The organism is Mesobacillus subterraneus (genome assembly GCF_020524355.2).
Classification (GTDB): Bacteria; Bacillota; Bacilli; order Bacillales; family Cytobacillaceae; genus Mesobacillus; species Mesobacillus subterraneus_C.
Genome location: NZ_CP129019.1, coordinates 2,825,907 through 2,882,640, shown reverse-complemented (window position 1 = coordinate 2,882,640; position 56,734 = coordinate 2,825,907). Strand labels below are relative to the sequence as shown.

Annotated in this window: 65 protein-coding genes and 1 tRNA gene; 47 read left to right on the top strand and 19 right to left on the bottom strand. The window is 40.2% G+C overall.

Going from position 1 to position 56,734, the window contains the following annotated elements; all coding sequences use genetic code 11:
* Window positions 1–44 precede the first annotated feature (44 nt).
* Both LC048_RS15035 and pepF read left to right on the top strand, forming a co-directional pair.
* Entirely contained in the window at window positions 45–1,247 is a 1,203-nt protein-coding gene (locus LC048_RS15035; RefSeq protein ID WP_226600218.1) for a competence protein CoiA, read from the top strand.
* Between the two features lie 166 nt (window positions 1,248–1,413).
* Entirely contained in the window at window positions 1,414–3,234 is a 1,821-nt protein-coding gene (gene pepF / locus LC048_RS15030; protein WP_306047992.1) for an oligoendopeptidase F, read from the top strand.
* An 820-nt stretch (window positions 3,235–4,054) separates the two neighbouring features.
* Here the strand turns inward: pepF and LC048_RS15025 are convergent.
* The 5 genes from LC048_RS15025 to LC048_RS15010 form a co-directional block, all read right to left on the bottom strand.
* Complete coding sequence (locus LC048_RS15025; RefSeq protein WP_226600220.1) at window positions 4,055–4,936, bottom strand: ClpXP adapter SpxH family protein; 882 nt, start codon at window positions 4,934–4,936, stop codon at window positions 4,055–4,057.
* The gene (locus LC048_RS15020; protein WP_306047991.1) at window positions 4,933–5,334 is read right to left on the bottom strand and encodes a globin domain-containing protein; all 402 of its coding nucleotides are present in this window, start codon (window positions 5,332–5,334) and stop codon (window positions 4,933–4,935) included. The genes LC048_RS15025 and LC048_RS15020 overlap by 4 nt, the downstream gene beginning before the upstream one ends.
* 521 nt (window positions 5,335–5,855) lie before the next feature.
* Window positions 5,856–6,503 (bottom strand): lytic transglycosylase domain-containing protein, encoded by a 648-nt coding sequence (locus tag LC048_RS15015; protein WP_226600387.1) that lies wholly within the window; start codon window positions 6,501–6,503, stop codon window positions 5,856–5,858.
* 21 nt (window positions 6,504–6,524) lie between these two features.
* The gene (locus LC048_RS25095) at window positions 6,525–6,704 is read right to left on the bottom strand and encodes a CYTH domain-containing protein (protein ID WP_371932069.1); all 180 of its coding nucleotides are present in this window, start codon (window positions 6,702–6,704) and stop codon (window positions 6,525–6,527) included.
* 22 nt (window positions 6,705–6,726) lie between these two features.
* A complete protein-coding gene (locus LC048_RS15010) occupies window positions 6,727–7,113 on the bottom strand; it encodes a CYTH domain-containing protein (RefSeq protein WP_371931908.1) in 387 nt (128 codons plus the stop codon).
* Window positions 7,114–7,231: 118 nt separating this feature from the next.
* Here LC048_RS15010 and LC048_RS15005 point away from each other — a divergent pair, with 118 nt between their 5' ends.
* The 6 genes from LC048_RS15005 to LC048_RS25090 all read left to right on the top strand — a co-directional run bounded on the left by LC048_RS15005 (window position 7,232) and on the right by LC048_RS25090 (window position 12,294).
* On the top strand, window positions 7,232–7,612 hold the full coding sequence (locus tag LC048_RS15005; protein WP_226600223.1) for a UPF0738 family protein: 381 nt from the start codon (window positions 7,232–7,234) through the stop codon (window positions 7,610–7,612).
* A 34-nt stretch (window positions 7,613–7,646) separates the two neighbouring features.
* On the top strand, window positions 7,647–8,285 hold the full coding sequence (locus tag LC048_RS15000) for a GTP diphosphokinase (RefSeq protein WP_226600224.1): 639 nt from the start codon (window positions 7,647–7,649) through the stop codon (window positions 8,283–8,285).
* 32 nt (window positions 8,286–8,317) lie between these two features.
* Complete coding sequence (locus LC048_RS14995) at window positions 8,318–9,118, top strand: NAD kinase (protein WP_041968178.1); 801 nt, start codon at window positions 8,318–8,320, stop codon at window positions 9,116–9,118.
* 876 nt (window positions 9,119–9,994) lie between these two features.
* On the top strand, window positions 9,995–10,138 hold the full coding sequence (locus LC048_RS14990; RefSeq protein WP_226600225.1) for a hypothetical protein: 144 nt from the start codon (window positions 9,995–9,997) through the stop codon (window positions 10,136–10,138).
* Window position 10,139: 1 nt separating this feature from the next.
* Window positions 10,140–11,045, top strand: a complete 906-nt coding sequence (locus LC048_RS14985; protein ID WP_226600226.1) for an RluA family pseudouridine synthase — start codon at window positions 10,140–10,142, stop codon at window positions 11,043–11,045.
* 106 nt (window positions 11,046–11,151) lie between these two features.
* The gene (locus LC048_RS25090; protein WP_371931907.1) at window positions 11,152–12,294 is read left to right on the top strand and encodes a CAP domain-containing protein; all 1,143 of its coding nucleotides are present in this window, start codon (window positions 11,152–11,154) and stop codon (window positions 12,292–12,294) included.
* A gap of 52 nt (window positions 12,295–12,346) precedes the next feature.
* Here the strand turns inward: LC048_RS25090 and prpE are convergent, their stop codons facing one another.
* Window positions 12,347–13,087, bottom strand: a complete 741-nt coding sequence (gene prpE, locus LC048_RS14975) for a bis(5'-nucleosyl)-tetraphosphatase PrpE (RefSeq protein WP_226600228.1) — start codon at window positions 13,085–13,087, stop codon at window positions 12,347–12,349.
* A 278-nt stretch (window positions 13,088–13,365) separates the two neighbouring features.
* On the opposite strand from prpE, the gene mgtE reads away from it, so the two are divergent.
* The 4 genes from mgtE (at window position 13,366) to LC048_RS14955 (ending at window position 18,029) form a co-directional block, all read left to right on the top strand.
* Entirely contained in the window at window positions 13,366–14,691 is a 1,326-nt protein-coding gene (gene mgtE, locus LC048_RS14970; RefSeq protein WP_371932068.1) for a magnesium transporter, read from the top strand.
* Between the two features lie 13 nt (window positions 14,692–14,704).
* On the top strand, window positions 14,705–16,567 hold the full coding sequence (locus tag LC048_RS14965) for a monovalent cation:proton antiporter family protein (protein ID WP_226600230.1): 1,863 nt from the start codon (window positions 14,705–14,707) through the stop codon (window positions 16,565–16,567).
* Window positions 16,568–16,679: 112 nt separating this feature from the next.
* Complete coding sequence (gene fabI / locus LC048_RS14960; protein WP_226600231.1) at window positions 16,680–17,447, top strand: enoyl-ACP reductase FabI; 768 nt, start codon at window positions 16,680–16,682, stop codon at window positions 17,445–17,447.
* A 129-nt stretch (window positions 17,448–17,576) separates the two neighbouring features.
* The gene (locus LC048_RS14955; RefSeq protein WP_226600232.1) at window positions 17,577–18,029 is read left to right on the top strand and encodes a CotO family spore coat protein; all 453 of its coding nucleotides are present in this window, start codon (window positions 17,577–17,579) and stop codon (window positions 18,027–18,029) included.
* A gap of 40 nt (window positions 18,030–18,069) precedes the next feature.
* Here LC048_RS14955 and LC048_RS14950 read toward each other — a convergent pair whose 3' ends face one another.
* Window positions 18,070–18,564: a CotY/CotZ family spore coat protein gene (locus LC048_RS14950; protein ID WP_226600233.1), complete on the bottom strand. Its 495-nt coding sequence runs from the start codon at window positions 18,562–18,564 to the stop codon at window positions 18,070–18,072.
* 203 nt (window positions 18,565–18,767) lie between these two features.
* On the opposite strand from LC048_RS14950, the gene LC048_RS14945 reads away from it, so the two are divergent.
* The 9 genes from LC048_RS14945 (at window position 18,768) to LC048_RS14905 (ending at window position 23,545) form a co-directional block, all read left to right on the top strand.
* A complete protein-coding gene (locus LC048_RS14945) occupies window positions 18,768–19,112 on the top strand; it encodes a DUF1360 domain-containing protein (RefSeq protein ID WP_226600234.1) in 345 nt (114 codons plus the stop codon).
* Between the two features lie 98 nt (window positions 19,113–19,210).
* Window positions 19,211–19,333: a hypothetical protein gene (locus LC048_RS14940; protein WP_264188093.1), complete on the top strand. Its 123-nt coding sequence runs from the start codon at window positions 19,211–19,213 to the stop codon at window positions 19,331–19,333.
* A gap of 484 nt (window positions 19,334–19,817) precedes the next feature.
* Window positions 19,818–20,309 (top strand): YhcN/YlaJ family sporulation lipoprotein, encoded by a 492-nt coding sequence (locus tag LC048_RS14935; RefSeq protein ID WP_226600235.1) that lies wholly within the window; start codon window positions 19,818–19,820, stop codon window positions 20,307–20,309.
* 15 nt (window positions 20,310–20,324) lie between these two features.
* A complete protein-coding gene (gene spoVAC / locus LC048_RS14930) occupies window positions 20,325–20,804 on the top strand; it encodes a stage V sporulation protein AC (protein ID WP_226600236.1) in 480 nt (159 codons plus the stop codon).
* Entirely contained in the window at window positions 20,804–21,817 is a 1,014-nt protein-coding gene (spoVAD, locus tag LC048_RS14925) for a stage V sporulation protein AD (RefSeq protein WP_226600237.1), read from the top strand. The genes spoVAC and spoVAD overlap by 1 nt, the downstream gene beginning before the upstream one ends.
* 15 nt (window positions 21,818–21,832) lie before the next feature.
* Window positions 21,833–22,189, top strand: a complete 357-nt coding sequence (gene spoVAE / locus LC048_RS14920; RefSeq protein ID WP_214911541.1) for a stage V sporulation protein AE — start codon at window positions 21,833–21,835, stop codon at window positions 22,187–22,189.
* A gap of 27 nt (window positions 22,190–22,216) precedes the next feature.
* On the top strand, window positions 22,217–22,933 hold the full coding sequence (locus LC048_RS14915) for a DUF421 domain-containing protein (protein ID WP_226600238.1): 717 nt from the start codon (window positions 22,217–22,219) through the stop codon (window positions 22,931–22,933).
* Between the two features lie 95 nt (window positions 22,934–23,028).
* Entirely contained in the window at window positions 23,029–23,154 is a 126-nt protein-coding gene (locus tag LC048_RS14910) for a YjcZ family sporulation protein (RefSeq protein WP_226600239.1), read from the top strand.
* Window positions 23,155–23,290: 136 nt separating this feature from the next.
* A complete protein-coding gene (locus LC048_RS14905) occupies window positions 23,291–23,545 on the top strand; it encodes a sporulation-specific transcription regulator SpoVIF (protein WP_226600240.1) in 255 nt (84 codons plus the stop codon).
* Window positions 23,546–23,780: 235 nt separating this feature from the next.
* Here the strand turns inward: LC048_RS14905 and LC048_RS14900 are convergent, their stop codons facing one another.
* A complete protein-coding gene (locus LC048_RS14900) occupies window positions 23,781–26,069 on the bottom strand; it encodes a UvrD-helicase domain-containing protein (protein ID WP_226600241.1) in 2,289 nt (762 codons plus the stop codon).
* 205 nt (window positions 26,070–26,274) lie between these two features.
* Between LC048_RS14900 and LC048_RS14895 the strand changes: the two genes are divergently transcribed.
* Window positions 26,275–26,607, top strand: coding sequence for a hypothetical protein (locus tag LC048_RS14895; protein WP_226600242.1), 333 nt, complete (start codon window positions 26,275–26,277; stop codon window positions 26,605–26,607).
* Between the two features lie 68 nt (window positions 26,608–26,675).
* On the opposite strand, the gene LC048_RS14890 is transcribed toward LC048_RS14895, so the two are convergent.
* The 3 genes from LC048_RS14890 to LC048_RS14880 form a co-directional block, all read right to left on the bottom strand.
* Window positions 26,676–27,101, bottom strand: coding sequence for a GNAT family N-acetyltransferase (locus LC048_RS14890; RefSeq protein WP_226600243.1), 426 nt, complete (start codon window positions 27,099–27,101; stop codon window positions 26,676–26,678).
* Window positions 27,102–27,107: 6 nt separating this feature from the next.
* Entirely contained in the window at window positions 27,108–27,617 is a 510-nt protein-coding gene (locus LC048_RS14885; protein ID WP_226600244.1) for a YjcG family protein, read from the bottom strand.
* A 114-nt stretch (window positions 27,618–27,731) separates the two neighbouring features.
* Window positions 27,732–28,457 carry an alpha/beta hydrolase gene (locus LC048_RS14880; protein WP_226600245.1) on the bottom strand — a complete coding sequence of 242 codons (726 nt, stop codon included), beginning with the start codon at window positions 28,455–28,457 and terminating at the stop codon, window positions 27,732–27,734.
* Between the two features lie 323 nt (window positions 28,458–28,780).
* Here LC048_RS14880 and LC048_RS14875 point away from each other — a divergent pair, with 323 nt between their 5' ends.
* The 3 genes from LC048_RS14875 to LC048_RS14865 all read left to right on the top strand — a co-directional run bounded on the left by LC048_RS14875 (window position 28,781) and on the right by LC048_RS14865 (window position 32,450).
* On the top strand, window positions 28,781–29,779 hold the full coding sequence (locus tag LC048_RS14875) for a TAXI family TRAP transporter solute-binding subunit (protein WP_226600246.1): 999 nt from the start codon (window positions 28,781–28,783) through the stop codon (window positions 29,777–29,779).
* Window positions 29,780–29,971: 192 nt separating this feature from the next.
* Window positions 29,972–30,505 carry a DUF1850 domain-containing protein gene (locus LC048_RS14870; protein WP_226600247.1) on the top strand — a complete coding sequence of 178 codons (534 nt, stop codon included), beginning with the start codon at window positions 29,972–29,974 and terminating at the stop codon, window positions 30,503–30,505.
* A 4-nt stretch (window positions 30,506–30,509) separates the two neighbouring features.
* On the top strand, window positions 30,510–32,450 hold the full coding sequence (locus tag LC048_RS14865; RefSeq protein ID WP_226600388.1) for a TRAP transporter permease: 1,941 nt from the start codon (window positions 30,510–30,512) through the stop codon (window positions 32,448–32,450).
* 38 nt (window positions 32,451–32,488) lie between these two features.
* On the opposite strand, the gene LC048_RS14860 is transcribed toward LC048_RS14865, so the two are convergent.
* Window positions 32,489–32,710 (bottom strand): hypothetical protein, encoded by a 222-nt coding sequence (locus tag LC048_RS14860; RefSeq protein WP_226600248.1) that lies wholly within the window; start codon window positions 32,708–32,710, stop codon window positions 32,489–32,491.
* Window positions 32,711–32,837: 127 nt separating this feature from the next.
* Here LC048_RS14860 and LC048_RS14855 point away from each other — a divergent pair, with 127 nt between their 5' ends.
* From LC048_RS14855 to LC048_RS14845, 3 genes are all read left to right on the top strand, one after another.
* Window positions 32,838–33,455 (top strand): NUDIX hydrolase, encoded by a 618-nt coding sequence (locus LC048_RS14855; RefSeq protein ID WP_226600249.1) that lies wholly within the window; start codon window positions 32,838–32,840, stop codon window positions 33,453–33,455.
* A gap of 95 nt (window positions 33,456–33,550) precedes the next feature.
* Window positions 33,551–33,623, top strand: a tRNA-Val gene (locus LC048_RS14850).
* 128 nt (window positions 33,624–33,751) lie between these two features.
* Entirely contained in the window at window positions 33,752–34,834 is a 1,083-nt protein-coding gene (locus LC048_RS14845) for a tyrosine-type recombinase/integrase (protein WP_226600250.1), read from the top strand.
* Window positions 34,835–34,878: 44 nt separating this feature from the next.
* Here the strand turns inward: LC048_RS14845 and LC048_RS14840 are convergent, their stop codons facing one another.
* The 3 genes from LC048_RS14840 to LC048_RS14830 form a co-directional block, all read right to left on the bottom strand.
* A complete protein-coding gene (locus LC048_RS14840) occupies window positions 34,879–35,520 on the bottom strand; it encodes a hypothetical protein (RefSeq protein ID WP_226600251.1) in 642 nt (213 codons plus the stop codon).
* 146 nt (window positions 35,521–35,666) lie between these two features.
* Window positions 35,667–35,900 (bottom strand): hypothetical protein, encoded by a 234-nt coding sequence (locus tag LC048_RS14835; protein ID WP_226600252.1) that lies wholly within the window; start codon window positions 35,898–35,900, stop codon window positions 35,667–35,669.
* A 116-nt stretch (window positions 35,901–36,016) separates the two neighbouring features.
* Window positions 36,017–36,205 carry a hypothetical protein gene (locus LC048_RS14830; protein WP_226600253.1) on the bottom strand — a complete coding sequence of 63 codons (189 nt, stop codon included), beginning with the start codon at window positions 36,203–36,205 and terminating at the stop codon, window positions 36,017–36,019.
* 558 nt (window positions 36,206–36,763) lie between these two features.
* Between LC048_RS14830 and LC048_RS14825 the strand changes: the two genes are divergently transcribed.
* Window positions 36,764–37,753, top strand: a complete 990-nt coding sequence (locus tag LC048_RS14825; RefSeq protein ID WP_226600254.1) for a restriction endonuclease — start codon at window positions 36,764–36,766, stop codon at window positions 37,751–37,753.
* Window positions 37,754–37,797: 44 nt separating this feature from the next.
* On the opposite strand, the gene LC048_RS14820 is transcribed toward LC048_RS14825, so the two are convergent.
* Window positions 37,798–38,115, bottom strand: coding sequence for a hypothetical protein (locus LC048_RS14820; RefSeq protein ID WP_226600255.1), 318 nt, complete (start codon window positions 38,113–38,115; stop codon window positions 37,798–37,800).
* 92 nt (window positions 38,116–38,207) lie between these two features.
* On the opposite strand from LC048_RS14820, the gene LC048_RS14815 reads away from it, so the two are divergent.
* Complete coding sequence (locus LC048_RS14815) at window positions 38,208–38,879, top strand: hypothetical protein (RefSeq protein ID WP_226600256.1); 672 nt, start codon at window positions 38,208–38,210, stop codon at window positions 38,877–38,879.
* A gap of 141 nt (window positions 38,880–39,020) precedes the next feature.
* Here the strand turns inward: LC048_RS14815 and LC048_RS14810 are convergent, their stop codons facing one another.
* Window positions 39,021–39,284 carry a hypothetical protein gene (locus tag LC048_RS14810; protein WP_226600257.1) on the bottom strand — a complete coding sequence of 88 codons (264 nt, stop codon included), beginning with the start codon at window positions 39,282–39,284 and terminating at the stop codon, window positions 39,021–39,023.
* Between the two features lie 308 nt (window positions 39,285–39,592).
* On the opposite strand from LC048_RS14810, the gene LC048_RS14805 reads away from it, so the two are divergent.
* The 5 genes from LC048_RS14805 to LC048_RS14785 all read left to right on the top strand — a co-directional run bounded on the left by LC048_RS14805 (window position 39,593) and on the right by LC048_RS14785 (window position 44,187).
* Window positions 39,593–39,757 carry a DUF5659 domain-containing protein gene (locus LC048_RS14805; RefSeq protein WP_226600258.1) on the top strand — a complete coding sequence of 55 codons (165 nt, stop codon included), beginning with the start codon at window positions 39,593–39,595 and terminating at the stop codon, window positions 39,755–39,757.
* A gap of 46 nt (window positions 39,758–39,803) precedes the next feature.
* The gene (locus LC048_RS14800; RefSeq protein WP_226600259.1) at window positions 39,804–40,652 is read left to right on the top strand and encodes a replication initiator protein A; all 849 of its coding nucleotides are present in this window, start codon (window positions 39,804–39,806) and stop codon (window positions 40,650–40,652) included.
* 234 nt (window positions 40,653–40,886) lie between these two features.
* On the top strand, window positions 40,887–41,273 hold the full coding sequence (locus LC048_RS14795; RefSeq protein WP_226600260.1) for an HNH endonuclease: 387 nt from the start codon (window positions 40,887–40,889) through the stop codon (window positions 41,271–41,273).
* A 564-nt stretch (window positions 41,274–41,837) separates the two neighbouring features.
* Window positions 41,838–42,299 carry an NUMOD1 domain-containing DNA-binding protein gene (locus LC048_RS14790; protein ID WP_226600261.1) on the top strand — a complete coding sequence of 154 codons (462 nt, stop codon included), beginning with the start codon at window positions 41,838–41,840 and terminating at the stop codon, window positions 42,297–42,299.
* Window positions 42,300–43,134: 835 nt separating this feature from the next.
* Window positions 43,135–44,187 carry a DUF2515 domain-containing protein gene (locus LC048_RS14785; protein WP_306047989.1) on the top strand — a complete coding sequence of 351 codons (1,053 nt, stop codon included), beginning with the start codon at window positions 43,135–43,137 and terminating at the stop codon, window positions 44,185–44,187.
* A gap of 266 nt (window positions 44,188–44,453) precedes the next feature.
* Here the strand turns inward: LC048_RS14785 and LC048_RS14780 are convergent, their stop codons facing one another.
* Window positions 44,454–45,026 (bottom strand): hypothetical protein, encoded by a 573-nt coding sequence (locus LC048_RS14780; RefSeq protein WP_226600263.1) that lies wholly within the window; start codon window positions 45,024–45,026, stop codon window positions 44,454–44,456.
* Window positions 45,027–45,200: 174 nt separating this feature from the next.
* Here LC048_RS14780 and LC048_RS14775 point away from each other — a divergent pair, with 174 nt between their 5' ends.
* A complete protein-coding gene (locus LC048_RS14775; RefSeq protein ID WP_226600264.1) occupies window positions 45,201–45,353 on the top strand; it encodes a YfhE family protein in 153 nt (50 codons plus the stop codon).
* Window positions 45,354–45,593: 240 nt separating this feature from the next.
* Window positions 45,594–46,136, top strand: a complete 543-nt coding sequence (locus LC048_RS14770) for a general stress protein (protein WP_226600265.1) — start codon at window positions 45,594–45,596, stop codon at window positions 46,134–46,136.
* A gap of 120 nt (window positions 46,137–46,256) precedes the next feature.
* Here the strand turns inward: LC048_RS14770 and LC048_RS14765 are convergent, their stop codons facing one another.
* Complete coding sequence (locus LC048_RS14765; RefSeq protein ID WP_226600266.1) at window positions 46,257–46,736, bottom strand: hypothetical protein; 480 nt, start codon at window positions 46,734–46,736, stop codon at window positions 46,257–46,259.
* Window positions 46,737–47,058: 322 nt separating this feature from the next.
* On the opposite strand from LC048_RS14765, the gene LC048_RS14760 reads away from it, so the two are divergent.
* The 10 genes from LC048_RS14760 to LC048_RS14715 all read left to right on the top strand — a co-directional run bounded on the left by LC048_RS14760 (window position 47,059) and on the right by LC048_RS14715 (window position 56,564).
* Window positions 47,059–47,295: a hypothetical protein gene (locus tag LC048_RS14760; protein WP_226600267.1), complete on the top strand. Its 237-nt coding sequence runs from the start codon at window positions 47,059–47,061 to the stop codon at window positions 47,293–47,295.
* Between the two features lie 508 nt (window positions 47,296–47,803).
* Window positions 47,804–48,556 carry a transporter substrate-binding domain-containing protein gene (locus LC048_RS14755; protein ID WP_264188107.1) on the top strand — a complete coding sequence of 251 codons (753 nt, stop codon included), beginning with the start codon at window positions 47,804–47,806 and terminating at the stop codon, window positions 48,554–48,556.
* Between the two features lie 105 nt (window positions 48,557–48,661).
* A complete protein-coding gene (locus LC048_RS14750) occupies window positions 48,662–49,321 on the top strand; it encodes an amino acid ABC transporter permease (protein WP_041968211.1) in 660 nt (219 codons plus the stop codon).
* Window positions 49,322–49,349: 28 nt separating this feature from the next.
* Window positions 49,350–50,072 (top strand): amino acid ABC transporter ATP-binding protein, encoded by a 723-nt coding sequence (locus LC048_RS14745; protein WP_226600389.1) that lies wholly within the window; start codon window positions 49,350–49,352, stop codon window positions 50,070–50,072.
* 217 nt (window positions 50,073–50,289) lie between these two features.
* The gene (locus tag LC048_RS14740; RefSeq protein WP_226600269.1) at window positions 50,290–51,846 is read left to right on the top strand and encodes a BCCT family transporter; all 1,557 of its coding nucleotides are present in this window, start codon (window positions 50,290–50,292) and stop codon (window positions 51,844–51,846) included.
* Window positions 51,847–52,063: 217 nt separating this feature from the next.
* On the top strand, window positions 52,064–52,927 hold the full coding sequence (locus LC048_RS14735) for a hypothetical protein (protein WP_226600270.1): 864 nt from the start codon (window positions 52,064–52,066) through the stop codon (window positions 52,925–52,927).
* A gap of 26 nt (window positions 52,928–52,953) precedes the next feature.
* Window positions 52,954–53,682, top strand: coding sequence for an ABC transporter ATP-binding protein (locus LC048_RS14730; RefSeq protein ID WP_306047988.1), 729 nt, complete (start codon window positions 52,954–52,956; stop codon window positions 53,680–53,682).
* Between the two features lie 275 nt (window positions 53,683–53,957).
* Complete coding sequence (locus LC048_RS14725; RefSeq protein WP_371931906.1) at window positions 53,958–54,404, top strand: hypothetical protein; 447 nt, start codon at window positions 53,958–53,960, stop codon at window positions 54,402–54,404.
* Window positions 54,405–54,417: 13 nt separating this feature from the next.
* A complete protein-coding gene (locus LC048_RS14720; protein ID WP_226600273.1) occupies window positions 54,418–55,875 on the top strand; it encodes a sensor histidine kinase in 1,458 nt (485 codons plus the stop codon).
* On the top strand, window positions 55,872–56,564 hold the full coding sequence (locus LC048_RS14715; RefSeq protein WP_226600274.1) for a response regulator transcription factor: 693 nt from the start codon (window positions 55,872–55,874) through the stop codon (window positions 56,562–56,564). The genes LC048_RS14720 and LC048_RS14715 overlap by 4 nt, the downstream gene beginning before the upstream one ends.
* The last annotated feature ends 170 nt before the right edge of the window (window positions 56,565–56,734 follow it).

Genomic DNA, 56,734 nt, shown 5'->3' with positions numbered 1-56,734 from the left:
GCTACGGACTCGAATTGTTCTTAATGAAAGGAGGCGCATCGAATGTGCTAGTGGCGAATAAAAGCGATGGTACAAGTTTATCACTAGGTGAAAGGTGGGAAAAAAGTGATTTAATAGAAATAAGATCGCGGGAAAAGTTCCACTGTCCTGAATGTGGAGAAGAGGTGGCTATGAAACTCGGAAGCAAGAAGATTTGGCACTTTTCTCATTTGGCTGGAGGCAGCTGTCAATATGAGTATGATCGTGAATCTGAATATCATCTATCCGGAAAGCTTCAGCTATTCAATTGGCTGAAAAAGCAAGGAATCCAAGCTGAACTTGAACATTTTGACCAACAAATGAAACAGAAACCAGACATTGCTTTTAAGCTGCAAAACCAAAAATATGCAATTGAATTCCAATGTTCAGTTATACCGGAAGAAATTTTTGTGAAAAGGACGGAAACTTATTTGCATTATGGTGTAATTCCAATTTGGATTGCTGCTGAAACCTTGGTCAAGCGCAAGAAACATAATATTGTATCAATGAATAACTTCCTCTATCTCTTCATCAGGCAGACAAGGAACTCCTGGAATATCCCTGCTTTTTGTCCGATGTTAGGGCAATTCATCAATTTGAATGGAACGATTCCGATCACTTCCAAAAAGACAATCACGAATATGGTAGTGAACTCACTTCATCAGTATTCGGTAGAGAATCTTCTGAGCCCAATCGATACGCCATTCCCTATATTAAAGATATGGCTAGCTGAAAATCAAAAACTAAAATCCCGCTACGTAACTTCCCCCGGAGCATGGCAAAATCCTTTTCTGAAAGAACTCTATCGCAATCACCTTAGTATTCTTACACTTCCATCCGAAATCGGCCTTCCTGTCCGCTCTAGCCCATATATTGAAACGCCTTCACTCATATGGCAGACATTCCTTTACATAGATGTATTCCGCCATTATGAAAAGGGGGACATCATCCTTTATGCAAAAATCAGGGATGCCTTTAATAGGCGAGTGAGAAGGAAAGAAATCAAACTTCGAACTCTGCCTGTTGCTAGGCAAAAAGATCATTGGTATGCTCTTGCTGAATATGTATTTCTTTTAACCAAGGTTTCCTATTTGGAAAGAATCAATTCAGGTAAAGTGAGAGTACTCCGAAAAATTATTATCCCGGGGACAATTGACGAACAAATCAATTCAGAAGCCAACTTTTTCAACAAGTACCGAAATGAAATTATACAATCAATATTCCACTAACATGAAATGTGTTAAGACTGCGTAAAATAGGGTAGTTAGAATGCAAACCTTTTAAAAGAAAAACTTTTTCCTTATTTAATTTTATAGAAGGAAATAAGAAACCATTAGCGAATATATGTTACTAGAAAAGTTTTTCGAATTCCGAAATGTTGTAAGGAGGATCCATATGTCAAACGAATCTACAGTAAAGAAATTACCAGCTAGGGACGAGGTTTCCACAGAAAATACGTGGAGGCTGGAGGATATTTTTGCGGTCGATAACCAATGGGAAGAAGAATTCAATGAAGTTAAAGGGTTGCTTCCCTCTGTTCAGGAGTATCAAGGCAAGCTTGGTGAAAGTGCTGAACAGCTTTATAATGCTCTCCAGCTGCAGGATAAATTGCTTGAGCGTCTAGGCAGACTATATACATACGCGCACATGCGCTATGATCAGGACACAACAAATTCCTTCTATCAGGGGCTTGATGACCGCATCAAGAATTTGTATTCTCAGGCTGCAAGCGCACTTGCCTTCATCGTGCCGGAAATCCTGGCTGTTGATGAAGATAAAATCAAGGGATTCTTGAATGAAAAAGAAGAGTTAAAGCTTTATGAGCATGCAGCATTGGAGGAAATCAATCTTCAGCGTCCGCATGTGCTATCCGCTGAAGAGGAAGCTCTCCTTGCTCAAGCTTCAGAGGTGATGAGCTCACCTTCGAATACATTCGGAATGCTCAACAATGCTGATTTGGAATTCCCTTCAATCAAGGACGAAAACGGAGAAGAAGTGGAAATCACGCATGGCCGCTATATCCGTTTCCTTGAAAGTGAGGACCGCAGGGTTCGAGAAGATGCTTTCAAAGCTGTGTACAAAACTTATGGCAGCTTTAAAAATACTTTTTCCAGCACATTGAGTGGGAATGTCAAAAAGGATAACTTTAATGCAAGAATTCGTAAATATGAATCTGCCAGGCATGCCGCACTTTCAGCCAACAATATCCCTGAGAGTGTTTACGAAAACCTTGTGAATACGGTGAATGATAATTTGCACCTGTTGCACAAATATGTAAAGCTTCGCAGAAAAGTATTAGGCCTTGAAAAGCTTCATATGTATGACCTTTACACACCTCTTGTTAAGGATGTGAAAATGGAGATTCCATATGAGGAAGCAAAGGAATATGTCCTAAAAGGTTTAGAGCCACTTGGGGATGAATATAACAATATCCTAAAAGAGGGATTCGAAAATCGCTGGGTGGACGTTTATGAGAATAAAGGAAAACGCAGCGGAGCTTATTCTTCAGGGGCATACGGCACAAATCCATATATCCTGATGAACTGGCAGGACAATGTTAATAATCTGTTTACGCTGGCTCACGAGTTCGGCCATTCTGTGCATAGTTACTACACGAGGAAGACTCAGCCATATCCTTATGGCAATTACTCTATTTTTGTTGCTGAAGTAGCTTCTACTTGCAATGAGGCATTGCTGAATGACTATATGCTAAAAACAATTAATGATGAGCAGAAGCGTCTGTATCTTCTGAATCATTACCTCGAAGGCTTCAGGGGAACAGTATTCAGACAGACTATGTTCGCTGAATTTGAACATATGATTCACAAGAAGGCACAGAATAACGAGGCGTTAACAGCTGATTCATTGACAAAGGATTACTACGAGCTCAACAAAAAGTATTTCGGTGAAGAGGACATCATTATCGATGAAGAGATCGGGCTTGAATGGTCAAGGATTCCGCATTTCTACTACAATTATTATGTCTACCAGTATGCAACTGGTTTCAGTGCAGCAACAGCGTTGAGCAAACAAATTCTTGAAGAAGGGCAGCCAGCAGTTGAACGCTATATTGATTTCTTGAAATCTGGCAGCTCCGATTATCCAATTGAAGTACTGAAAAAAGCAGGCGTCGATATGACAAGTTCTAAACCAATCGAAGATGCATTGAAAGTTTTTGAAGAAAAGCTGAACGAAATGGAAGCGTTGCTTTCATAATTGTTAAAAGGCTTCTCGAGAGGCTAGTGGCTTGAGCTAAATAAATTTAGAAGTAAATGTATGTTTCCTGATACAATAAACGAAACCGGCCGCAGAGTATGCGGCCGGTTTTTTAGGGAAAAATCAAAAACCTTTGAACTTTTTTCGGTTATTTAAATATATCAGTAAAATAAACAAAGCGAAAAAGAGGATAGGAGAAGTGAGATACAAAGGTAAGAGATGCATTAATCCTAGAATGTGAATGATAAATGAAGAAACTAGAAATAGAGCCATAAGGAAAAGACCTATTTTATCCAATTGAATCACTCCGGATAGCTTTTTAATTCATATATATGCTTCCGTCCAGGCATTCATGAATGGGATTTGACAATATTGTGAAATAACACACAAGGTTATTGTGAGAAGATGCAATGGTATGGTATATTTATGGCGTGAAGTTGATCACAAGCAAACATTTACCCCTTTGTTTGACCGTGAAAAATTTCTCCCATCCCCTTTGTTCGTATAAAATAGCAAAAAGGCCTTGCAGTTGGAGAGCTGCAAGGCCTTTTTCTGTGTATTATTAGCTGAAAACAATAGAGGCAGCAGTGGGAGGTTAATATTTCAACCACACCTCGGAATATATTGTGGGGTTTTTGATTTTTTCGACCACATCTCGGAATATATTGGCGAGTTCTTGGTTATTTCGACCACTTTTCCAATTAATTCGACCAACCGCATTTTTATGGGGTCAGTCTTCACAACATTTTTTGGTGTCGTTCTGGAGGAGAGGGAGAAATATGAAACCGACCGAAATTAAAATGACCGTGCATATGCACGGTCATCCTTCAAGATAACGCCAGAACACTCCATATTTAGCAGGGATTTGTTCAACTTTTTGTTTTAACATTAACTTCTTTAGTTCCTTCTCTGCCTGTTGAACAGTCATGTCATAGACAACTGCTACCTCCTTGGAGGCGACCATTTTGTATTGGTTCAGGAATTGTTCGAGGATCGGCGGATTGGCCGCATCTGGCTTTTCCTGAAGCATTTCTTCAAGAATCTGCACGTATACCTCATATGGGTAAAGACCGGTAATCTTAATGCCTTCTTCTTCAACATTTGCGTTAAAAAATACGAAAGTCGGGATTTCCTGGACATCCATTTCATTCGTTATTTTTAAATCGCACTGAAATGCTTTTGCTGCTGTTTCAGAATGAATATCGGTTACGAATTCCTCTACGTCTAAACCGACACTTCGCGCACAATTTTTTAGCACCTCGAAGTTCGAGACATTCTGTTTTTCAAGAAATAGTACTTCCTGAAGCTTGCGCAGGAACCTGATGCCTTTCTTTCTCCCCTGAAGCTCGGCTGATTTTATGGCGATCGATGCTAAATACGGGGAGGACACCGGATTTTCAAACCAAAGCGATCCGTCACAAGACATGCCTGTTCTGCTTGCTGTTTTTTCCCAGAGCTCCGCAATTGTTTCGTAACGTTTTTTCCTGCCCATGTTAAGTGTGGCAAGTTTGCCGCTTAATACATGGCGTATGGAAAAATACTTGCCGTATTCAATCTGGAGCTTTTTGATGATTGGCTCAAGTGCCCAGCACTCCGGACAGAGCGGGTCGACAAACATATAAATTTCGATAGGCTTTTTATCCAAGCTATGGCAAAACTCTGATGGGTCATAGCTCAAAAGGTTTTCCCGACTCAGTTTCATGTGTTATCACCAGTTTCGCCATCTGGTGTATTGATCATATGCTGGGCGGTCAGGTATAGTCTTGCATAAAAATCTTCCCTTACAGGTCCTTTAAGCCCAACTTCATCCATGGATTCAACCATACAGGCGAGCCATGCTGTCGCCCTGGTCGGCGTGATTTCGAACGGCAGATGTCTTGCACGAAGCATTGGATAGCCATGTTCATCGGTATATAGGGGTAGCCCTCCTAAATATTGAGTTAAAAACTGCTTTTGTTTTCTGGCAGTTTCAGTTAAATCATCCGGGAATATAGGAGCAAGATCAGGATGCATTCCAACGCGGTGGTAAAAAACCTCGACCAGGCGGTGAAGTGTCCCTTCGCCAATGGCTTCGAATGGTAAGGTCTTATTCTCAACCATATTGATAACTCCTTTTAAATAGATTTTAGAAATTTCATTCTGCTTTGATAGTTATGCTTTTTATTGTAGCAATGCTAAATTTATATCTCAAACAAATCGTCTTGAGTTCTATAAAAACGGGTTTAAATGGATAGAAAATATAGATTTTTGAACAAAGATCAGAATCGAGCTCAATACAACTAACCACTCGAGTCGCTTGTCTAGCTGCGACTCCTAACTCCTTGAGACGTTTCTGTCCTGCCAATGAAGCCAAAGAGTGTCTTCTTCTGGCAGACCGCCGTGGCACTCGATGTGCTAAACCCGCCAGCCAGGAAGGAAAGTTTCGAACCAAGTCATCGTACGACCGAAAGCGGTAGCTTTTGGAGGACATGGCGCTTAGAGGCGGACAGTGTGTCGGGGCTGATCAAGGTGCTTGCGCTTTTCTTTTAATGATTGCATTACTAATGTACACAAAAAAGCCACCTGTTACCACTGACAGGCAGCCAAAACCAATGGGAATATTATCCTTATGAAGGCGATTTTTATCCGTAAAAGACATCCGTGACTTTCCTTACATAGTTTTGCGTTTCTTTAAAAGGAGGGATTCCCCCATATTTGTCAACATTTCCTGGTCCTGCATTGTATGCTGCAAGTGCTAGTTCGATATTATTGTCGTACTTGTCCAGCATTTGACGAAGGTATTTACTGCCTGCGAGAATATTTTCTGCTGGATCAAATACATTTTTAACGCCCAAGCCTCTTGCTGTTGCAGGCATTAATTGCATAAGTCCAGAGGCGCCTGCATGGCTCACGGCATTTGGGTTAAAATTCGATTCCTTTTGAATAACCGACTTAATGAGCTTGGCTGGAATATTGAACAGAGAAGCAGCTTTATCAATGATTCCATCAAAATCAGCATGGCTTTTGGCCGCCACTTTCGTCAGTTGAATAGGCGGAAGCATTTGTCCAATGTTTGGTTTTACTAAATCGAAAGAGTCAACCGCTGTTGGCGCGTTGTCAAACAACTCTTCAAGCCTTGTTGCAGTGGCGCCCAAAGCATTGCTTTGATCACTGAGGATGCCGGAAAGCATCTCTTGAAATAGGCTATTACCAGATTGGCTGGTAGGCGGCTGGTTGAAGTTTTGGAGCGCCTGCAATTCAAGCATGACTTTTAACTGGTCAACGTTCATCATAATTCTCCTGCCTGGTGTCTATTCTTGTAAAAGATTATATTTTGCGGTGTAAAATCTTTTGATTTTATTATCGGTTGCTCTAAGAGGAATTTTTAATTCATCCAATAATTCAGAGAAAATCTTATATCCTTCTGTCTCATCTGTCACTTCATATTCTAGCTCATAATCTTCTGTATTTAAATAGTAACTATGGTCCAGAACAAGTAATCCTTCTTTATACTCAAACTCGGCCCCTCACAGTTGTGAGCGAACCGAAGTATTGCAAAGGCTCTGTATCTTTGATTAATCTCACAACAGCATCTTTTACTTCACCGTCTGGCAGCTTTCCTGATGACAGGGCTTTCTCAGCCTGGCCAGTCGTTAGTATCTGGTTCGTTTCCAGCAACCCTTGTTGTGCAGGTTGCTTTAAAGTCATTTCGAACTCACACCCTTTTTCTCTGATCCTTAATGCAGAACCATGATCTTTCAAGGTGAAGGAACTCGTATCAAAATAATGATTGATCTGTTTTTTGAATTGGTCTGGCTCTAATTTGAAGTATTTTTCAAGGAAATGGAATTCTTCCTCTGTCAGCATATTTTTAAATTCAATTTCAATATTGTGGCTCACATCTATCCGCCCTTTCCAACAAGCTCTCTTTATTATCTCTTTAATTCAGGTTTGCTTCAATCCTTAGTAGAAAATGGTTCGATATGATAAAATAAAAAAGATTATGGAGGTTGAAGAAATGAGCCAAAAAATTTTAATTACAGATGCAAAATTAGAAAATAACGAATTGCTTCTCTCTACAGACATAGAGACAGATCTTGGGAGTTTTGCTGCAACAGGGCAAATGCTTGTTGATTCCGATCAATTATCATTTATTTATATTATTGATAAAGAAGATGGATATCATTATGTTACCATACCTGCAGGTACTTGGAGTGTCATTCAAGAAGGTATGCAGGCTGGACCAGAAACTTACTTAACTAATAATGGAGGCAAGCTTAAACTCGAAGGCTTCCATAGTGAAATGGAATATTTGATTGAAAATATAATTGGCAACAGCAACTATGGAGAGAAAATGGTCGCGAAAGTGGAACAGGTTTTTACCGCACCCTCCGCTTAAGCTTTCGTGAAAAGAACCGGATGAGGTGACTGATGTGAAACACTGGGATCAATTTTTAGAACCTTATAAGCATGCTGTAGAAGAATTAAAGGTAAAGCTAAAAGGAATCAGAAGCCAATATGAGCTCCATTCCGACCATTCCCCGATTGAATTCGTCACCGGAAGGGTAAAGCCTATTGCGAGCATTCTGGATAAGGCACATCAAAAAGGAATTTCACTTGATAAGCTTGATTCAGAAATGCAGGATATTGCCGGCTTGAGAATCATGTGCCAGTTCGTGGATGATATCAAGATAGTCGTTGAACAATTGAGAAGCCGGAATGATTTTGAGATTGTCGAGGAGAGGGATTATATCTCCCATAAAAAAGCAAGCGGCTACCGCTCCTATCATGTAGTGATCCGTTATCCAGTGCAGACCATTCGCGGTGAAAGAAAGATTCTCGCAGAAATACAGATCAGAACCTTGGCGATGAATTTCTGGGCAACAGTGGAGCATTCGCTGAATTATAAGTACAAGGGGCTTTTTCCAGAAGACATAAAAACCAGGCTGCAGCGCGCAGCAGAGGCCGCATTCCGGCTCGATGAAGAAATGTCGACGATCAGGGGAGAAATCCAGGATGCACAGGCATTTTTCACAAGGAAAAAAGAAATGCAGCAGGATGGGAAGAAATAGTTTAAATCCGATATGCAGGGGTGTTTGATTACATGAAATTTGCGATCACTTCAAAAGGGGATTCCAGGTCCAATACGTTGATGCATAAAATGAGAACATATCTTTTGGACTTTGATTTACAATATGATGAAGACCAGCCGGATATTTGTATCTCCGTGGGAGGAGATGGCACGCTTTTATATGCCTTTCATCGCTATGCGAGCAGGCTGGACAAAACAGCATTCATTGGAGTACATACCGGGCACCTTGGCTTTTATGCCGACTGGGTTCCTGAGGAAATTGAAAAACTAGTCATTGCCGTAGCCAAAACACCCTACCAGGTGATAGAATATCCACTCCTGGAGGTAATTATCAGATACCAGCATGGCGGCAGAGAAACAAGATATCTAGCCCTGAATGAATCGACCGTCAAATCTGTTGAAGGCACCCTTGTAATGGATGTTGAGATTAGAGGCCAGCACTTTGAACGCTTTCGCGGGGATGGTTTGTGCGTTTCAACGCCATCAGGAAGCACAGCCTACAATAAGGCATTGGGCGGTGCCATCCTCCACCCGTCGTTAAGGGCTATCCAGGTTGCCGAAATGGCATCCATCAACAATCGAGTCTTCAGGACAGTAGGGTCACCGCTGATCCTTCCTGACCATCATACGTGTACTCTAAAACCTGTTAACAGACCCGATTTCCAGGTAACAGTTGACCATTTGACACTATTGCATAAGGACGTTAAGTCAATCCAATTCAGGGTAGCAGATGAAAAAATCCGCTTCGCCCGTTTCCGCCCGTTCCCATTCTGGAAAAGGGTACATGATTCCTTTATTTCAGACAGTGATTAAATGCTATTGAGTGAGGAACCAGGGTTAAATGGACTATGTGGTGGAGGAAATCGTCTGAAAAATTTAATAGACATTTTAGTGAGAAAAAAGGTCAAAATGTCTATTAACCGTATTTTCTTGACAGCTTTAGGCTCTACACGCTGAAACCTGTCACAATAACCGCATTTTCTTGACAGCTTTAGGCTCTACACGCTGAAACCTGTCACAATAACCGTGTATTCTTGACAGCTTTGTGCTCTTTAAGCTGAAACCTGTCACAATAATCGTGTATTCTTGACAGCTTTTGGCTCTACCAGCTGAAACCTGTCACAATAATCGTGTATTCTTGACAGCTTAATGCTCTACAAGCTGAAAGCTGTCACAATAACAGTGTATTCTTGACAGCTTTAGGCTCTACCAGCTGAAAGCTGTCACAATAACCGCGTTTTCTTGACAGCTTTGGGCTGTACAAGCTGAAAGCTGTCATAATAATCGCGTATTCTTGACAGCTTTGTGCTCTTTAAGCTGAAAGCTGTCACAATAATCGCGTTTTCTTGACAGCTTTAGGCTCTGCCAGCTGAAACCTGTCACAATAACCGCATTTTCTTGACAGCTTTAGGCTCTACACGCTGAAACCTGTCACAATAACCGTGTATTCTTGACAGCTTTGTGCTCTTTAAGCTGAAAGCTGTCACAATAATCGCGTTTTCTTGACAGCTTTAGGCTCTTAGACCTGAAACCTGTCACAATAACCAGAGTTTTATGGACATTTCGGTGACAGAAGAAGGTCAAAATGTCTAAGAAATAGCGTTTAAAAGACATTTCGATGAGGGCGAGCATCTAAAATGTCTAAGAACCAGAGTTTAAGGAACATTTTGAAGATGGGGAGCTTCCCAAATGTCTAAGAACTGCGGTGTAGATGGTGTTTCAAAACTGGCGACACAAAGAGATCAAGAAAACAAGCTAGTCCACAGCTACCCCACAATCTGTTTTAAAATGAAAGCATTGTTAAAAAGAAATGAGAACGACAGGAGCCGCTGATATGGGGAAGAACTTCACACTGGAATATACAGCCGGGGCTGCTGATCAGGGTAAAATGCTTAGGGAATATCTCAAGGAGAAAGAAATTTCCAAGTCTGCGCTTACCGATATAAAATTCAAGGGCGGTTTTATTGCGGTTAACGGTCAGGAAGTTAATGTAAGATACATACTGAAAGCTACTGATTACGTTAGAATTGAGTTTCCACCTGAAATTCCATCTGAGGGATTGAAGGGAGAGGAAATCCCACTTGAGATTATTTATGAGGATGAGCATTTGCTGGTAGTCAATAAACCGTCAGGAATGAATACAATTCCATCGAGGGAGCATCCATACGGCAGCCTGGCTAGTGCACTTATCGGTTATTATGAACGTGGAGATCTTTCTGCAACAACCCACATTGTCACCAGGCTCGATCGAGATACTTCCGGGCTAGTATTGATTGCGAAGCACAGCCATGTCCACCATTTATTCAGCAAGCAGCAGCAAGCTGGTGGTGTTAAGCGGAGGTACGAGGCACTTGCTGAAGGTATTATTGAAATGGATAAAGGTACAATCGAAGAACCGATTGCCAGGAAACGAGACAGCATCATCGAGCGCGAGGTACATCCCGATGGGCAGTATGCTTGTACATTGTTTGAGGTTATAAAGCGTTATGAAGACTTCACCCATGTCAGCCTCAGGTTATTGACAGGCAGAACACATCAGATCAGAGTGCATATGAGCTATTTAGGGCATTCATTGCTTGGGGATACTTTATATGGCGGAGTTAAAAATAAGGTATCAAGACAAGCTTTGCATTGCTGCGAATTAAGTTTTGTCCATCCGTTCTTGGACAAAGAATTACTATTTAATGCAAGCCTACCAATGGATATGAATGAAGTGCTTGAAAAAGGCAGGTCGTTATAAACGATTTGCCTTTTTACATTTCTCTCAGATTTTTCATTATATATTTCCTTGCGATTTTTCAAATCCTAAGGAAGTAATAAATGAAATCTCAAGGAGGAAAGAAAAGTTGAATATATTAAAGCATGGAAAAATAATTACTGTGTCAGCTGTCATGTTGTTAGGGCTTGCTGCGTGCAATAACAATAATGATGAAGCGATGGACATACGTGACAACAGAATGACAACCCTTGGAAATGACCGAACAGGTTATTGGGACAATGATGCAAATAGAATGAAGCAACAAAAACGCAGAGCAGAAATAAATGCAGCAAAAAATGGCGGTAATGCAACAAGTGAAATAATGCAAATGCCAAATGGTAAAGGATTTCTCACAGTCGACCCGAATTCCTATAGCACGGGAATACCTAGTTCGAAATATCCTCATATGGAGATGAACAGGGGTAGGCTGAAATTGACGGAGGAGCAGCAAGCTGATCTAGATAAAATGCTTGCGGAATTGCAGCGTCGTACAGGTGTAGAACTACCGGACTTGCAAAGGGGTGCAATTCCTTCACCTGAACAGGGAGCAGCGCCAGCCCCTGAACAAGGAGCAGCACCGGCACCACAGGAAAGAGCAACTCCAGCCCCTGAACAAGGAGCAGCACCGGCACCACAGGAAAGAGCAACTCCAGCCCCTGAACAAGGAGCAGCACCGGCACCACAGGAAAGAGCAACTCCAGCCCCTGAACAAGGAGCAGCACCAGCACCACAGGAAAGGGCAACTCCAGCCCCTGAACAAGCAGCACCGGCACCACAGGAAAGAACAGCACCAACTCCGCAAGAGGAAGCTGCACCGGCGCCAGAGCAAAAAGCAACACCTTCTGGTACCAAGCTAAGTGCGTTTGAAGCAAAAGTCATTGACCTGACCAACGAACAGCGCAGAAAAAATGGTTTGCCAAATCTGCAGCCCGATACAGCATTAAGCAATGTAGCACAGGAAAAATCCAATGATATGCAGGCGAAGAATTATTTTTCACATACGAGTCCTACTTATGGTTCACCGTTCGATATGATGAGGGACTTTGGGGTATCATATAACTCAGCTGGTGAGAACATCGCGATGGGCCAGCAGAGTGCAGAAGAAGTCGTGAACGCATGGATGAATAGTGAAGGCCACAGGAAAAATATTTTAAGTCCTAACTACACGCACATTGGCGTTGGGCATACAACAGAAGGGAACTACTGGACACAAATGTTTATTGGAAAATAAAGCTGAGAAAGCTAACCATCGTATGTATGGTTAGCTTTTTCAATACGGGGTATTATTTTATTTCCCTGAATTTTTCCGGAACGAATGCCATGGTAGAGGGAACGGATACTAGTTCCATCTCAGGATACCGCAGGGCTGTCAAATTGCCGCCAAAAACAACTCCTGTATCGATATTGTACGTATTATTGATGACTCTAGGCTCTTTGACCGGTGTATGCCCATAAACAATGATTGCTTTTCCTTGATAGTTCCTAGCCCAATCACGCCGTACAGGAGTTCCGTCTGGATTGCTTTGACCTGTGATGTCACCGTAAAGGACAAATGTTTTTACTTTAGAGTTGCTTTTCCCGATGTAATCTTCGCGGATCCCGGCATGCGCCACCACAAGTCGGCCCTTGTCGAGGACGTGGTATAAAGGGGCAGAATCATATAATTGAAGGAATTTTTCACGGAACTCATTTTTCTGCTCTGGTTTCAACGACATAAACTCTGCAACAGTTGTCTCAAGGCCATGAGTCGTCTGGACTTTATTTCCTAACAGATAGCGGTACAGTTTATTGCAATGGTTCCCGGGGACATAGAAAGCGGATTTTTTATTTACCACTAACTCCCAAACCAGATTTGCGGTTTTTAATGATTCTGGTCCGCGGTCAGTCAGGTCACCGACAAAAGCAAGGTGCCGTCCACCGGGATGAACCGGAAGGCCAGAGCTCCAGTCGTATCCAAGTCTTTTGGTGAGTATTTCAAATTCAACATAACAGCCATGAAGATCGCCTATTAGATCAAGATTCAATTCGGATTCCTCCTTTAATTATTCAGTCTTCCCTGGAATCGGAAAAAAGGCAAGTTTACAATAAAAAAGGGTATGTTAAGAGAAAAGACTGAATTCAAACAAACTGGCATCTTACTATATATTGCCCAAATAATTTTAATTGAAAAAGAGTAGATAAAAGACAAAGAAATTAATAAATGCTAGTATAATGAAATGTACATAAAGGAAAGGGGGTAAGGTGGATGTCTGAAGAACGACAAGACTCGGCATCTAAACAGCAGATAAACACAGAGCTGCTGATGGAAGCACTTTACTCTGAGAAAATTGATGATTTCCGTGCGGAATTTTTAGAACTGCACCCGTACGATCAGGCAGCTTTTTTCGGTGAACTGAAAGATGAAGAGCGCGCGAAAGTGTATAACTTCCTCTCGCCTGAAGAGATGGTCGACTTATTTGAAAATCTGGAATCAGATGAAGAAGACTTTAAAGATGTGCTGGCTCAAATGAATCCTAATTATGCGGCTGATATGCTATCGAATATGTATGCGGATGACGCTGTCGATGTGCTGAATGAGCTTGATAAAGACCAGGTTGTCAGTTATTTGACGATCATGGATGAAGATGCAGCACAAGAAATCAAGGACTTGCTGCATTATGAGGAATACACAGCCGGTAGTATCATGACGACAGAATTCATTGCGATTTCTGCTAACCAGACTGTCAGATCGGCGATGTATATCCTGAAAAAAGAGGCGCCACAGGCTGAGACAATTTACTATATCTTTGTAGTAGATGAAGATAAAAGACTGGCTGGTGTTATTTCATTGCGTGACCTGATTGTTGCAGATGATGAAACCATGATTGCCGAGATTATGAATGACCGTGTTGTTTCCGTTTCTGTAGGGGAGGACCAGGAAGAAGTCGCACGGATGATGAGAGATTATAATTTTCTCGCTCTTCCAGTCGTTGACTTTCAAAATCATCTCCTCGGAATCATCACTGTTGATGACATAATGGACGTTATGGAGGAAGAGGCATCAGATGACTATTCAAAACTGGCAGGTATAGCAGATCTTGATACCGTTGACAGAAATCCATTAACCGCTGCAAAGAAGCGTCTGCCATGGCTGATCATCTTGCTCTTTATGGGCATGTTCACAGCAAGTCTTATTGGAAGATTTGAGGATACATTGGATAAGGTAGCTATTTTAGCTGTTTTCATCCCCTTGATTGCCGGGATGGCGGGTAATACAGGTACACAGGCACTGGCTGTAGCTGTCAGGGGGATTGCAACTGGGGATCTTGAGAAAGAGAGCAAATGGAATATTATCCTGAGGGAAGCGGGAACTGGATTTATTACTGGTGCAGTTTGCGGTATCCTTATCACATTCGTCGTCTATTTTTGGAAAGGTGAACTATTCCTCGGAGCCCTCGTAGGCATCTCCATTTTCATTACACTAATCATTGCAACACTTGCGGGTTCACTTGTGCCTTTGCTGATGCACCGGCTTAAGATTGACCCGGCTGTGGCATCTGGACCATTCATTACAACGATAAATGATATTATCAGCATCTTGATCTATTTCGGGATTGCAACTGCATTTATGAGTTATCTAACAAAATAAAGGAGGGAAGAGGATGGGACATCATGCTTCGATTACATCACTTGTAATCGTCATTATCGTTGCATTTTTAACACCTATTTTACTACACCGTTTAAAATTGAATTTCATACCAGTCGTAGTTGCTGAAATCATCATGGGCTTGATCATTGGTAAAAGCGGCTTTAACATTGTCCATGAAGATGCCTGGCTGGGCACATTGTCGACATTAGGCTTCTTATTCCTGATGTTCTTGAGTGGGTTGGAAATCGACTTCACCGCTTTTTCAGGTAATAAAAAGAACAATAAAAAGAACGCAAGTGATAAAAAAGAACCTAATACATTCGTTGTTGCTTCTATTATCTTTGTTGGCATCTTCATCGTATCACTGGGATTATCCTATTTATTTGTGCTCGCGGGCTTCATTGAGAACGTCTTTTTAATGACATTGATCATTTCGACGATTTCTTTGGGTGTGGTCGTTCCTACATTGAAAGACGCACATTTAATGAAAACAAATATTGGGCAGACAATCTTATTGGTTGCAGTTATCGCCGATTTGGCAACAATGATCCTGCTTGCAGTTTTCGTCTCTATTTATGACGGAGGAGAAGGAAATACATGGTTGCTGCTCGTTCTGTTCGCAGCAGGGGTTGGCCTGTATTTTATCGGACGGGTCTTCAAAAATAGAACCTTCATCGATGCGCTTTCCACTGGAACAACGCAAATCGGAACCCGAGCCGTCTTTGCACTTATCATTCTTCTGGTTGCCATTTCAGAAACAGTAGGTGCTGAAAATATCCTTGGGGCCTTCCTGGCAGGTGTGCTTGTTTCCTTGCTTGCCCCCGATCAGGAAATGGTCCATAAGCTTGATTCATTTGGCTATGGTTTCCTTATTCCGATTTTCTTCGTTATGGTTGGTGTTGAACTTGATATTTGGTCGTTGTTCAGTGAGAAAAAACTGCTACTGCTTATTCCATTGTTACTCATTGCATTATTTTTATCCAAGCTGATTCCTGTATATCTGTTGAAAAAATGGTATGACACAAAAACAGTTTTGGCAGCAGGCTTCCTGCTGACATCAACCTTGTCATTGGTCATTGCAGCTGCAACCATTGGGGAACGTATGGAAATGATTACACCACAAATGAGTGGGACCTTGATATTAGTTGCCGTAATTTCGAGTGTTTTGACACCAATTTTATTTAAAAAGCTGTTCCCTCAGGAGAAGGCAGAGGAAGTTAAAGTCAAAGTGGCATTCATTGGTGCAAACCAGATGACACTCCCTGTTTCTAGAGCGCTGCAATCTACTTTGTATGAGCCTGTAATTTTTCATACGAAGCAGGAAAAAGCTGAAAAGCAGATTGCTGATTCAGTCTTCGAAATCATCGAAATGGAAAATTACGAGATTGGAACCCTGGAAAAGCATGAGGTATATGAAGCGGATATTATCGTGATATCCACCGGGGATCCTGATTTGAATGCTACAATTGCAGTTAGTGCGAAAGAAAAAGGAATCGACCGTGTAATCGCCAGGATTGAAAGTCCGGATCTTGCCGAAAAAGCACAGGAAGAGGGAATCGAAGTCTTCTCGGTCCTTAGGTCAACTGAATCACTGTTGCGCGCGATGATTGAATCACCTGGAGTCATGACTATCCTGACTAACCAGGAAAATTCCCTGCATGAAATCAGAATGCTTAATGATCACTTTGACGGCATGACTCTTAGACGCTTCCCATTCACGGGAGATGTCATTTTTGTCCGTATTTTACGTGAGAATGAATCAATCGTTCCTCATGGAGATACCGAATTGAGGCTTAATGACCGTTTGATTGTGACAGGTTCGAAAGAGTACGTGGATGAGTTGAAACGAGAACTCGAATTCTGCTTCTGGTGTTAATTAAAATCTAAACCCGCCTTATTGGCGGGTTTTTCTTTTCAAATGAAAAGATATAGTGTAGAATTAGCACTAGGTACTAATAACTTGTATTAACATTGGGGGAACAGTAAAAATGACTCTTTCACTGAACGGAAAAGCATATGTAGTAATGGGTGTTGCAAATAAACGAAGCATAGCCTGGGGAATTGCCCAGTCCCTTCACAATGCAGGAGCAAACTTGATCTTCACGTATGCAGGAGAGCGACTGGAGAAAAGTGTACGTGAGCTTGCTGGATCATTGGACGAGAACTATTTAGTATTGCCATGCGACGTTACAAACGATGAAGATGTTGCAAAATGCTTCCGGGAGGTTAAGGAAGCGGCTGGAACGATTTCTGGAGTTGCCCACTGTATCGCATTTGCGAACAAAGATGAACTGCAGGGGGACTATATGAATGTATCACGCGAAGGCTTCCTGTTAGCTCATAATATCAGCGCGTACTCACTGACAGCCGTTGCCAAGGAAGCGAAGGAACTCATGTCAGAAGGCGGAAGTATCGTTACTTTGACTTATCTTGGAGGAGAACGAGCGATACCGAATTACAATGTCATGGGTGTAGCAAAAGCATCCCTTGATGCCAGCGTCCGCTACCTTGCAGCAGACTTGGGGAAGGACAATATCCGTGTGAACTCCATTTCAGCAGGACCCATCCGTACACTATCTGCCAAAGGTGTAAGTGATTTTAATTCAATCTTGAAAGAAATCGAAGAAAGAGCTCCGCTTCGCCGCAACACAACTCCTGAAGAAGTCGGAGACACAGCTGTATTCCTGTTCAGTGACATGTCCCGCGGGATTACTGGTGAAAATATTCATGTCGATTCAGGTTTTCATATCTTATAAAGCACATTATGTGAAGCCCGCTTGAAATTTCAAGCGGGCTTTTCATGTGTTTGAAAAAAGTTTTAACCCTGGGTAAATGTCCTGCATAAACATAAATAGACTAATTGAATCGACCCGGGAGGTTTGAAAATGGCCCGTAGAAAAAAACGATTGAACCCACTGTTATATATTGACCAGCGGACTTATGGAGATGTTTCAACAAGCATGCAAGAAAAATTCATATTCGATGATCGTGAGCAAATAGAAGAGGTTGGGCTTCAACAGAATGAAAAAGGCACTGGAGATATTCCAGTGACAGCAGACTCTGCAGATATCAAAATGGAAAATAGAGAAGACGAAACCGAAGAAACGGAGAAGAAGCCGTTTAAGGACATGTCCATCACAGAAAAGATCGATTACCTGGAGCAGTTTCCAGCATCGATTGTAAAAATCCAGTATAGTTTCATTACAACGGAAAATAAGTTTGTAGGATACTTTTTATCAAAAGATGAGGAGTATATCCGTATCTTTCCGCGAAATAAGAGAAAGCCAATTAGTATACTCATTAACGAAATCAAGGATATCAAGATCAGCGGTTTATAAAAGGAAAGGGCTACCCTTTTGGCAGCCCCTATTCCTTTTCTTATAGATCTTCTGTAGCTACTGGATCTAAGCAAACCACTGCGCAGAAGCAGTCAAGGTCTACTGTCATACAGATGCCAGTTCTGTAGAAAGTAGTTCTTTCTCCATTGATTTGGCTGCATGGATCTGCACATTTGTGTAAGCCATTTGGATCATCAGTTGTCGTCAGCAACTCAAGCTTTGCGCAGTTGTCATCTACTTTGGTGACACGGAAGAAGTATGATTCGATGCAGCGTAATGATTGAGAAGTGCCGTTTCTTCTAAGCAGCTGAACACCTGTACCAAGGAATGGTTCGCATTTGCAGTACAAGATTAGCGGAATTGTATCGAAAGTAGATGGCGTAGTTGCTCCCGCAAGAAGATCCTGGATGGATTTATGGCAGCTGACGTCACAATCACCTTCATCGTTGTCAACTTCGTCTTGAGCGTCTGCAACTCGCTTTAAAATATCCGCTACACAACTATCTGTGTCAAATTTTCTTTTTCCACAAGACATATAATTCATCTCCTTTTAGTTGATATGACCTATTGTCCTTAATAGAATATGAATTGCCCTCCTATTGGTGTGGGTGTTTGTCTAATTTTCAACATGATTCCTAATAAAAATTCATGACAAGAGCGGACGGGCTCAGGGCCTATACATAGGGATTCGCCCTGCATAAGCTGTATTGACTTCATTCAACTCAGGTGGTGTAACGAATGGGTAGTTGGCTGGATTTATGTCTTCTTGTATTTGCGAGCTTTCGTCTGACGAGGCTCATTGTTTACGATACAATCACTGAATTCCTTCGAGCACCATTTCATCATTCTGTGGAGGAAATCATGGAGGATGGCAGTACGGAAACTTATATAGAAATTAAAGGAGAGGGAATTAAATATTGGATGGGGGAGCTATTAAGCTGCCACTGGTGTACTGGTATTTGGGCAACTTCTTTCCTATATGCTGGCTATGAATTGATACCACATCTTTCAATGCCAGTCATCACAGTGCTGGGAATCGCCGGTATCGCTTCAGTGATTCAGCATCATTTCATTAAAGACTGAACAGCATCACAAACCTAAATTAGTGAGTCCGTCCAGAACCCCTTTGAATACTTGGTCATAAACTACAATATGGACTCTTTAATAAAGGGGATGTATTCATGGAAGAAAAGCAAAACCCAAAAAGCGACAAGGATTCAACTGTATCCAAAAGTAATACTTCAGCCCGCCGAGTGCGAAAAAAACGAGGCTGCGGTTGCGGAAAAAAGAAAAAAAGAGCATAAAACAGCGTCTGCCAAACTTTCTGGCAGGCGTTTTTAGTTGTAATCAAGGAAATTATAAATTTATTTAGATGTGGATATCTAACCTAGATACATCTCCTAGCCCCTCGAGACGTTTCTGTCCTGCCAATGAAGTCAAAGAGCGACTTCACTGGGAGCCCTCTGAGGAACACGATGTGCTAGTGTTGCCAGCTACAGTACGTGGTGCTTTCAGCGGGCAGCGCTTGTCGGGGCTGAACAGGACTATTGGATTTTTTGTCCTAGATTACGCTGAATTGGGAAGGCTATAAAAAACAACAAGGAATCACTTTCTCATGGACGGGCTTAAATAGTTCTCGATCAGCTCAATAGCAAAGTTGCTGCCAAGAAGGCAAAAGAATCCTCTTCACCTTAACTGGAATAAAAACCCACTTTAAAAAAATCATAAATTTTGTTTTGGACGTGGAAAATACTTTTAACTTATCAGATGAAGCATAGGAAGGGATTAATGATGAATATAAAAAATGCTGTAAGCGTTTTAGCGGTATCCATGCTGATTGGTGCCGGCATAGCTGGCTGTACTTCTTTTGGAAAAACATCTCCAGATAGCAGGAAATCAATGATTCAGTCAGTCAATCCAGACCCAGGAGCGACAAATGACCTTGACGAGAAGAATATCAAACTGGCTAAGAAGGTCAAGAAAGATATCGCTGCCCTTGATGAAATTTATGATGTTGCCGTCATTGTAGGTAAAGAGGACATTTTGGTGGCATATAAGGTCAAGCACTTGAAGCGATTTGGCATGAAGCGGATTGAAAAAGAAATCAATAAGAAACTGGAAAAGAATTATCCTGATGATGATTTCATTGTTTCAAGTGATTATAAAATTTTTATTGAAGCAGTCGAGCTTAGGGAGAGAATGAAAGATCCGTCCTTTCCAGATAAAAAAGCAGAGGAACAATTGCAGCGGATTATTTCTTTGAAAAAAGAATTAACTTAAGAAAGGATGGGTGAAATGGGGGATAAACAAAAGCAAAAATTAACACCTGAGCAGCAGAAATATCAACAGCTGGAACAAAAACATGAACTTAAACGCCCAGTGGTTAAAAATTGCATCAAAGCATTTTTAGTTGGTGGTTTGATCTGCACCATTGGTCAGGCAATAACCTATTTTTATATATACTTTTTTAATTTTACCGAGCAAACAGCCGGAAATCCCACGGTTGCTACGATGATTTTCCTTTCTATGCTGCTAACTGGATTCGGAGTCTATGACCATATCGGTCAATTCGCAGGAGCAGGTAGTGCAGTACCGGTGACTGGCTTTGGAAATTCCGTCATTTCGGCAGCGATTGAGCATCGAACTGAGGGCTTTGTTCTTGGTGTCGGAGGAAATATGTTCAAATTAGCAGGATCAGTAATCCTTTTTGGAGTCTTTGCAGCCTTTGTCGTTGCACTTGTAAAAACTTTGCTGATAATGATGGGGGTGCTGTAATGTTGATTGGAAAACAGTCATGGCAATTTGGCAACCGGCCTGCCATTGAATCATGGGGCACATCCGTCGGTCCTTTTGAAGCTGAGGGAAAACTCGCGGCTGACTTTGATGTCCTTCATGACGATTTGTGGATGGGGGAGGATTCATACGAAAAAGCTCATAGAGTTTTACTTGAAGAAGCAATTAAATCAGCTTTGCAAAAGGGAAACTTCAATAAAGAGGACATGCAGTTCATGCTCGCCGGCGATTTAATCAATCAGATTACTCCGACGAGTTTCACGGCAAGGACGATGGAAATCCCTTATTTTGGTCTCTTTGGTGCTTGCTCTACCTCAATGGAGGGTCTTGCTCTGGCATCATTCATCGTGAACTACAAGGGAGCAAAAAAGGCTGTAACAGGTGCTTCAAGCCACAATTCGGCAGCAGAAAAACAATTTCGCTACCCTACAGAATATGGCGGACAAAAGCCACCGACAGCGCAATGGACAGTAACCGGAGGAGGAGCTGCAGTGGTCACTGATAACATGGATAAACAGGGGAAAATCGTCACCACCTCTGCCACTATCGGGAAAGTAGTGGATATGGGAATTTCTGATCCCTTTAACATGGGTGGGGCAATGGCGCCTGCAGCAGCGGACACAATCATTGCTCACTTCAAAGATATGAATCGTGAACCATCGTATTATGATTTAGTTGTAACAGGTGATCTTGGAAGAATAGGGCAGGCTACAACATACGAACTTTTGCAGCATTCTGGACTGAATATAACCAAGGAACAATTTAAGGATTGCGGTTTGATGATTTATAGCGATGAACAGCCGGTCCAATCTGGCGGCAGCGGAGCTGGATGTTCAGCCTCGGTACTGTATGGTCACTTATTGAATCAAATGAAAAAAGGTGTCTATAAGAAAATTCTTGTTGTTGCAACAGGGGCTCTTTTATCACCACTGTCATTTCAGCAAAAAGAAACCATTCCATGTATAGCCCATGCTGTCTCAATTGAAATGAACTAGAAAGGAGGAATCGCTTTGCTACCTATGTTTTTCTGGGCTTTTGTTGTCGGAGGCTTAATCTGTGTATTTGGTCAGCTAATGTTTGATATCGCGAAATTGACACCAGGGCATACGATGAGCCTGCTTGTCGTTATTGGGGCTGTCCTGGATGGATTTGGACTTTATGAACCTTTGATTGATTTCGCAGGTGCAGGGGCTACGATTCCCATCACAAGCTTTGGGAATTCGCTTGTTCACGGAGCGCTTCAGGAAGCGGAACAACACGGTCTGGTTGGTGTCCTGACAGGCATGTTTGAAATCACAAGTTCAGGTATTTCGGCTGCTGTAATTTTCGGTTTTATCGGCGCCCTTATTTTTAAGCCAAAAGGCTGAAACTGTGTCTAAAGGGATGATGATCTAATGCCGGATATTTTTAGGACTATCATACGATCCATATTGCTGATTGTGGGATTATTTGTCATTACAAAACTCCTTGGGAAAAAGCAATTATCAAGTCTGTCTTTTTTTGAATATATCGTTGGCATCACTGTAGGAGATATTGCCGGTACATTAGCGATGGATCCTGATTTGAGCTTAAGGGATGGAATTACCAGTCTGGTTGTCTGGTCGTTCGTCCCTTTGGCAATTTCCACGATATCCTTAAAAAGCAGAGCCTTTCGCAATGTAGTTGAGGGGAAATCAACTACATTCATTGAAAATGGCAATATTCTCGAGAAAAATATGCGTAAGGAAAAATATAGCATAGATGAACTCCTGGAACAACTCCGCAAGAAAAGTGTATTCAAAGTGGCTGATGTAGAGTTTGCTTCGCTTGATTCGAATGGTGAACTGAGTGTTTTATTGAAAAAAGCCAAGCAGCCTGTAAAGTATGAAGATATTGGAATCAAAGTGAAAGAAGAGTCTCCACCGGTGACGGTTTTGATCGACGGTGAATTAATCAATGAAAACTTAAGGCGCGCTGGTTTGAATCGAGATACATTGATAGATAAGATTCACGAAAAAGGATATGAGCCGCGTCAAGTATTTTTTGCAGAAATTGATTCAAACCAAAAGCTCAATCTTGATCTATATGATGAATTTATATCGAGTCATTTCCCGGACTTTGATCAAATTTAACCCAAGCTTTTATAAATGGCTGGGGGCTCGCCCATACATTTTCGTTAAGCCTCACATATATTGCTATTGAGTAATAAAAAGTGAGGTGAAGAAGAATGAGCTACGGTTGGTGTGGCGGCGGCTACGGCTACGGCGGTGGCGGATACGGAGGCTCCACTTTCGTATTGATTGTCGTTTTGTTCATTTTGTTGATTATTGTAGGAGCCAGCTTCTACAGCTAAGAAAGAGAAGGAAAAGCTGTTCCAAACCGGAACAGCTTTTTTCTGCATGAACTAATGCTGATTTTTTATGGATCTCTTTCACCATTTTTTGCTTCCTTCATACTATAGAGTAGTTAAAGAAGGAGGCGTGATTTATATGGATAATAATTTCTTCAAGAATATAGAGAAAAAGACTGGCGTAAATATGAATGATGTATTTGAGCTGGCGAATTCACTACAAAATGCGAACTTTAAAGATGAGCAAACGGTGAGAGGCGTGATCCGCAGAGTTTCCAAAATGGCTAACAAGCCGGTGAATAAAGAAATGGAAGACAAGATTGTACAATCCATTGTTAAGGATGGAAAGCAGCTTGACTTTGGCCAAATCTCAAAGATGATCAACAAAAAGTAATCCTTGAATACCAAACCAGGACCTGAGTTATATCCCCAGGTCCTGGTTTGGTATTTTTCTCTTGTCTAGCAATTTCAAAGTTATTAAGTTGTGGAGAACTCTATGAAGTTTTTTGATCCAGCTCCAGCGCCTAGCCCCTCGAGTCGCTTCGGTCCGCCCAATGAAGTCAAAGAACGACTTCTCTGGTCGGCCCTCCAGCGCTTGTCGGGGCTGGACAAGGCGCTTGCGCTTTTTGTTATTTTATATTGGATAAAAAACGGGATGGATTAGCTTTTCTTCCACGCCTTCTTTGTGGAACGGAAATGAATAAGTTCTTTTCTGCCCTTGTTACCGCCACATATAGAAGCCGGCGTTCTTCTTCGAGAGGCTGGAGGTCTCCATTGCGATAGGCATCCAAAGCGTAATCATGAGGGATGCTTCCGTCGACGGTACCAATTATATAGACAATTCCATATTCTAACCCTTTGGCTCGATGAATGGTGCTTAATGTGATGGCATCAGTCAGTTTCCTGCTGCTCCGTTTGATTTCAGCGTTCATGGCTGTCATATGGTCAGCATGCTCGATGAATTCTCCGATGGTTTTAAAATTGCGTGCTGCTACTTTTAAATCCCGGATGTCGTCTGATCCCTTTTCAAGCTGGTTTCCTTCATTTCCGCGCTTTTTGATAAAGTCTTGATATCCAAGATCCTTTTCGACGGTATCAATTGCCGCTATCGGTGACAGGGAAGCCAGAGAGCGTACAATCGGTATGAGCTTTTTCAGCTTTTGCTCTTGGAAGGCAAAGCCCGTTTTCACATGGGTAAGTGCTTCAAGCATGGAACAATCGTTCAGGATGCTATTCGCCTGTAAATCCCGGAAAATCGTCTGCTTTAAAAATAGTGATGGCAGAATGTTTTTGATAGCCTCTGAGTCGTCAGGATTCATGCTCAGCCTCAGGAAAGACAGCATTCCTTTGACGATGAAACGCTCGTAGAAGGATTCGATATCCTGATCAAGACGGAAGGGCAAGCTTGAGTTTGCCAGCCTCTCGAATACTGCACGACTGGCTGCATTCGTCCGGAACAGGATGGCAAAATCACCGGGACGTTTTCCTTGTTGGATCCGTTCTTTTATATCTGTCAGAATCATCGTTGCTTCTTCTTCTTCATCGAAGGGATGGAGGATTACCGGCGGACGTTCACCGGAAAATTGAGCGCTCATTTCCTTTTCATGACGGGTGAGATTGGCAGAAATTAATGTGTTCGCTGTCTCGACAATCTCATGAGGCGAACGGTAATTTTGGTTTAGAATGATTGTTTTCGTATGTTTAAAATCTGTCTTAAAGTTAAACAGGTAGGCAGGGTCACTGCCTCGGAAGGAATAGATTGACTGGTCGTCATCGCCGACAGCGCAAACATTTCCATTCTTTTCAGAGAGCATTCTCATAAGTTCATATTGAACTTTATTAATATCCTGGAACTCATCTATTAAAAAATAGTTAAAACGATTTTGATAGTTTACCAGTATTTCAGGTTTTTCCTTAAAAAGCTTATAACAGCCGAGAAGCATGTCATCAAAGTCGAATAGTCTTTGCCTGTCTTTAGCAGATTCATAGTCTTTATACAGCAAAGCCACCTTTTCTTCCCATGGGGAATCTGGCTTAACTTCGTGTGGCATGATCATCGTGTTTTTCCATAAACCGATTTGCTGAAGTGCCAGGTCATAGGCAAACTCTTTTTCATCCAGCTGGAGCTTTCGTCCAGCCTCCTTTAAAATCTGTTCCCGCTGCCATTCTTTCTTCAGCAGCTTGTCAGAAGACCATTTTTCACGTTCATGAAAACAAAGGATTCGATAGAAAATACTATGGAAGGTGCCAGCAATCAGCTGGTTAACCTTAGCTGGGGACATTCCCGGGTAAAGGGCAATCCGTTTCTTCATTTCAGCGGCAGCCTTTGCTGTAAAGGTAACAAGCATGATAGAACCTGGATCGATTTTCTTTTCTTCCATCATGAACGCGGTTCTCGCTGTCAGCACTCTCGTCTTTCCACTCCCGGCACCCGCTAAAATCAACAATGGCCCTTCTGTTAAAACTACAGCCTTCTCCTGGTTGCCATCAAAATGGATGCCGGCTTCTTTAAGCTGTTTTAAATAATTCAACTTAAGCCCAGGCTTAGCCGGTGGATGAGGATTAAAAGGTGAAGGAATCTTTACTTCCCGCGGGAATATGAATTTTTCCTCTCTATCTGCTTCAGCCGTAATGGAACGGGCCTTCGGGATCCGGAAACCATTTCGTTCGATATATTCACCTTCCCCGGAAGGTTGAACGGAAGGGGAGAATTCATTTTGCTCACTGCAATCTCCTTTTGCGGTGAGGTGATGATAGAAATGGGGCGTGTCCTTTATGCCGAGGTAAAGGCGGACAGGACTGCCGCATACACTGCAAGTAAGCATCCCTCTTTTTCCGTCATCATAAAGCTTTTGAAAATCCGCACGATTATAATGTTCGAGGCTTATTATCTGTTGATTATACATGGCTGTTTTCATGTTATCCCTCATCTCCGACCAAAAATAGCACAATCTCTATCATAGCAGAATAAGATTTTTAACAAAAGGTGTTTTCGCTATCCATATTTACTTTGTGGATAACGCGGGAAAATTATAAAATTAGCAGTTTAATACGGTCATAAACAGGGAAATGCAATAGAAGAATATAGTAAGAAATAAATAATTATACTTGGGGGATACCAAAATGGGATACATTCTTCCAGTGACAAATTATCAATATATACAATATGCTGAGCGTGAAATAGGGACAGATTATGATCCTTTCCAGATTAATAAAATTGCAAGGATCCGTAAAGAAGATCCTGTAGAACAGGGGCAGGAACAACAAGAGCAAGCCGTTGCACCAATGCAAAAGCGGAAAGACCATCAGCCTGTGGCTAGAATGCAGCTGGCGGCCTCTGATATAAGCTTTTCTAATATGGATCGGGTTTATAAAAAGAAGGTAAATCCTTCAGTGGTCAGCCAGGCATATGCTGAATTAACAGGAAAAGGAAGGCACTACAGCGAGTCAATCTAAACTCAGCTGTGGTGCCTTTTTGTTATTCAAAAAAACTCCACTCATATAAGAATGGAGTTTCAGTAAATTTAAATGGATTTTTTCATCGTTTTATGTGGGATACCAGCATCCATGAATTCTTCTGATACCGTTACATATCCTAGCCTGGAGTAAAAGGGGATGGCATGTGTTTGTGCGTTCAATTTCAAGGTTGAGATGCCTTGTGACTTGGCATATTCCTCGATTTTATTCATGACCGCAACTCCAGCACCTGTTTTGCGGTTCTCCTTTAAAACACAAATCCGTTCTACCTTGCCGATTCCATCCAGTACACGGAATCTCCCTGCACCAGCTGCTTTGAGGTTATTATCATATAATACAAAATGAACAGAATCCGATTCGAATTGATCTAGTTCTTCTTCTTCCGGTACATTTTGTTCATGAATGAATACTGACTTACGTACTTCGAATGCATCTGCTAATTCTTGATCGTTGTTTACAATTTTCACTTCCACGATAGATTATTCCTTTCCGAGCCTGAATGTTTCATATACCGTCCACGATCCATTATCCAACTGGTATAATAGGTGGATTCTGTCGGCGGTATCCTCAAATTGCACTTTTGTCATTCTCAATGAACCATAAACGTCGGAATGTTCATCGTCAGACATTTTCTGCCCGATAGTGATATGAGGTACAAAGTTATACTCTTGATTACCGTCAAAGGTTGCATTTAGTTCATTATGAAGATTTTCCAAGTCTTCAGGTGATTCAATCTTTAAGTAGATTACATTGTTAACGGGCTTAAAGGAACCAATCTTAGTGACCTTGATGTTGACTGGTCTGAAATTCCTGGCGATTGAATCGAGTTTATTCGCGATTTCCTTGATTTCTTCCTCCGTTGCTTCAAAGGAGGACTTTAAAGTTACGTGAGGCGGGATTAACGCATAGTGCGGATCGTAACGACGTCTCATTGAATTTGCAAAATCCTGGATTTTCTTCGATGGAAAAATGACAATACCGAATTTCATCTGAGATACCCCCGTTTCATTAGTGTGATGCCTAGCGATTTTCTGAAAACCTATATTATGATTTACCATTCATTATAACAAATTTTCTAAATAGATAATATAAAGAAGCCTGGATTAGGAAAACACATGTCTAAATGCCCGCTTGAGGTCTGGCTGCCAATGGGTCCATGTATGATTTCCCTCGAACTCATTGTAAAAATAGCCATATCCCCGTTCCTTAAAAATCCTCGACAGCTCCCTGTTCGGCGTTAAAAAGTCCTTGCTATTAGAAGAAGTCGTTTTTACGACTGTTTCTTGCTCGCCAACCGTATGATAAATTTGGAGCAATTCAGGTTGCCGGAAGTCTTTCACAGCCGTGAAAACATCCTCGTTAACATAAGGTGATTGAAGAAGCACTTTTCCAAATGTGTGCGGATACTGGAGCGCGGCAAGCAAGGAAACTGTAGCTGCGAGTGAATCACCAATCAATGCACGGCCCATGCCCATTTGGTAGGTAGGATATTGTTCATCTAAATAAGGAACAAGCTCATGAGCCAGAAAACGAATATAGGCTTGGTGCTGTTCTCCATTTGGATGGTACTTTCGCCGTCTATCCTCGACGGATGCATATGGTATTCCCACGATGATGACGTTTTCAATTTCCTTTTTGCCAAGGAGCTCATCAGCAATCCTTCCAATCCTGCCGAGTTGGAAATAGTCCCGCCCATCCTGTGCGATAAGTAATGAATATTTATATAAGGGAGAATAGTTGGCAGGCAAGTATACCAGCATAAGCACTTCTTCCCCGAGTTCCTTGCTTTGAAGTTTGATTTCTTCTATTTTGCCCATTGGAAAATCCATTAATTTACCTCCAAATCAATTCTTTTGCATTTGACTATCTAACAACAAAGGATGTATAGATTTCTTCGAAAAGTGTATAGCTTCAGTGCCTGGACCCGTCCTGCACTTCACTGGCAGGCCCTCCAGCGCTTGTCGGGGCTGAAGAAGGAACTTACGCTTTTCTTATCAACATGATTTTAGCATATGTATTTTGAAAAATCTTTTATGGCAATCTAAGTCTATCGGGTAAGAAGGATAGTTAGTAAGTAACATGTTTGACAATCGTGTGAAGTCTTATGTTAAGATTATGTTGAACAATTCTATTTCTATAAGGGGGAATTCTGATGAAAAAAAGAAAGTTTCTTTTATTCACTGCATTAATGCTGGTTCTTTCAATGGTACTAGCTGCATGTGGTAGCAGCGACTCTAAAGAAGAGGGCGGCGGAGAAGGAAAATCAGAAGATATGCCAAAATACATGAGCATCCTTACTGGTGGTACAGGTGGTACATACTTCCCGTTGGGCGGATCATTTGCCAAAATTGTCTCGGATGCTACTGGAGTCAGCACGAATGCTGAAACTACAGGAGCTTCTGCAGAAAACATGCAGAGCATTAAAGACAATAAAGGTGAAATCGCCTTCACACAAACTGACATCGCTTCCTATGCAACTGAAGGAAAGTTAATGTTCGATGGAAACAAAATCGAAAATATCAAGGCGATCGGAACATTGTATCCTGAGACAATTCAAATCGTCACTACAGAAAAATCAGGAATCAAATCAGTAGAAGACCTAAAAGGCAAGAAGGTCTCAATCGGTGCACCAGGTTCTGGTACGGCAGCGAATGCTGAACAAATCCTTGAAGTCTACGGTCTTTCACTGGATGATATCGAAAAGCAGGACTTGAGCTTTGATGAATCAGTAAACGGTATAAAAGATGGAAACATCGATGCTGCTTTCGTTACTGCTGGAACACCTACAGCTGCTGTTGAAGAGCTTTCTGCAACGGAAAAGGTAGTTATTGTTCCGGTTGACGCTGACAAAGCTGAAGAGCTTATTGAAAAGTATCCTTACTATGCGAAAGAAGTAGTACCTTCTGGAACATACAAACTTGATTCAGAAGTGCCGACAGTGGCAGTTCTAGCGATGCTTGTGGTAAAAGCTGACCTTTCTGATGATCTTGTATATGACATCACTAAGTCAATTTTTGAGAACCTTGATCAGGTTACACACGCAAAAGCTAAGCAAATCAAGCCGGAAAATGCACTTAACGGTGTTGGAATTGAAGTTCATCCAGGTGCTCAGAAGTACTATGATGAAAAAGGCATTAAGGCAGCTCAGTAATAGGTTGAACATGGCCGGACAATGTCCTGAAAGGATATTGTCCGGTCAATTCATCTTTTTCACAAAAAGTAGAATAAGACCACTATATGGGTGAAAACCCGGGCAGGATAGACCGAACTTCCAACCGGTCTATTTTTTACTGTTATAAAGAAAGTACTCCATCGGAGACATTGGACAGGCGAGGCTAGTGATATGAATTTAAACTGGATTAAATCAAAAATCTTCGTTCTGTTAACCCTCATCATTTTTTTTGCAATTATCTTAATCAATATCCCTTACAAACAAGCTCTTGTTTTTCAAGCCCCTGAAAGTAATGATATACTCTGCTATGTACCGATTCAGACAGGGGGAGTCTTTAAAATAAAGTATAAGCATTCAATTCATCTGTCAGATGTAATTGAAAGCTACAAAGTTACCGATAACCATAAGATCAGTCAATACGAACTGGAGTATGAGGATTTTGCTATCGGTATGCCATCGGAAGTTGCAGATGGAGAGAACTTTGAAATGAAGGATGGAAAGTACTATATTACGAATATGAACAGGGAATTTTCACACTTTGATCTGAGGCTTGGCCAGGTCCGTGCAAATCACACCCTGATTTATGAAAATTTAACATACCCGTTGTCGAAGGCGATTGAACCTGGTACAAGGGTACGGATAAAGATTGAGAAAATTAGTATATTGGAGCAATTGGAAGGAGTGAATATCCTTGACGACAAATGAAGAAATGGTATCTCAAGAAAAACAACAAGAGCTTTTGGAAAAATATGATCCGGAGGCTGCAACTAGAAAATTGGCTGGCAAGATGGGATGGATTGTTTTCTTCGGACTGCTGGCTTTCTCAGTATTCCAGCTGTACACATCCATATTTGGTGTCCTGACTGCCCAACTCCAGCGTTCCATTCACTTGGGATTCGCTCTCGCGCTTATTTTCTTACTGTTTCCAGCTAGGAAGAAGAATCTTAAGGTGAAAAAGGTTGCATGGTACGACCTGTTATTGGCACTGATTGCTATAGCTGTTGGAGCTTATTGGCCAGTTATGATTGATGAACTCGTTAACCGTGTCGGCCGATTGACACCGGTGGATTTCTACATTGGTATTGCGGCTATCCTCTTGGTGCTGGAAGCGACACGAAGGACGGTTGGCTTGCCGATCATGATTATTGCCGCTATATTCATGGCATATGCTCTTTTTGGACCTTATATGCCAGGGTTTTTGGCACACAGGGGTCTAGACCTGGAATCTCTAGTCCAGACGATGTTCTTTACTACTGAGGGCATTCTCGGAACTCCTTTGGGTGTTTCATCAACATTCATCTTTCTATTCTTATTGTTCGGTGCCTTCCTGGTAAAAACAGGTGTAGGTCAATATTTCAACGATCTCGCTGTAGCCGTTGCAGGAAAAAGTACTGGAGGACCAGCAAAGGTTGCGATTTTTTCGAGCGCCCTTCAAGGAACAATCAGTGGAAGCTCAGTGGCTAACGTTGTGACATCAGGTTCGTTTACGATTCCGATGATGAAAAAACTTGGCTACAGGAAAGAATTCGCTGGTGCCGTAGAAGCAGCGGCATCAACAGGAGGACAGCTAATGCCTCCAATCATGGGAGCGGCAGCGTTCCTGATGGTTGAATTCATCGGTGGCGGAATCACTTACTGGGAAATTGCCAAGGCAGCTACAATTCCAGCGTTGTTATATTTCTCTGGTATATGGATTATGACTCATTTTGAAGCAAAAAGGATCGGCCTGCGAGGTTTATCTGATGAAGAAATGCCTGACAGAAAAGAAGTCCTTAAAAAGATTTATCTTCTATTGCCAATCCTGATTGTTATTCTTTTGATGGTAAGCGGAATGAGTATCATGCGTGCGGCCTTATGGTCGATTCTTTCCACAATTGTCGTTAGTGCTTTCAGCAAAGAGACGAGAATCGGTTTCAAGGATGCGATTGATGCACTTGTCGATGGAGCGCGGACTGCTCTTGGAGTGGCGGCAGCTACAGCTGCGGCAGGTATCATTGTTGGGGTAGTTACTAAGACTGGACTTGGATTGAAACTTGCAAATGGCTTGCTTGATCTTTCTGGTGGCTACTTGATTCCTACTTTGATGTTGACAATGGTTGCTGCCATTGTTTTAGGAATGGGTTCGCCAACCACGGCTAACTATGTTATCACATCAACAATTGCTGCACCAGCGATTATTTTACTTGGTGTACCGGATTTATCAGCTCACTTGTTTGTTTTCTATTTTGGCATTATTGCCGATATCACGCCTCCAGTTGCTCTTGCAGCATTTGCGGCGGCCGGAGTTTCTGGTGGAGAACCACTGCGTACCGGTATAAATTCGGCCAAGCTCGCGATAGCGGCATTTATCATACCATATATGTTCGTGTTATCTCCTCAACTTCTAATGATCAATACAACATGGACAGAACTAATATGGGTGGTATTCTCGGCCATTTCTGGTATGCTGGCGATTGGAGCAGGGGTCATTGGTTATTGGTTAAGGAAATTGCAATGGTGGGAAAGAGTGCTCGGAATAGTAGGAGGTATTATGCTGATTTATCCAGAAGGAATGTCGGATATAATCGGTCTTGGTCTTTTTGTCCTTCTAGTTGCACTTCAGTTGCTAATTAAAGATAAAGATTCAGTGAAGCCAAAACCAGCAAACTAATGTACGGGAAAAGGAGTCCTTTTAAAGGGCTTCTTTTTTTAGCCTGATTTAAGCAGTTTGCGTCTGTCGGGCATAACAGAAAGTATGTTTTCCTTTTTGAACAGGCGATCTGCCCTTCGGAGAAAACAGTAAGCTTTAAAATAATGATCATGCATTTCCTTTACGATAATCCGGCGATGTGTAAATTGGTTATTAGCTGCAAGATAAATCATCTCGACAGTAAGCTTTTCCTGAAATGATCTTTCTAGAAGGGCATTCATACGCTCTCACTCCTTTATTTTCTATTTATATTATACCCGAACATTCGTTCTTTATTCAATTATTTTTAGAGCATTTGTTCGTAAAAATTAGAAGGGTTTTATGGTATTATTTAGAAGGGGGTGTATCATGGAAAATGAAATGCTTAAGGTGTTTGATCAACAAGGTAATTGTATTGGTACTGCTACAAGGTCTGAAGTTCATAAATCAGGACATTGGCATGAAACCTTTCATTGCTGGTTTACTGAGAGGATAGACAATGAAGAGTTTCTTTTCTTCCAAGTCCGTAGTTCAACAAAAAAAGATTATCCTAAGTTGTTGGATATTACGGCAGCAGGACATATTCTTGCTGATGAAAGTCCTGTGGATGGCTTAAGAGAAGTGAAGGAGGAACTTGGAATTGAATTGGCTATGGAGGATTTGCATTCGTTAGGGGTTATAAAAGATTCATTGAAATGCCCAGATTTAATCGACAATGAATTATGCCATGTTTATTTGTATGATCAACCTCAACCCTTCGATCATTACAGGCTGCAAAGAGAAGAAGTCTCCGGTATCATGATGGCAAGCCTGACTGAATTTGAGAACTTATGGTTTAGGCAGGTCGAGCAAATAAAAGTGAAAGGTTTTCTAATGAGTGTGAATGATGAAAAAGAATCACACAGCATGCTTGTGTCCAAAAGAGATTTTGTCCCACATGAAGATACATATATCGAAAGTGTAATTAAGGCAATAAAAAAATTATAGAATAGCGTATTTATGTATGGAAATTATATTGACATTCCTACTAATCCAGTATATATTAGTAAATGTCCTCACTACGTTTGGGACAATATTAGAACGATTCCTTAGCTCAGCTGGGAGAGCGCTACCTTGACAGGGTAGAGGTCGCTGGTTCGAACCCAGTAGGAATCATACATTGTAACACCAACGTTGATGTATCAACGTTTCAAACAAAAGTTGAGTTGGGAACAACTCAAACTTTGAGTGAAACACTCCGTTATTCTGTTAATTCAAATTGCAGAATGAGGGAGTGTTTTTCTTTGTCATTGAATTTTTTTGAAGAACGACCAAAAGTAGCAAAACGACAACAGCACAAACGAATCGCCAATAAAGTGGTTAAAAAGGAAAAATTCAAATCCATTTTTGAACGATTCATCGAACACAAACAAAAGCAAAATTTAAGGCCAGGCACATTAAACAAATTTGTTATTGTTTACAAAAGCATTGAGAAGTATCATGCTACTGTGAGTAATCGCCCGTTGTATCTTGAAAACATCACCACTGATTTTATCAGTGACTATGCTTATTGGTTGAAATTTGATTGTATTAAATTTGAAGGGCACAAATATACACCAGAACATGCCCAGACTCCAGGAATGTCAGATGCTACAGTGGAGACGAGGATAATAAATTTAAAAACGTTTATTAATTGGTGCATGAAAGAAAATTTGATTCAGGTGAACCCATTTGACAGGTACGAAGGATTTAAAAAAGATGCTCAAGAAATTGACATTTTAACCCGTGAGGAACTGAATAATTTGCTCAAGGTCGCTAAGTCGCACTCGAACAAAAGTTTCAAGCAATATAGGGACTATGTTCTGTTGCATTTACTTATTGATGGAATGTTCAGGATAACGGAAGCTTTGACGCTGGCACCGTCAGATATAGATCATGTGAACAAATCTATTATCGTTCGGTCTAACAACGCTAAATCACGCAAAGCTCGCACCGTACCATTAAGTAATAAAACATATCGCTTGCTGGTTCAACTTCTTGAAGAAAATGAAGCATTTGAAGGCGAAGTGGACGATATAATATTTTTATCGTTAAGCGGTAGAATGTTAAGCAAAAACAATGTATTAAGAGATTTAAGGAAATATGCAAAAGAAGCAAAAATTGAAAAACGCTTTTATCTGCATTTAATCCGTCACAGTGCTGCTACGCATTATTTAGAAACTGGTGATATTGAATCCCTAAGAAAAATCCTTGGGCACAGCGACCTGAGAACTGTGCTGATATATGCTCACATGGCTGACAATACAGTTCAAGAAAAGCATGCCAATCATGGGTTTTTTGGGAAAGAAAATATCACCAGTAGAAAACGTGATAATAAACGTAAATAATTTTGAAACGGACACTGCCGGCTTAGTGTCCGTTCTTTTATTTGTTAATAGTTCAATTCAGGTTCGACTGAGTCATTGGTCGTTTCATCAATCGCAGCTGCTATTTCTCCAGATGATTCATTTAATTCAGCAACAGCGATTTCCAATTTAGGAACAACTAAGCGCAATTTTTCAATATCATCAATAGTGGATTTCAAAAAATCTCCGCCTATTCCGAAATGTTCATCAGAAATTGCATTAGCAACTGACATTTGATTTGCCATATAAAGTTTGCGTCCTAATTCCCTTCCTTTTTCCAGCAACTCTTCAAATTCTTTCTGAAGACTATTTAAATTGCTGTCAGGAAGTGCTACGACATTTTCAACCTTTTTCTTTTTCGTTTTTTTAGGAGCAGTTGTTCTCTTCTTCTTAGCATGAGTGGGAAGTTCCACAACTTTCGTCTTTTTCACTGGGTCGGCAGTGAATTTTGTTTCAAGAACTTTCACTTCGCCAGTTATATTAATTTTTGCTACATTTTCCTCCAACACAAATACCGCACGACCGAAGCCTGAACCTTTCCTTAAAGGTGCTCCGATGTCCTGCGCTTTAATAATTTTTCTCATTTTCCATACTGACACATCAAATAATTTTGCTAAATCAGCAACTTTGTAATAAACTTTTCCTTCAAAAATAACTCGATTAATCATAATTAAAAACCCCTTTTAATGTTAGTTTTTAATTATGGAATTGGGGTGAGTGCTCATAATTATTGCCGAGTACCCTTATGTAATTATCTGTATGTTAGCACAATTGTCGAAATTTGTCTAATAAAAAACAGCACCTTAAGGCACTGTCATTTATCCTCGTAATATTCGATTCTTTGCTTTTGCATTTCTTCAAGCTTTGGAGCAATCCGTTCCTGTTCTGAATCTAGAATCAGTATCTTATCCCAAAACAGATAAGCATACAAAGCAATCATGAATATGACCCAAAGAGTGAAAACAAAATGTTTAAATGCTTTCATCATATTCTTTCCCTGATAATTTTGCCATGTCCTTTCTGAGTTGTGGCGAATCTTCAAATACATATACTTGAAATCTCCTATCGTCACGATTACGCATTGAGTGACAGAAGTTGTGACCCAAGCGAATTAAATCCATTGCCATAGATTTCTTATAAACGTTCTTTTTTGGTGTGTCCATATCAGTTCCGCTCCAGTTTGATGTAGGTATTAATCCTTTCTGAAAGCGTATAAAAATATGAAGCTTTTTTATAATCCTTCAGATAATCACATGTGATTGCTATATCATAAACTGCTTTCTTGAGCCTATGTAATTCTTCGATGGTCATTGAGCGTTTACATTGTTCAAACATTCCTTCATAATCTTTCATTTCTTCATCAACTCCCTTAAATTTGTAATTCTTGATTATTATAAGAAAGCAAATTTGTGGTGTAAGGAGACAAAGAGGGAAGGAGGCACGAAGCCGAGTTTAAATATAAATTCGCATGAAAAAGGTGTCTCAAGTTTCACGAGACACCTTTGTGCCTATCTCGACAAATACGAATATACATCAAGTGAATATGGTATTCACTAGAGTCCTCCGACAATATATATTATGTAAACAGTGCCTAACAAGCAACTTTGATACTAATGGATTCCTAAAGTGCATGAATTTCTGTTATATACAAATTTCATACATTGTTGATTCTACAAGGTTTCTGTGAAGGGAATACACTTTATTTCCCAAAATAATTGCATAAAAGATGGGGAAGGGTTCTGTACGGCAGACTAGCCCGGCCCCTCGCCAAGAAAAAACATGTTAAGAAGGAAGAGACCAAGTAGACATCTGTTAGCACAGAATGTACCTATTGGACTTTTTGGTGAGAAAAAAGTAAATTTTAACATTTTTAGTCCTAATAGATGGTAAAATTATCAAGGGGTGATAAAAGTGTCTTCGTATTATCGAAATCGAAATTATAAAAAGAAAAGTAGTAAAAATAAACCACTTAATCGCAAATTACAACTATTCTGCACTAAGCATGGTGAGCTAGTGGGATATACTTCATCAGATAAAATAGTAATATATGAATCTTTTAATCCCTCTAAAAATATAATCGAATTAAAGTGTTTTAAATGTCTAGATGAACAAATTCAAGCGGAAAAGGAACGTTTTTCTGCAATTTATAGTGAAGCAGATATTCAAGGATATAAATTGTATGGCAGGAGAGCAAAAATTTATGAGTATATCGGAAACACTCTGATATTCACAGGTTTTTTCGGATATTTTTATTTCATGAATTTATTTGGTTGGTTAGGAGCATTAATTCCCACCGGTTTGTTGTTTGTATTGAGTTTTATAATAATTAATAATAGTGAGCGTATTCAAAAACAATATATTGACTACCGTGATAAAAATACTAAAGGTTTGAATTATATACTTCCCGCATGGCAAGAAGTCCAACAAGAAGCTAAATTTGTATATAAGTGGCGATTGGAACAGGCGAGAATTAAAAAGGAGAGGATAAATTATTCATTTGAAGAAATTGATAAAATGACAGGTGTACAATTTGAAAACTTTGTAAAAGTTTTGCTTGAAAAACTGGGATATGAAAATGTTCAAGTCACAAAAGCTTCAGGAGATGAAGGTGTAGATATCCTCGCATACAGAAATGGTAAGAAAATTGCTGTTCAATGTAAGCGATACAGCAGTAAACTAACGAATAGTGCCATTCAAGAGGTTTTTTCAGGTAAACACTTTTATAACTGCCAGGAAGCGTATGTTATAACCAATTCCTACTTTACTGAAAATGCACAAATATTGGCGAAGAAACATAAAGTTGAATTGATTGACCGAGATCGTTTGTTTGATTTAGTGGAGAGTGTAAATGGGAGTAGCAATAATAACAGTTTAGAACATCAAATTGAGTTTAATTTATAGGCAACATAATAAAAACCACCAGCATGTTTGACTGGTGGTTTACTTTATCTTTTAACAATTTTATTGCAACCTTTTGGATATTTAGAGCAACCATAAAATTTGCCATAAGGTCCTTCTCTGGGCACCATTCTTTCTCCGCAATCACAAATAGGATATTTAGACCGCTCCTCTTCCAATGCTTGCATTCTCTTTCTATATTCTCCTACTTCCTCAAGGGTGTACATATCAGTTCCTTTGCCATACCGATATAACTCCTTTCCACATTTGCAATGTAACGTTTCCCCGTCGTCTTTAAATGGCAATTTAAAATGGTTTAAATAATATTCTCTTTTACATTCAGGACAACTTATATCGCTCATCATGATTCCTCCTCAATTCCAATATTCTACAATTTTTTTAAATCTCCTGCTGAACGAAATGGTATAATGTAGAAAAATGCAGGGAGAGAATGTTAATGAATTTGACCTTTAACCAAGCAATTGTTTTTCTACCTTTAGCTACTGCAATTATCACATTTATTCTTACTTCTTTGTTTACAATGTATAAAGACAAAAGAACCAATAATTTCACCAAAAGAATGTTTTTCGAGTACGCTGAATTTGAATTGAAATATCCGTTCGATGAAACTAATTTACGGCATGGTGAAGGTAAAGTATTGTTAGGGGAAAACGGAAAAAAATTGCACCGCCACACTCAACTACATGGAAAATCAGTTTTTACTTTTTTTGTACTGAAAAATGTAACGAGCAACGATGCTATCAATGTTCACATCAAATTTTCATTCAGTGACAGAGGCGGCAAGAAAGGTGCAATTCCTAAACAACTGATTACAGAATACTTTAGTTTGCCAGTTTGGAGAAACACTGACACTCTTTATATTCCGGTTACGATATACAATAATTCGTCAAGCAACTTTTCCACCAATGAAGAACTGGTAATTAGTTATAACACAACTACTTTTGAGAAATTCAAATACCTTTATGTTAGACAAGCAGATGGAACTTACAAAGAACAACTTAAGAAAAGGTATTTTGGTTTCCTATGGATAACCAAATTGAATTATGAACGAGCGGATTTCTTTACGTTTGCTAATGTAAGAAAAGCGGACAAGAAACTGGAACAATAAAAAGGAACAAAAACAAGAGCATAATTCATAGACAAATCAAAAGGAAGGGTATTAATGCCCTTCCTTTCATATTTCTTGGTTTATTCAGATGCGGAACATCCCCCGCGGCGGTTCTTCCGCTTTCTGTAAGAAACATTGTTTTTAGTCTAACGGATACTGTGTAATTCCTCGCAACCTTAACTCGATTTGCTCAACCAACTCATAATCAATTAGTTTCATTTTTTCCAACAATGCAAAGGCATGCTCCTCTTCGATTAATCGGGCTACTTGACCTATATCATCAAACAATCCGATCTCGAAAAACAATTCAAGCGAGGTAATGGCAAGTTCATCGCTTTTGTGTTCTTCATCATAAAAAACTTTCAATAGTAGTCTAATACCTTGCTGAATTAATTCATCTCTCATTTCATCAACCTCCTAAAAATTTACAATACTTGAATATTATCAATTATCCTAAAACTGCTGACAATCTTTTCTAACTAACCTCATTTTGAGTATAGATGACTATGGCTGTCCTCAATTTGAGTCAGGTTGTGTCCTCATTTTGAGGCACAAATAAAAACATTAAATAAAAACATATAGAAATTCGCTCCGCTCATTTCTGCGGTTTCTTCCCTGTTGGGAAGATGGTTAAAAAATTTATAAATTAACCTAACAACCTGAAAAATCACAATACAATACGTATTGTAATTGAACATCGGAGGAGGATTTATATGTCAGTGAAAAGGATTTTCAACAAGGATATTGCAATTTATTTAATTCGTATGGGATATGAACCTGTTGATTTTGAGCGACACCATAACAATAAAACAATCATATTCCTTTTTGAAAATACCGAGCAATTAAATAAAGATTTCAAAGCGTGTTTATCGTTTTAACCGCTTTCAATCTCCATACCAAACAAACATTCCAAAGGAGAAAACAATGAAGAAGAACTACATCACAAAAGAGTATATTGAAATGCTCAGGGACAGAAACAAAGAAACAGGGTTATACTATGCAACTCCTAAAGTTATCTGCAAAGGCGACAAATACCGTAAAGCATTGAAACCTGTTGAAAAGTTACTCTATCAAGAAATGTATGACCTCGCAATGAAAGCGGCATACAAGGGGCAAGTAGATACTAAAGGAAATGTATATGTAAAGGTGTCATATAGTTTTCTTGCTGTTGCTGTTGGAGTTGACCCTTCCACAATAGACAGGGCAATTGGCGAAGATAAGAATTTGTTCAGGACAGGATTGCTTGCCTTTAAGAAAAAAGGGACTAAATCGGAGCATGAATATTATGTAATGGCACCCAAGTATATCGGAGAGGATAAAAGCTTGCTGTCCATTGACCAAGTGACTTGGGAAATGCTACAAGACGTTAGAAAGTTCGCCAGGCGGAAGAATCCTAATCGAACCTTTAATCTTGAAGTGGAAAATAAAATACTTGAGGATGAACGGAAAGCGGATACTGCATTGAATAAAGCAGAGTATGACCTTAATCGCCCTGAATATCCTGATATGAATGAACCGTCTATGGTAGAACCTAAACCCAAACCCAAACCTTCAAGCGAATATATTGACCTCATGAAGCGAATCAAGAAACTTGGTATTATTTATCATAAGCACAAACAAGAAACGAAGTTGATTCCTATTGCGGAGAAACATTTTGGTGTTGGAGGCAAGATTACTTTAGCGACTGAAGCGGATCTACAAAAGATGATATTGACATACAAGGATATGGTTTCTACAGCAATATCATTGGGAATTGTGAAAAAGAAAAAATAATACATTCAGATTAAGGACTGGTTCACCATTGAGTGGACCTTTCTTCGTATATATTCTACGCATACAACTGCTTGTCGTTTAGTGAATGATAATCATTGATGAACATTCCTATTAACTTTGGTGCTAAACGTCACACTGATACGAGCAAATGGTCAGAAGTATATTGATTAAATACCTGATAAAAGATGAATCTGCCTATATATACAATAACGACAAAACAAGGAGACGAACCGTATGCCAAGAATGAGAATATGTGTGTGTGGGAAATTGATTCAAGAATATGAGAAGTGTACATTCTGCCAAAAACAGCGACAACAAAAACCAAAGGGTGAAATTGAACGTAACAAGGTATTGACCACTACCAAGTGGAGGAAGTTTCGGAAAAGAATCATCGAGCGTGACGGTGGGTACTGTCAGCGCTGTTTAATTAAATTCAACATGGTAGTTACTTCAAACCTTCAAGTTCATCATATAAAGCCACGTATCAAATTTCCTGACCTTACGTTTGTAGAGTCAAACTGCGTGACTTTATGTGCCTTGTGCAATCAACAACTAGGAACAAGGGAGCAACTTGACTTTGCTTTTGAAGCGAAAGAAATAGAAAGAGAATATTTCCTATAGACCCCCCTAGGGGTCGTTTTTTTTGGGTAGGGGATTCCCAAGACTAAGGGGAGGTTGCCTCTCGAAAAAATCCAAATTCCCATAATTTAGATTTTGAACTTTCCCGCTCCCCCTACCTACTTTTTCCTTTAATTTTTGTTCGATTTTTAATGCGTTTTCCACAAAAAAATCCACAGCAATCCGCACCACTAATGGATTTTTCATTCCCAGTACTTTCCGAAGTGAAGTAAAAACTCATGAAAAAACTTGATTAATCAACGAGAATTAATGAAAAAATGATAGCAAAAGTACCGAAAAATGATTAAAAAACTATGGAAAATTCACAGAAAATCGTCAAAAATGCTATGTTTCTGCAAGGTACAGTTGAAGGTGGTTATCACATAAAACAGAAATTTTACTGTATCTGCTCAATGGTCTGTATTGTTGAACAGAGAATCCCAAGGTCATTTGAAACGACCTTAGAATTGAATATTAATATTCAAAAAATAAATTTTTCCGATGACCTTACATTCATATTTTTCACAATAAAATACTGTTAAGTTATTGGAACGGAGAATGTGAAAAATGAATGCTAAAAAACACCCATTATACAGGCGTTGGTGGGCAATGATGGAACGTTGTTATAAACCAAATTACGCAACTTACAAATACTACGGAGGGAGAGATATTATTGTTCATGAAAGATGGCATAATTTCTGGAATTTCGTTGAGGACGTTGACAATCATTTGCTAAATGGTCATTTATTGTATAAAGGTCGAGAATGGCAACTCGATAAAGACAGCAAAGGCGGTAATATTTATTCGCTTGAAAATTGTGTGGTTATTTCCGCTGAAGAAAATCGTAAATTACAATATGAAAAGCAAGAGCGAGAAATTGTGGCATACAACGAAAATGAAGAAATTCATTTCAAATCTGTTTCTGAGGCAAGTCGTACTTTAGGGATTGAAAGACAAACAATTAATCATTGTTTAAAATACAGTTGGAAAAACAAAAAAACAAATTATCGTTTTAAATACGTTGATTAAAAATCTTGATGTACTGCACTCAATTCTGTATATTTACGTTAATAGAATAACGGAATTGTTGTTAAATCAACGTTTTATAAAACTTGTTTACGATTGGTTCCTTGACAGGGTAGAGGTCGCTGGTTCGAACCCAGTAGGAATCATACTAAAAAGCTTCAATCCTTTTAAAGGGTTGAAGCTTTTTTTGTTAATGGAAATTATGAAATTATTTAAGTGTGGCTAACTACATGTAGTTTTCTTAATCCAGCTCCAGTGCCTAGCCCCTCGAGACGCTTCGGTCCTGCCAATGAAGTCAAAGAACGACTTCACTGTCAGGCCCTCCAGCGCTTGTCGGGGCTTAACGAGGAGCTTGCGCTTTTTGTTCTTTCGTCGAATCGTTTATTCTCATATCAATTTTTGGTATTTGCTCGTTGCGCAAGACCTCAGTTGGTCTATGAAAAATCCGGGGGTGCAGGATTAAGTTTTGGCTTTGGCCAAACGAAGCAGCATTATGGACGTGCTGGAAGCCTTTCTGGTTATGCTTGATATCGAATTTATTTAACACGTTAAAACATCGTTTTCCCCGAAAAAAATTTGCACTCGAATTTCGGGGTTTGGTCGTCTTCAGGTTAAGGAACTAGAACCTGCAAACTGATGGAAATTTGATTACTGGCTCATTTATTTAATCTGAACGAAATAGAATGAAAAAGAAGTTATTTATCACCTTTTTATACTGGAATTATTTCTCTAAATCTTATGCAAATTGAAATAGGGGGGATGACAGATATTCTTTATTAATAGAAAAGGAAAGTCTCCTATTGAAGTGATCCAAGAAAACTTGCAAAGAAGGCAAAAAGTGAGTTTGGTTAAAAAACCAAAAGAGGAAGAGAGAAAAATCATTCTCGAGATAAAGAAGAAGACCGAAGAGCTAAATAAAAACAATATTACTAGAACAAAAGCATATCTTGATTTTTATAACAAGTACCCGGAAATCCACTGGGCATTGCTGGCTCATATGGTCTCGAGGAATGGTGGCTGGAGTATGACGGATTTAAGAGCTGAACTTTTAGCAAGGCTGATATCGGGCAGGGAAAAAGGCTCCTATTTCGCTTTCCTTGAACGAGGGAATTGGCTTATCTTCCAGGATGCCTATCCACAGCTGCTGCTTTATGAAGAAAGTCATAAAAGGGAAGAACCACTATTCAGGCTGCTTTCTCACTTAAATGTTTCCATCTTTGCCGAGACGATCTGGGATTATTATTGGAGCTCTTCCAATTCAACTTTGCTCACATTTGGACTGATTATTAATGAACAGAATTATATCGAAAATAGAGTCATCAAGAATCAGAAATATATCAAAGAAGTATTCAGTACCCTGGAGTTTGAAATCCAGGATTTATTATCCTTCAACCAAATTCTGTTCCCTTATAATGATTACGGTGTGACTAAATTGGCCGGACAGACAGTAAATCAATTCGAGTCAATGCATGAAAGAATCGAATTAGGAAAGAGACTTTATACTATCCTTTTTGATAAGGATGTTTTGAAAAAGGTGGAAGAATGGGACGTGGCTCACCCACATACGGGTTCACGAAAAGATTACTGGTCCCATATTTTTAATGATGTGCACGAAGGCATGCCTGGGCTCAAATATCAATTGAAATTGAATGCTTGCAAGCTTAAGTCCGGAGCAAGAAGAATTTATAGCCCGACACTTGAAAATGTATGGAAAAACGTTATACATCCGGAAGCTGAGATAGGCGAATGGTTTAGTGATTTTAAAGTATTGGAGTATCTTAGAGAGATAGAAGGACCATCAGTTGGCAATATTGAATATGATTACTGCCATACACTTGAAAAGCTGGAACTTGCTGCTTTTGCTAAGAAGATTATTTCTATATTTGATTAGCAGCTAAATGCTTCCTTAGGGAGCAGCGAAACCGTTGCTGGAAAATTGGATGTAAAGCTGTCGAGAATTTGCTGTTATTGTGACATGTTTGAGGGTGGAGGGCCCAAAGTAGTCAAGAAAGTACTGTTGTTATAATTGGATTAGGAATGTTAACCAGTCTAAAATATTATTTTTTGCGAGCGTGAATATATACGCTTGCATAAAGTCATGAGGATGGCAATTGGAACCGTCCTGAAGAAACGGTTGTATTTAAACCGTTTCTTTTCTCATAGGTGATGTAGGTGTTCCTGGTGATGGGTACTTCCCTTAAGAGTTTCAATCCAAGTTTGACCAAGCTGGCTGCCTAAATAAAGATAAATTACTAGCAATATGAAGGTGAGTATGGGTCTTATTAAGTACTTCTTGGTTGTGATGGATGACTCATTTTTGGGAAGTATTTTAAAAAGGAATAAGGCAGCTAATGAAATCGTTAAGAAGATATTGATAAGGATCAGCGATTTTTCAGGCAGCAGCATTTCTCCGAGCATTGCCCCCATCATCCCACCCATTATACCGGACATAAAACCTTCGATTGTTGCAGCAGCACTGAATAAAGTCCCTATTATTGTGCCAGCTGCTGCCCCTAGCAGCAATGATAGGATGGTTGACATATATAAATCCCCGCGAAAAACGGTTCCAAGTAAAATGCCGCCAGTTAAGCCTATATTCATCCCCAGAAACATCGAGATGATCATCCCATTCATGAATGTTATCTGCGTCTTGTGTCGGAGAACCAATAGGATGGAAATTAGAATAACTGCAGCAAGGGTAAAAAACACATAAGTATTGTACAAAAACATGGCAAGCCTCCTTTCCACCATTTTATGAAATAAGAGGACAAACCATGACGAAGTTCTAGTGGGTATCCCCGTTAAAATGACACCATTTTAAATGAGTTCGTTTACTGTTACATCATCAGGGTAGAAAAGTAAGAGATGGATCAGCATCTAATTCTAGCTCAGGAGGGATATCAAATGGATAAGAATAAAGCTCCCAACAAAGGGTTGAATACCGAACAGAACAATGGTTTGACTGATGCTCAGGAAGTGCTTTACGCAAAGGAATTCACACGTGCAGTAAAGGCAGAAAATAAGCATAGAGAAGAAAACGGAAACAAAGGGAAATAGATAGAAAAAGATGGCTCTTACGCCATCTTTTTCTATCTATTTTTTTGTGAAAAACTCTATGTTTAGGTAAAAATGCGACGGGTAAGGGTTTAATATAGGCAAAATCACACAGTTTATTATTTTGTAAATAGCTGTTTTGCGGGTAGGGATACTATTAACTACCTAGTCGCAAAAGTAACTCTCACGCTCATTAAGAGAATCACGCGAAAGAGCGAAAAATTAGAATGGAGGTAATAGTTTATGGAAAAGACAATCATTGGTGGAGTATTCAGGGATTCAGACGAAGCAGTAGGTGCCATTAGAAGGTTAAAGGAAATGGGATTTGACACGAATGATTTATCGATCTTTGCAAAGGACGATGATAAACTCGAGAACATTGAAGACCAAACGGATGTAGATGTAATTGAAAATGATTCTGATCGAGGCAAAAATGCAGGCAAGGGTGCCGGAATTGGAGCTGGGACTGGTGGTGTTCTTGGAGGAATCGCTGGTCTGATTGCAGAAATCGGTCTGCTTTCAATTCCTGGAATAGGTATCCTAGCTGCCGCTGGTCCGCTAGCAACAACATTGAGTGGTGCAGCGATTGGCGCTACAGGTGGCGGAATTGTCGGTGCATTGACAGGTGCGGGAGTAACGGAAGATGACGCCAAGGAATATGAGAGATACTTGAAGAAAGGAAATGTCCTTGTGCTCGTTGAAGTGGACGAAGAAAGACAAGAAGAAATCCATACAACTTTCAGGGACTCTAATTCATTGAACACTAATATGTTTGTGACTTCCTAAACTGGAGGGCAAGAGGTATTCCTTTAGATAGGAATGCCTCTTTTTTTTGTGATGCAGAGGGATCTTCTGCATCACAAAAAAGTACCTGTCCCAGTTGAACAGGTACGATTCATGAAGAATTTATCCGGTAAGTTTTGGCCACTCATTATAACGAAGAACATGGTAAATGGCCAGACCGTCACTATAATTGCCGTTGCCGTAATCAACTGGAATCAATGAAAAGGTTGCCAGCCAGACCGAAAAGTAGGAATAGCGGACAAATATAGTATGAGGTTCTATAAATCCTTGTGAGATGAGGATATTTAGCACCAATACTGATCCTAGATTAAAAATAATTCCACCTGCATGGACAAGGAAATGTGTTAATCGATTATTCCATTTAAGGTGCTCATACTCGCTAAAAGCATCCAAAAAATACATGCTATTTAAGCTGAATGGGCCTTTCTTGAAAACTGTTTTTCCGCGTCCAAGTGAGAAACTGAATTCACCTCCAAAAATCCATGCAAAAAAAGAATGTCCTAACTCATGTATCAGTGAAACTATAGGATAAATAAGTAAAAGGGCCAATAGAAAGCCCACAAAGTCAGAAAAACCGAACATGATATAGAAGCCTCCTATCTTAAAAGTGTGGGTCACTGAATGGGTTGCATTTCGTACTCAATTCAGCCCTCACCTGGGTATTGAGTGCTTTTTTCGAAAAGAGTTTTAGTTATCAATGTACAAGTTTTACCCACGAGCGGTGAAGCTAAACGATCATACAGACTGAAAAATATTACATAATTACCTTATTATTTTTTACTATTTCCATAATCTGTTTTTACAAGTAAGAAACATTTTTCGGTTTTTTAAATCAAACCGCCTATACCCATCCTGAAAGAACGAATAGGATAATACTGAATAAATAAGAGTAGGAGGGAAAAATATGTCTCGTGAAAAGGGAAAGGTTATCCATGTAGATAAGCTAACGATTCATGCCAAAGAAGTTGAAATCATTCAGGAAAGGTCAAGGAGACGCCATGAGGAAAGAAGACATCCTCTGGATTTCTTTGGTCCAAGAAGAAGATTGGGGCGTGAATTTGAAAAAGAGAAATACTATGAGGAAGAAAGCAGTTCGGCAGAGGGAAATACTGAGAGGCACAGAGGGCCCAAATGGTTTTAAAATCAGTTAAGATAAAAAAATAGGTCGTTTTGATTATTTATTGAAAGCCAGGTACTCTCCAAGGGAGTTCCTGGCTTTTTTAGAATAATGTATTTTTTTCGCATACATTGTCGGATAAGGAAGAAATAGGAGTATCTTAGAGGAATCAGAGGGAAAAGGGAGGCTCGGAAGGCTCAGTGGACGAGAACAAAGAATATCAATTGATTTGATAAATTATCAGATAATTAGGATTTTGATTGAATGTTACAAGATTGTTACAATTATGGTCATAACGTAATTTTAAACCAAATCACACTATTCAGTAGAATAGGAAATTTGAATGGATTCTTACAATAATAGTTTACTGGTCTTGTAAAGTGGGTATAAGTAATTTGGGTCGAATGTTACGGTTACTATAACTGTGTTATAAGGACCGTTTAACAGAATAAATAGTTAAAGAAGTTTAGATTATAAGGGGGAGTTTTAAACAGTGAAGAAAATTTTAGCATTATTCATTATCACGGTGACCATGGCAGGTCTCCTGGCTGCTTGCGGCAGCGATGAAAAAACATCCGGCAGTGAAGGCGGTATGGATTTAGCAGAGAAAGGCAAATTCACCTTTGCAACATCCGGTGAATTCAAGCCATTTAGCGTCACAAATGGTGAAGGCGAGATGACTGGTTTTGACATAGACGTTGCCGAAGCAGTGGCAAAAGAACTTGGTCTTGAACCAAATCAGAAGAAGTTCAAGTTTGCAAGTATCGTAGAAGGTGTTAAGTCAGGCCGATTCGATGCAGCGGTTGCCAGTCACACCATTAATGATGATCGCAAGAAGCATGTAGATTTTTCTACTCCATACTACTATTCTGGACCACAAATTTTTGTACGACCTGACAGTGATAAAGAGAAAATTGCCGATTTAGATGGATTGGAAATTGCTGTTTCAAAAGGTTCTACTTATGCAAAGACTGCTGAAGAAGTGACAGATAATATTGTGCTTTATGACAGTGACGTAACTGCTTTAGAAGCGTTAGCCAATGGAAGGCACGACGCTGTTATAACGGACTTTATTACAGGGAAAGAAGCGATTGGTGCGGGCCTTAAAATTGAAGGCAAAGAGCTTCTTGGTCGAAGCGAGCAGGCAATTGCTGTAGCCAAAGACAACGACGAATTACTGGAAAAAATCAACGAGGCATTGGAAACTTTAAGAGAAAATGGAACGTTGAAAGAAATCAGTGAAAAATATTTCGGTGAAGACATCACAGCTAAACCGGAGGAATAAGTTGTCAATTGGGAGCGAATGTGCGGTATCACTGCACATTCGTTTCTGCTTAAACATGATATTTACCTAGAATGATAAAAGAGTCCACAGGGAGTTGAATGAATTTTGCCAAGTCTATCGCATGTTATAGAAGTCTTTTTTGACACGTATGATATATTCCTCAAAGGCATGCTGCTCACATTGCAAGTTACAGCAGTCTCGATTCTGATTGCTATATTCATAGGATTGTTTTTTGCCTTCCTCAAAATATCGGGTATTAAAGTATTGGAATGGATTGCGAATGCCTATATTTATTTGGTCAGAGGAACCCCGTTGATCGTCCAGATCTTCATTTTCTACTTTGGAATGACCAATTTAAACATTTCCGCTTTCTGGTCCGTTGCCCTGGGACTAGCTTTTCATAACGGTGCCTATATTGCGGAAATCTTCAGGGGGACGATCCAGTCTATTGACAAGGGTCAAATGGAAGCTGGACGTTCGCTCGGAATGAGCAGGGTCCTTACAATGCGTAGAATCATCCTTCCTCAAGCATTCCGTCGTGCCTTGCCTCCTCTTGGGAATCAATTCATTATTGGCCTCAAGGATTCATCACTTGCAGCATTCATTGGAATGTACGAATTATTCAACGTCGCGACAACAAAAGGGGCAAACGATTTTGATAATATGACCTACTTGCTCATCGTTGCTGTGTACTATCTATTCCTTGTTTACTTGATATCTGCTTTGGTTGGACTGCTTGAGAAGAAACTTTCGGTAAGTGATTAAGGGGGAATTTGTTTTGGACGGAAGAGATATGATCAATGTTAAGAAACTGAACAAATCATTTGGCGACCTTCATGTTTTGAAGGATGTGGATATAACGGTAAAAGAAAGCGACGTTGTCTGCTTGATTGGAGCAAGTGGCTCTGGTAAAAGTACTTTGCTGCGCTGTTTGAATTTCCTTGAAATCAAGGACAATGGACAAATCATCATTGAAGGCGAAGAAGTAAATGCCGATACTCATAATGTGAACGAAGTGCGCCAGAAAATCGGTATGGTATTTCAACACTTTAATTTATTTCCTCACAAAAATGTGATTGAGAACATTATCGAGGCACCAGTACATGTGAAGGGTATCAGCAAGACCCAGGCCATCAAGGAGGCCAGGGAACTGCTTGACAAGGTAGGACTGGCAGATAAAGAAAAAGTCTATCCATCCAAGCTTTCTGGCGGTCAGAAACAGCGGGTAGCAATTGCGAGAGCGCTGGCGATGAAGCCAGATATCATGCTGTTTGATGAGCCAACATCAGCACTTGACCCTGAGCTGGTTGGAGAAGTGCTGTCAACCATGAAGGAACTAGCAGAAGAGGGCATGACAATGGTAGTCGTGACACATGAAATGGGCTTTGCGCGCGAGGTAGCTGATTGGGTTGTCTATATGCATGGAGGCCGGATTGTAGAAGTTGGCCACCCGGATGAAATCTTTGATAATCCTGTCGAAGAACGTACGCAAGAGTTTTTAAGCAAAACATTTTAAAGAATGAACGCTTAGGTTCTCTAAGCGTTCATTTTTATCTTTAAAAAGACTAGGATGTAAAAAATGTTTCGCCATGGATAATAACGGGAAAAAGATTGCAGAATAATTACGTGGCAGGATGTCAAAGTTTTCCCTGCTCTTAATTTATTTCCCTACATTAAAGGTAAGTGTAATTGGTATACATAACTGGAAAAATGCATATTTTTTGGAGGCTGACATGATCAAGAATATATTATCAAACTATGTTTTTTCTGTGTCAGCTGCGGTGATTTTGTTGTTCGTCGTAGTTGGAGCTATTATGCCAAAGAAGTTTGGTGCGGTGGCTGGAGAGTTGTTTGGTTTTACAACAGTTAATTTTGGCTGGTTCTACTTGCTTGCAGTATTTATTATTGTGCTCTTCTTAATAGGACTGGCCGTCAGTAAATATGGCGCGATCAGACTTGGTGGTGAAGGGGAACGACCTGAGTTTTCCTTCTTTACCTGGATTGGTATGCTTTTCTCAGCTGGCTTTGGCGCTGGGCTCGTATTCTGGGGAATTGCAGAACCAATGAGCCACTTTTTCAACACACCCTTCGCGGATATACAAGGGGAATCAAGAAGTGCCGCTAGAGTTGCAATGGGATACTCCTTTTTTCACTGGGGTGTGAGTCAATGGTCTGTTTTTGCGATAGTTGGCTTAGTTATTGGATTCCTTCAATTCCGCAAACAAAAAAATGGTTTGGTTTCTACTGCTCTTGAACCAATTACAGGTACAAAACCAGCAGTGAAAAACACTATCGATACCCTTGCGGTTGTAGCTACCGTCATGGGTATCGCTACATCCCTAGGACTTGGCGTCCTGCAAATGAATGGCGGGCTCAACGCTGTTTTTGATACTGGAAACTCTATCGGCATTCAAATGATCATTATTTTGGTCATTTTCATTGCCTATATGATCTCATCTTCTACAGGACTTGAAAAAGGGATCGCGATGTTGAGTAACTTGAATCTTGGAATCGCAATTGTGCTGCTGTTATTCGTATTGATAGCAGGCCCTACAGTCTTTATCATGGAAAGCTTCACACTGGCGATTGGAGACTATTTTGCCAACTTCATTCAATACAGCCTAAGATTGCAGCCCTACCAGGAAGGGACCTGGACAAGAGATTGGACAATCTTTTATTGGGCATGGGCGATCGCCTGGTCTCCATTTGTTGGAGCGTTCATTGCCAGGGTTTCAAAGGGCAGGACCATCAGGGAGTACATCTTTGGTGTTATGGTAATTCCTCCGGTTATTGCCTGTCTCTGGATTGCAGCATTTGGCGGAACCGCATTATGGAATGATTTGAATTATGACTCAGGAATTGCTGCAGCAGTGAACGCAGATTTAACATCTGCTTTATTCAAGACTTTTGAAGTTCTGCCGATGTCAACTATTCTTTCCATTTTATCTATTATACTAATTTTCACTTTCCTGGTAACTTCAGCGGATTCAGCAACCTATATACTGGCAAGCATGACGACTTCAGGAAGCTTGAACCCACCGAAGTTTGCAAAAATCGTTTGGGGTTCGCTTATGGCGGCTATCTCTGCAGTCTTGCTATACGCAGGCGGGCTCGAAGCTTTACAAACTGCTTCATTGATTGCTGCACTGCCGTTTACAGTGTTGCTTCTGCTGTTAATGTTCGCGATTCTTAAACTGCTGAAAAAAGAGCCGCTGCCAATCAGGTCTGCAGATTTAAGGCGATTCAGGAGATTAGAGAAAGCGGCAAACAAAGATTCTAAGGAAAAGTAAAATGATAAGTTAGCCGGAGTCTGCAAGAAAGAGACTCCGGCTTTTTATGTACGGCAATCCCTGCAAAAACAGACATTCTGCGATTTTGAGCAGCTTGCAATTATCTTATATCTGCCTGTGATTTAAGAAAAATTTAATATTTTTTTTAGAAGCAGTTTAGAAATGAAGGTTAACCTAATCTTGTAAGTTGAATTACCCATTATGAGGAGGTTAAGAAATGAATAAGAAGATTCTGGCTGTAATTGGAATTAGCGGGGCAGTCATGCTCGGCAGCGTGTATTCGATTTCGGCGAACACATCAGGATATGACTTGTACAAAGATGCATTAAAAAACACACATCTGTTGGAAAGCACGACGATGGACATCAGTATGGACCTTTTGGACAACAGCAAAACAATTTACAGTGCTGACACCACGATCATGACAAATCGGTTAGAAAAGACGATGGAAGGAAGCAGTTCTGTTTCAAATGGTGAAACGACAGCATCTTACGAAATGTATCGCCAAGATGGTCAATTCCTCGTGAAAAAAAACAGTGAAAACAAAGTTTATTCAATGAAGTCCAAGGACCGTGTCCATGGGTCACAGTCAGACAGGATGGAACTCCAGGAAGACCTGGAAAAGCTAGTGGATGTCCTGACTAAAGATCTTCAGCAGAAAATGGTTGTCAACGACAGCACCAATGGATCAAAGGAAGTAATCCTTAACCTCTCTAATACTGAAATATCTATGGCAGCCAATGTTGTGACTTCCATGATGCTTAAACATGCTGCAATGATGAATGACAGAACGGAAGATTTGGACTCAAGCTTCCATGATGTAAAATTCAATCTCCCTGAACTTAAAAAAGATATTGTCATTAAGTCAGCTGAAGTCAAAGCTAAAATTAACAGCCAGAACTATGTGGAAGCACAGGATGTAACAGTATTAGTGACAGGCAAGGATGCACAAGGAAAAACACATCAAGTAAGTTTTGCTGTCAGTCTGGACCTGACTAATGCAAATGACACTAAAGTCGAGTCGCTTGACCTTACAAATTTGACGATCGAAGAAGTGACTCACGGACGACCACATAACTAATAAATTTGCTGCAGAAGGTGAGAGGTATGGAAACAGTTCTCGAAGTCTCTGATATTGGAAAAAGGTTCAAAAACGGGCGTGGAATTAAGGATATTAATTTCTCGATCGAAAAAGGAAATGTCTTTGGTTTGATTGGTCCTAATGGCGCTGGCAAGACAACATTGATGAAGGCTATAACTGGTCTCCTTAAAACTGATACAGGTAAGGTAATGATTTTAGGTAAGGACCTTGAGAAAGATTATAAGTCTGCAATCAGGGATGTAGGGGCAAATATAGGTTCCGGAAGCATCTATTCACATTTGACTGCCTGGAAAAACCTGAAAATAATCATCAGGTTTTATCCAGAGCTGCCCATTTCCCGAATCGATGATGTCTTGCAGTCAGTAGGTTTAAGCCAGTATAAACATGACAAGGTTTCTTCTTATTCGATGGGAATGGTCCAGCGCCTCGGGTTAGCCGCCGCTCTGCTCACAAAGCCAAAGCTGATCATACTCGATGAACCTGCAAATGGGCTAGATATTGATGGGATGCTTGTTTTCAGGAATGTCGTCCAACAGTTGTCGGACACTGGAGTCACGTTCCTTATATCCAGCCATCTCACCTCTGAGCTTGATAAAATCTGCACGCATTTTGGCATCCTGATCGACGGGGAACTTCAGTGTATAGTCCAAAAAGATCTAATGGAGACCGGAAAATCTATTAAGGATCTCTATGTCGAAAGGATTGGGGGTGTTCATATTGCGGGAATTTGCTAGCAATACACGTAATGAAATCGATAAGCTGATTGCAAAGAAAAGTGTGAAGTTTTATTATGTGCTTGCCGCAGTTATGCCAATTTTAATAGGCTTTGCAGCAGTGCGCATCCAATCGAATGATATGATTACCTTGCCTTCTCTAAGCGTCAGTTTTTTCATTATGAATAGTTTTATCCTGGTCGTTCTTCCTCTATTTATATTTATGTCCCAGTTCGGAGCTATTTGCTGGAGAATGGGAAAAAGGGTCTTTGTTTCAAGTGAGGCCTATAACCAGAATGGAAATCTACTTATCCAAAGCCACAGCAATAGCGGTGTTGACTTTTATACAGCTGGTTATTGTTTGGGCTTCTGCTTTCATCACTTCAACTGCTCTGGAAAAAACAATCGTTTGGACCGAGGCTGGTTCAGTGACCCTCTCATTGCTTGTTTCAATCGTACCGCTTGCGGCAATCGTTACTTTGGCTGCATTCATTTCTCAATGGTTCAAGAGCAGCCCTGCTTCATTGGCAAGCGGCATTTTTCTGTATGGCTTAATGGCTGCATTGCCATTTGCTTTTCCCAATCTAGTGCATCTCTTTCCGACAGCGTACATGGACTGGTATCAGCAGTGGCTGGGAAATGTGAATGTTTTATGGCTAGTGCAATCTTTCACCTATTTGTTCTCCTTCAGTTCATTGTTTTTGACTGCCGGCTATTATATGTTTAAAGCAAAGGAACTATAACGAAGGTGTTTAAATGACTATTAAATATCGATTAATTCTATCCTATCTGGCAATGGTTTTTGTGCCTCTGATCCTGTTCTTTTTAGCGGGCTTGCTCTTATTGTTTCTGTTTCTCGGTGATATCCGGGAAGTCAGTGACCTTATGCCAGAAAGTCATGATTATAAGAAAACGGTCAGTGAGGATACAAAGCTATTTGGTGAACTTAAGGAAAAATCGTTTGTTGATCCAAAAGGGTTGGCTAGTATTGAATATTTATCAGTTCTTTCTGCTGAATTAGAACAAGATGGTATCTTCATAGTTTTGCGTCAGGAAAATGAAGTCATTTATTCCTCTCAGAAAACTGCCCACTTGTCTGCTGCGGATCTGCCTGAATACGGAGTATCCTCCACATCCCGCAACATAGAAAGAATTGGGGATGAAACATTTTCTCTGAGACAGCATGATTATTACATTCCTGACAAAGGGAGTGCTTCGTTGTTTTTGATAAAGGATGCCAGCCCTTTAACCAGGCTTATGCGTACATTTTACCCGATTCTTTTTGTCATCCTGGTATTAATTCTGGTTATTACAAATGGGTTGTTAACCTATTATGTTTCCAGGAGCATCATCAAACCAATACAGCAGTTGAAGGAAGCAGCCCAAAAAATCAAAGAGGGAGATCTTGACCATACAATTAACGTAAAAGGGAAGGATGAACTCGCACAGTTGAGTGCCGATTTTGAAGCGATGAGGAAGCAGCTGCAAGAATCTGCAGAGTTACAGGCCCAATATGAAAAGAATCGCAAGGAACTGATCGCACATATCACTCATGATTTGAAAACGCCGATTACTTCCATTAAAGGATATGTGGAAGGCATCCGGGATGGAGTAACAAATTCTCCTGAAAAATTGGAACGCTATCTTCAAACGATTCACCAGAAATCAATTGATATGGATTCTTTGATAAATGAATTATTTCTTTACTCAAAACTTGATTTGAAGAAACTGCCTTTTGATTTTGAGGAAGTCGACTTAAAGGGTTATTTAAATGATTATCTTGAGGAACTGGCTTTTGATTTGGAAAAGGAGAATGTGAAGCTGCTCTTTGAATTCGATGCAGCGGACTCCTACCCAGTGAGCATCGACCGGGATAAGATGAAAAGAGTATTTTCGAATATTATCGAAAATAGCCTGAAATACATGGAGAAGGAAAACGGGGAAATAATCATTTCTCTTTCTCAGAATCAAAATGAAGTCATCCTGGAACTAGCTGATAATGGTCCAGGAATCAGTAATCAGTCACTACCATTCATCTTCCAGCAATTTTACCGGGAAGAGGGTTCCCGTAACAAAGAAACAGGAGGCAGCGGTCTTGGGTTGTCGATCGCTGGCATGATCATTGAAGAACATGGAGGTACCATCACGGCTGAAAGCACGATAGGGATTGGTACAAAAATCATTATTTCTTTAGAAAGACAGGTGAAATCATGAAAAGAATCCTCATCGTTGAAGATGAAATGAGCATCGCTGAACTTGAACGGGATTACTTAGAAATCAATGGTTTCACCTCCGATATCGCTAATGCTGGAGATGAAGGGCTTCAAATGGCGCTGTCCAATGAGTATGATTTGATACTTCTTGATGTAATGCTTCCGGTTATAGATGGTTTTGAAGTATGCAAGATGATTCGGAAAACAAATGATGTTCCGATTATGCTCGTAACTTCAAGGAAAGAAGATATTGATAAAATCAGGGCGTTTGGCTTGGGAGCCGACGATTATGTGGTCAAGCCTTTCAGTCCAAATGAATTGATTGCAAGAGTCAAAGCCCATTTAGCCCGATATGAGAGGCTGGTGGCGAAGCATCGCGAACCGGAAAATACGGATATCTATATACGCGGACTGCATATTGACCGGTCCGACCGCCGAGTCTTCGTAAACAATCGAGAGACTATGTTCACAACAAAGGAATTTGATGTACTGACATTTCTGGCGACTAACCCCAATCAGGTTTTCAGTAAAGATCACCTGTTCGAACGAATTTGGGGGTATGACAGCATGGGTGAAATCTCTACCGTAACTGTCCATATTCGGAAAATAAGAGAGAAAATCGAGATAGACCCGTCCAACCCTGAATACATCGAAACCATATGGGGTGCGGGGTACCGCTTTAAAGCTTAATGAGAGAGGAATAGTTTCATTAAATCGAAAACGCTGCAGCATAGCAGTGTTTTTTTATTTTTGTAGACCAGTATCATCTGTTGTATAGAATCTTCTATGTATGTAGTGGAAAATTAGGAAATATAATGGGATGTACTTTATTATTGAAAAATTTTGCCGATATTATTGGT

Bases quoted from the DNA above. Each gene is read 5' to 3' on its own strand.
- pepF (WP_306047992.1), top strand. From the start codon at position 1,414: ATGTCAAACGAATCTACAGTAAAGAAATTACCAGCTAGGGACGAGGTT.
- LC048_RS15025 (WP_226600220.1), bottom strand. From the start codon at position 4,936: ATGAAACTGAGTCGGGAAAACCTTTTGAGCTATGACCCATCAGAGTTT.
- LC048_RS15020 (WP_306047991.1), bottom strand. From the start codon at position 5,334: ATGGTTGAGAATAAGACCTTACCATTCGAAGCCATTGGCGAAGGGACA.
- LC048_RS15015 (WP_226600387.1), bottom strand. From the start codon at position 6,503: ATGAACGTTGACCAGTTAAAAGTCATGCTTGAATTGCAGGCGCTCCAA.
- LC048_RS15005 (WP_226600223.1), top strand. From the start codon at position 7,232: ATGAGCCAAAAAATTTTAATTACAGATGCAAAATTAGAAAATAACGAA.
- LC048_RS14995 (WP_041968178.1), top strand. From the start codon at position 8,318: ATGAAATTTGCGATCACTTCAAAAGGGGATTCCAGGTCCAATACGTTG.
- LC048_RS14990 (WP_226600225.1), top strand. From the start codon at position 9,995: ATGTCTAAGAACTGCGGTGTAGATGGTGTTTCAAAACTGGCGACACAA.
- LC048_RS14985 (WP_226600226.1), top strand. From the start codon at position 10,140: ATGGGGAAGAACTTCACACTGGAATATACAGCCGGGGCTGCTGATCAG.
- mgtE (WP_371932068.1), top strand. From the start codon at position 13,366: ATGGAAGCACTTTACTCTGAGAAAATTGATGATTTCCGTGCGGAATTT.
- LC048_RS14965 (WP_226600230.1), top strand. From the start codon at position 14,705: ATGGGACATCATGCTTCGATTACATCACTTGTAATCGTCATTATCGTT.
- fabI (WP_226600231.1), top strand. From the start codon at position 16,680: ATGACTCTTTCACTGAACGGAAAAGCATATGTAGTAATGGGTGTTGCA.
- LC048_RS14955 (WP_226600232.1), top strand. From the start codon at position 17,577: ATGGCCCGTAGAAAAAAACGATTGAACCCACTGTTATATATTGACCAG.
- LC048_RS14950 (WP_226600233.1), bottom strand. From the start codon at position 18,564: ATGTCTTGTGGAAAAAGAAAATTTGACACAGATAGTTGTGTAGCGGAT.
- LC048_RS14945 (WP_226600234.1), top strand. From the start codon at position 18,768: ATGGGTAGTTGGCTGGATTTATGTCTTCTTGTATTTGCGAGCTTTCGT.
- LC048_RS14940 (WP_264188093.1), top strand. From the start codon at position 19,211: ATGGAAGAAAAGCAAAACCCAAAAAGCGACAAGGATTCAACTGTATCC.
- LC048_RS14935 (WP_226600235.1), top strand. From the start codon at position 19,818: ATGATGAATATAAAAAATGCTGTAAGCGTTTTAGCGGTATCCATGCTG.
- spoVAC (WP_226600236.1), top strand. From the start codon at position 20,325: ATGGGGGATAAACAAAAGCAAAAATTAACACCTGAGCAGCAGAAATAT.
- spoVAD (WP_226600237.1), top strand. From the start codon at position 20,804: ATGTTGATTGGAAAACAGTCATGGCAATTTGGCAACCGGCCTGCCATT.
- LC048_RS14915 (WP_226600238.1), top strand. From the start codon at position 22,217: ATGCCGGATATTTTTAGGACTATCATACGATCCATATTGCTGATTGTG.
- LC048_RS14910 (WP_226600239.1), top strand. From the start codon at position 23,029: ATGAGCTACGGTTGGTGTGGCGGCGGCTACGGCTACGGCGGTGGCGGA.
- LC048_RS14905 (WP_226600240.1), top strand. From the start codon at position 23,291: ATGGATAATAATTTCTTCAAGAATATAGAGAAAAAGACTGGCGTAAAT.
- LC048_RS14900 (WP_226600241.1), bottom strand. From the start codon at position 26,069: ATGAAAACAGCCATGTATAATCAACAGATAATAAGCCTCGAACATTAT.
- LC048_RS14895 (WP_226600242.1), top strand. From the start codon at position 26,275: ATGGGATACATTCTTCCAGTGACAAATTATCAATATATACAATATGCT.
- LC048_RS14885 (WP_226600244.1), bottom strand. From the start codon at position 27,617: ATGAAATTCGGTATTGTCATTTTTCCATCGAAGAAAATCCAGGATTTT.
- LC048_RS14880 (WP_226600245.1), bottom strand. From the start codon at position 28,457: ATGGATTTTCCAATGGGCAAAATAGAAGAAATCAAACTTCAAAGCAAG.
- LC048_RS14875 (WP_226600246.1), top strand. From the start codon at position 28,781: ATGAAAAAAAGAAAGTTTCTTTTATTCACTGCATTAATGCTGGTTCTT.
- LC048_RS14870 (WP_226600247.1), top strand. From the start codon at position 29,972: ATGAATTTAAACTGGATTAAATCAAAAATCTTCGTTCTGTTAACCCTC.
- LC048_RS14865 (WP_226600388.1), top strand. From the start codon at position 30,510: ATGGTATCTCAAGAAAAACAACAAGAGCTTTTGGAAAAATATGATCCG.
- LC048_RS14860 (WP_226600248.1), bottom strand. From the start codon at position 32,710: ATGAATGCCCTTCTAGAAAGATCATTTCAGGAAAAGCTTACTGTCGAG.
- LC048_RS14855 (WP_226600249.1), top strand. From the start codon at position 32,838: ATGGAAAATGAAATGCTTAAGGTGTTTGATCAACAAGGTAATTGTATT.
- LC048_RS14840 (WP_226600251.1), bottom strand. From the start codon at position 35,520: ATGATTAATCGAGTTATTTTTGAAGGAAAAGTTTATTACAAAGTTGCT.
- LC048_RS14835 (WP_226600252.1), bottom strand. From the start codon at position 35,900: ATGTATTTGAAGATTCGCCACAACTCAGAAAGGACATGGCAAAATTAT.
- LC048_RS14830 (WP_226600253.1), bottom strand. From the start codon at position 36,205: ATGAAAGATTATGAAGGAATGTTTGAACAATGTAAACGCTCAATGACC.
- LC048_RS14820 (WP_226600255.1), bottom strand. From the start codon at position 38,115: ATGATGAGCGATATAAGTTGTCCTGAATGTAAAAGAGAATATTATTTA.
- LC048_RS14815 (WP_226600256.1), top strand. From the start codon at position 38,208: ATGAATTTGACCTTTAACCAAGCAATTGTTTTTCTACCTTTAGCTACT.
- LC048_RS14810 (WP_226600257.1), bottom strand. From the start codon at position 39,284: ATGAGAGATGAATTAATTCAGCAAGGTATTAGACTACTATTGAAAGTT.
- LC048_RS14805 (WP_226600258.1), top strand. From the start codon at position 39,593: ATGTCAGTGAAAAGGATTTTCAACAAGGATATTGCAATTTATTTAATT.
- LC048_RS14800 (WP_226600259.1), top strand. From the start codon at position 39,804: ATGAAGAAGAACTACATCACAAAAGAGTATATTGAAATGCTCAGGGAC.
- LC048_RS14795 (WP_226600260.1), top strand. From the start codon at position 40,887: ATGCCAAGAATGAGAATATGTGTGTGTGGGAAATTGATTCAAGAATAT.
- LC048_RS14790 (WP_226600261.1), top strand. From the start codon at position 41,838: ATGAATGCTAAAAAACACCCATTATACAGGCGTTGGTGGGCAATGATG.
- LC048_RS14780 (WP_226600263.1), bottom strand. From the start codon at position 45,026: ATGTTTTTGTACAATACTTATGTGTTTTTTACCCTTGCTGCAGTTATT.
- LC048_RS14775 (WP_226600264.1), top strand. From the start codon at position 45,201: ATGGATAAGAATAAAGCTCCCAACAAAGGGTTGAATACCGAACAGAAC.
- LC048_RS14770 (WP_226600265.1), top strand. From the start codon at position 45,594: ATGGAAAAGACAATCATTGGTGGAGTATTCAGGGATTCAGACGAAGCA.
- LC048_RS14765 (WP_226600266.1), bottom strand. From the start codon at position 46,736: ATGTTCGGTTTTTCTGACTTTGTGGGCTTTCTATTGGCCCTTTTACTT.
- LC048_RS14760 (WP_226600267.1), top strand. From the start codon at position 47,059: ATGTCTCGTGAAAAGGGAAAGGTTATCCATGTAGATAAGCTAACGATT.
- LC048_RS14755 (WP_264188107.1), top strand. From the start codon at position 47,804: ATGGCAGGTCTCCTGGCTGCTTGCGGCAGCGATGAAAAAACATCCGGC.
- LC048_RS14745 (WP_226600389.1), top strand. From the start codon at position 49,350: ATGATCAATGTTAAGAAACTGAACAAATCATTTGGCGACCTTCATGTT.
- LC048_RS14740 (WP_226600269.1), top strand. From the start codon at position 50,290: ATGATCAAGAATATATTATCAAACTATGTTTTTTCTGTGTCAGCTGCG.
- LC048_RS14735 (WP_226600270.1), top strand. From the start codon at position 52,064: ATGAATAAGAAGATTCTGGCTGTAATTGGAATTAGCGGGGCAGTCATG.
- LC048_RS14730 (WP_306047988.1), top strand. From the start codon at position 52,954: ATGGAAACAGTTCTCGAAGTCTCTGATATTGGAAAAAGGTTCAAAAAC.
- LC048_RS14725 (WP_371931906.1), top strand. From the start codon at position 53,958: ATGGAAATCTACTTATCCAAAGCCACAGCAATAGCGGTGTTGACTTTT.
- LC048_RS14720 (WP_226600273.1), top strand. From the start codon at position 54,418: ATGACTATTAAATATCGATTAATTCTATCCTATCTGGCAATGGTTTTT.
- LC048_RS14715 (WP_226600274.1), top strand. From the start codon at position 55,872: ATGAAAAGAATCCTCATCGTTGAAGATGAAATGAGCATCGCTGAACTT.